Raw genomic sequence first — 57671 nt, forward strand, 5'->3', positions numbered from 1 at the left:
AGTTTATTTTAATTAAAATAAGATTTATAATTTTTATATTGTAGAGTAAATATTTAATTTGATGAGCAATAATATAAAATCAAATTTAAAGAAATCTCTAAAAATTAATTCCTAAAGAATAACCACAAAAAGCTTTTTAAACATTAAACCTTTTGAGCAATAAACATTGCTTATTCAACTAAAATCCTACAATCTTGGTTTTATCAAAGCTAGAATTAAGCTCTTTTTCTATACTTTCTAAAAAATCTTTCATTGTAAAAATTCCATTTTTAGAAATGGCTGCTTTTAAGGCAGTATTTTTGACTATGAGTAAAATTTGAGCCCCGCTAAGTTCGTAGTTTGCAAGGATATTTTCATCAAAATCCTTTTCAAATTCAGCATTTTTAGGGAGAAATTTTTTCCACATTTTAAGACGATCTTTAAAATCCGGTTTTTTAAATTCAATTTTATAATCAAACCTCCTTGAAAAGGCTGTATCCAAACTCTCTAAAAAATTTGTCGTTGCGATAATCACCCCACTAAAACGTTCAATCTGCTCTAAAAAAATATTTTGCATTTGATTGTGCATTTTATCACTTCCGCTACTGCTTTGCACCCTTGTACTTAAGAACTGATCCGCCTCATTAAGAAGCAAAATAGGACTTTGTTTGCAGGTATTTGAAATATTTTTATAGGTATCAAAAATGCGCCTAACATTTTGCTCACTCTCACCCACCCATTTGCTTAAAATTTTACTACAATCAAAGCTTAAAACCGCTTTTTTCATTGATTTTGCCATACTAAGAGCCGACATCGTTTTGCCTGTGCCTGCAGGACCATAAAAAATAATCTTAGCTTCGATATTTTTACTCGTCCTAATACCCCAAAGATTCAATCTTTCAAGCACTTTTTTATCTTGCTGCTTGAGTATATTTTCTAAAAGTTCTTTGGTTTGTTCTGGGATAATAATATCGTTAATGTCTGTATTTGGTTCAATCAATTCAAAAATATCTTGTTCTTTAACAACATTTTCTAGTTTGATTTTCTTGCTTTGTTTGGATTCAAAATTAATCATTCTTTGTAAAATTTCATCACTGATAAAAAAACTTCTGTTAATATCTCCAAAAGCATTTAAATACTCATCATATTCAATCAATCCAGAATCTATGAGTTTTGAACCCTCTTCTAAGAGTTTTTTATTTTGCCTTTGTTCAAACTCGTTTTCACTGATTAAAGATAAAAGTGAAGTTAATTCTCTAGATATGGAATTTTCATTGCTTAAAGTGTATTCTTCTCTTAAAAGAGCGAGAAATAAAATTTGTTCCTTTGTGTCTAAATTATGTTCTTTAAAAAGATCATTTAAGACATTATAAAATTTACTTTTCTTAAGACGTTCTTTAATGTATTTTTCATAATTTTTAATTTGAGTTTTAAGCTCATTATTATAAGAACTTGAGCGAATAAAACTCAATCTTTCATAAAACTCAATGCGGACAAATTCATCCCTTAAATATTCTAAATAATCCTTGTAAGCTTCTTTTTTATCAAGCTCAAATTTTGGTTTGTTTTCTAAAAATTCTAAAAAATATTCGCTTAAACTTACTTCATTTTGCAAAAGGCAAAGTTTTGAATTTTGGGTTTTATTTGAATCTATATTTTTGAAGAAGCTTGAATTTTGTATTATAAAGCCTCTTTCTATGAGTTTTTTTAAATCATCTAAAGCGTCCAAATAAGAATATTTATCCCTATTAAAAACTGAAGAAAGCAAGGTAAAAGCATTGATAGAAGAAATTGAAATCACATAGTTTTTGCACAATTCTTTTAAGATTAAAGCTTCATTTTTAGAGCATTTAAGCTCCTGATAAATTTTAGTTTTTTCTATCTCTTTGGTGTTTAAAAATTCCTTTAAATCCAGCATTATTTATCCTTAAATACCCTTGATTTTTCTTAAAATAATTTTTGTACCTGACATTTGGTCTAAAAAGCTGATTTTATCCTCGCAAAGCTCATAAATGATTTGATAGGACTTGGTGCTGATTTTTTGGATAAAACCGCAAGTTTGTTTTTCTAAATTCTTTCCATTATATAAAGGCTTTGCCCTTAAAATATCCTCTAAAAAATCATCATAATAAGCATTTTTGAGGAATTTTTCATTGAAAATTTCTTTTTGATAACAAGCTGCATTGAGGCAAATTTTATCGCTGATTTTTAACGCGAAAAAGGGTTTTGCAAATTTGTAAAGTTCTAAATTTAAAGCTTGTTTTTCTTGCTTTAAAAATCCTGCATCATTGATTTTTAAATCCTTAGTGTTTATGAGCACCAAAACACTTTGAACAGAAAAATCTTGAGTTTTACTCGCACAAGAATTTAAAAACAAAGCCAAAAATAAAACTGAAAAACTTTTTAAAAACACATTCATTTTAAATTTTTAAAACTAAGATTTAATTCCAAATCAAGCCCTTTAACAAGTTTTATCACATTTTGAAGCTCATCGATTTGTTTAGAAACCACGCGAATTTCCTCTCCTCTAATGCTAGAACTAACCTTAAGTTTGCTATCCTTTATGGCTTTATTAATTATTTTGGCATTTTCACTATCAATACTATCATTAATTTTTAAATTCAAATGAAACATCGCCCCATTTTCGCGACCAAGTTCTTTAATCGCCTTTGTATTTATCCCTCTTTTAATCAATTTTGAAATGAGTATATCTCTTAAAACATCGACTTTTCCTTCACTTGAAGAGCTAAGGCGAAAAATACTTTCCTTTTCATTGAAACTAAGCTCACTCTTAACGCCTTTTAAATCATAACGTGCCTGAAGCTCCTTTTTAGCTTGTTCTAAAGCATTTTTAAGCTCTTGTTTATCCACAGCCGCACTGATATCAAAACTATGCTCACTTGCCATTTTCTATCCATTCTTTAAGATTATTATAAACAATTTTCATTAAAGCATCTAAAGACTCTTCACTCGCCCAAGCAATATGCGGAGTGATGATTAAATTATCTTTATGTTTAATGTTTAAAAGCGGATGGTTTTTTACCATCGGTTCAAATTCTAAAACATCAAGTCCGACGCGTATATTCTTTTCATTTAAAATTTTTGCTAGATCTTCTTCATTGATAATGCCACCTCTTCCAACATTAATCAACACAGCATCTTCTTTTAATAACATAAGTTCTTTATAAGTGAATAGATTTTTAGTGTTTTCATTTAAAGGTGCATGGATGCTTATAATATCGCTTTCTTTTAAGAGTTCTTCAAAATCAAGCCGTTTAAAATTTGCATCATTATTCTGTCCGCTTGTAGAATAATACGCAACCTCTGCTCCAAAAGCCTTTGAAATTCGAGCCACTTCTTTGCCTATTGTCCCAAGACCTACAATTCCGTGTTTTTTCCCGCTTAAGGTATTGAGAATTTTTGTATAATCTGTAAAAATTTCACACTCGCTCCATTTGCCCTCTTTGCTCCATTGATTATAAAAAACAATTTGATTTAAAAAGGCAAACATTAAAGCAAAGGTATGCTGGAGCACACTTTTGGTCGAATACCCTGCAGCATTTTTAACAATAATATTTTTAGATTTTGCATAAGCAAGGTCTATATTATTAACCCCCGTTGCTGTTTCTAAAATAAGCTTTAAATTTGTATTATCAAGCACTTCTTTGTCAATGATGATTTTATTCACCATTGCCACATCAGCATCTTTTAATCTCTCAATCACCTTATCTTTAGGAGTTGTTCTATAGCTTTGAAATTCACCAAATTCTTTAAAAACAGATAAATCATAATGACCCAAAGTCGCAGCATCTAAACAAACAATTTTCATTCAATCCTCCTTTATAATATGTCCTACAAATTTCGAAGAATTATCTAAAATCAAACCACCTTTTCTAAAACCCAAACCACAACCCTCATAAGCAAAAAACACTCCGGCTTGATAATATTCATTTTCATAAGAATTCAATTCAGTGTATTCTTGATAAATAAATGCATTGTTAGCATAAGGTCCTATATTTTCGTGTAAAATTTTACCTTCTTTTACCACACTTATATTTGCCCCTTCTCTACCAAAAACAGGTTTTTTTACATAGGATTTACCCTCTAAAGGTTTATCCTTTGTTTCTAAAAGTAAGGGATGATTTGGATAAAGCTCCCATAAAATTTTCAAAATGCCTTTGCTTTGAAAAAGCAAAGTATAAGCAGGATTTAAGATAATCGCCTTTTGATTTCTCATCATTTGTGTTAAAAGCATAGCAAGCTCTCCCTCTTCTATGGCTATATCCTCCCAAGGAATGAGCTTAAACCAATATTCATAATTTTCTCCATTTTTAAAAATCCCCTCTTCGCTAAATTCCACCTCATCAACATAAGAAAAATTTGTCACAAAGCCCGCTTCTTTAGCAATATGTTCAAGCAATTTCGTTGTCATTTCTTCTTCTTTATTTCCTGCTATGCTTGAAAAAAGAATTTTCCAACCCTCATAGACCTCATCGAAATTTTCTACATTTTCATCAAGGGTAACAAGTCGTTTAAAATTATCCATCAAACATTCATAAATGCTATTAAATTGCGAACTTTCATCGCGTTTATTTTGTTTTAAAATCGCCCATTGTAAAATTGCACTTTCAAACAAAGCTGTTGGAGTGTCAGCATTAAATTCAATCAATTTTATAGCTTTTCCATCAAGTCCCCCTGCTAAATCAAAGCGACCATACAAATGCCAATGCACCTCATTTTCCCAACTCATTTTAATCGCGTCAATGAGATTAAAAGGAATGCCAAGCTCATCAAAGCGATTTTTATCAATCACCTCTTGTGCTGCAGCTATAAACATATCATAAAGCTCATTAACAGCTTCGTAATATGCATTTGCTTCATTTTCTTTAACACAAACTAATTTATTGTCGATATAATCACTCCCATCTTCATCAGTGTGCCAAGAAAAACCTATACTCTCTAAATAATCTTTTTTTAATTTTTCAAGCCTTAAAAATTTCATCATCCCTACCTTTTAAGAACCAAAAGATGAGCTGCTTGTCGCTTTTGAACCCCCGCCAAAAAAGCCTGATTTTGTGCTCGAGCTCGCTTTTGTGCCACCTGCATTGTTAAAGTTATTAACACTTCTTTGATAGGCACTTTGATTAGAAAAAGCCCCTCTTTGCTGATTTGCAAAATTTTGATTGTTAAAAAGCTTTGAACCTATCCAGCTTCCAAGAATCGCCCCTGCTGCACTTGCAAGTATAGCCTCGCCCAGCCCTAAACCTCCGCCTGAACTTATTTGAGCATTGTCTTTAGTGAGATTTGAAGTGCCATTGTCAATTTTAGCCGCCTCATCTTTGATGAGTTTGTCCATTTCTTCTTTGGTTAAAACCCTTTCACTCCCATCAAGAGCCTGTAAAACCACTCTTGTTTCATCGCTTGGAAATTGGTCTTTGATTTTATATTCACCCGGAGAAACCTCTTCAATGATAACAAAAGCACCCTGTTTAATTTGTTGATTTGAAGCTGTATTATCTTCTCCACAGCCCACCAAAGCTCCTAATGCAATAGCACTCAAACCTCCTATCATACCAATTTGGATAATTTTTTTAATCCTTTTCATAAAAGTTCCTCTCATGACTAAAATTTAAATTTAAAAAGAAATTTTTAAAAGATTTTAGCAAAAAACAATTAATTACAATGTAAGTTCAAAGATATAATTTTAAGATTTTAAATCGATTGAGGAAATTTGAGTTTGGGTAAAAAGCCGAAAAAAATCGGCTTTTTTAGAGTTTTGACTCGTAGCGTCTGAGCATATAAAGTCTTTTAAGCATCTTTTTACGTGCTGAAATTTTTTGCTTTTTACGCATTTCAGTTTTAGGCTCAAAAAATCTTCTTGCTCTCACTTCGGTAACAACAAGATTTCTATCGACTTGTTTTTTAAATTTACGATACGCCTCGTCAAAAGACTCATTAGGATGCACCTTAATTCCCGGCACAGCCCTCACCACCTTTCTTGTTAAAATTTATTAATATAGTTTTTCTAAAGGGTAAAATTTTAATCAATTTATCATTAAATTTAGCTTACAAAAATTTTTAAAAAATTTTATAAGAAAATTTGTTTTTTTAGTTATAATTGTGAAAATATTTAATTTTTGATTAAAAAATATTTATCAAAAGAAAAGGGAGAGTTTCAATGCAACAAGCTTTAACACATCTTACTCATTATGCACAAAAGCGTTATTTGACCTATTTTGTGATTATGATTTTAGTTTTGGCTTTACCTTTTTTAAGAATCAATGATAACCATTTTTTTCTTTTAAGTTTTGACCATAAAAAACTTAACTTACTTTTTTTCTCCTTTGACACTCAAGAATTTTATCTCATGCCCTTTGTTTTGATTTTGCTTTTTTTAACGATATTTTTTATCACCACACTTGCAGGACGTATGTGGTGTGCGTGGAGTTGTCCTCAAACCATTTTTAGAGTGATTTATAGGGATTTAATCGAAACCAAACTTTTGAAAATTCGCCAAAATATACACAATAAACAAAAAGAGTATCCAGGGCATTTTTTAAAAAAATCAATCGCTGTTATACTTTTTTATATCTTTTCTTTACTTGCAACAAGTGGTTTGCTTTGGTATTTTATACCTCCTGAAGATTTTTTTGTTTATCTTGCAAATCCGGGTGAGCATTTGCTTTTACTTGGAATTTTATTCTGTTCTTCTTTGTTTTTAACCTTTGATATTGTTTATTTGCAAGAAAAATTTTGTGTTTATGTTTGTCCCTATGCAAGAATACAATCTGTAATGTTTGACCACGATACCATACAAGTTATTTATGATGAAAAAAGAGGTGGAGTGATTTATGATGGCAAGATTAAACTTCACAAAAAGCCACCTGTTGGAGAGTGTGTGGGCTGTGAAGCGTGTGTGAGCGTGTGTCCAACTCATATCGATATAAGAAAAGGTATGCAACTTGAATGCATTAATTGTCTTGAATGTGCCGATGCCTGTTCTAAAATACAAAATAAATTCAATCGTCCAAGTCTTATCAATTGGACAAGTGCAAGGGCTTTAGAAACGGGTAAAGGAGTGAGATATTTAAGATTTAGAACCATAGCTTATGGTATCGCACTTTCGGTTGTTTTTATTGTGTTATTGACAATGAGCACAAAAAAAGAACACATGCTTTTAAATATCAATCGTAGCAGTGAGCTTTATCATATATCTCATAAAAATGGAAATTTAGAAATTACTAATGCTTATACCTTCTTATTTCAAAATACAGACAGCCGAGATCATGAATATTATTTTGAAGTTGATTTAGAAGGAATTAATCAAGCTGTTAAAATTATAAGACCAAGCAAACCTTTTAAACTCAAAGCGGGTGAAAAAACTAAAAAAATCGTTGTACTTCAAGCAAACCAAAAACTTGGAGATGATGATAAAAAAGATATTATCTTTCCGCTTCATATCAAAGCTTATGCCTTAGATGATGAAAAAATCGTTGTTTTTAGAGAAAGTATCTTTGTTTATCCTAAAAATACACTTTTAAAATGATTTTATAGGCAATGATTTACTTTTGATTAATATATTTTTATAAAATAACACACTTAAGATATTTTTATAATCAAACAAGGTCAATCAATGAAATTTTTTAAACATCATATTGTTTCAATTCTGATTTTTGGTATTTTTATAAGTGCTTGTAGCAAAGAAGAAACCACTGCAATCCCTGCTCAACCTGTCAATACAATCACGGCAAAAAGCGAAAATATCCCCTTAAGATTTAGCTATCCTGCGAAACTTGTAAGTGATTATGATGTTATCATTAAACCACAAGTTAGTGGAGTAATCATTAAAAAATATTTTAAGGCTGGGGATTTAGTAAAAGAGGGAGATAGGCTTTTTCTAATTGAACCCGATAAATTTCAAGCAAATGTTAATATGGCTTGGGGAAAAGCTTTGATGGCAAGAGCGGATTTTGATAACGCGAATAAAGATTATGGAAGAAATAAAATTTTGTTTGAAAAAAAAGCTATTTCTCAAAAAGAATATGATACAAGTTTGGCTTCTTTTAAGACCACAAAGGCAAATCTTGAAAGTGCAAGAGCTGAAGTAGAAAATGCAAAAATTGACCTTGCACATACAGAAATTAAAGCACCTTTTGACGGGGTTGTGGGCGATGCTTTGATTAATATAGGAGATTTTGTCAATGCTTCAACAAGCGAACTTGTGCGTATAACGAACTTAAATCCAATTTATGCTGATTTTTATATTTCAGATACTGATAAACTCAATATTTCACGCAACACGCAAAGTGGCAAATGGGAACTTGATAATTTGATTGCAAATTTAAATCTTAATGGTGAAAACTACAAGGGAAAATTATATTTTATTGATTCCGTGATTGACGCAAATAGCGGGACGGTTAAAGCTAAAGCTATATTTGATAATAACGATTCAAAACTTTTACCGGGTGCTTTTGCAAATGTTAGCACCGATGGTTTTATCCAAAGAAATGGCTTTAAAATTCCACAAGTTGCTATTTTGCAAGATCAAAAAGAGGTTTATGTTTATATTATAAAAGATGGAAAAGCAACTAAAACTCCGGTGCATATTAGCTCTCAAACAAATGACTATGCAGTGATAGATAAAGGATTAAAAAACGGAGATAAAATCATCGTTGATAATTTCAAAAAAATTCGTCAAGGCAGTGAAGTTATGGAGATTAGGAGCAAATAATGTTTTCTAAATTTTTCATAGAAAGACCTGTATTCACTTCTGTTATAGCCATCATTATCTCCCTTGCAGGAATGATAGCCCTTTTTTCTCTACCGGTTGAGCAATATCCGTCTTTAACCCCTCCAACTGTGCAGGTTCAAGCCACTTATACAGGAGCGGACGCACAAACTATTGCTAAAACCGTTGCAACGCCGATTGAAGACGCAATTAATGGTGTTGATGATATGATTTATATGGATTCAACGGCTAGTTCTGGTTCTTTGAGATTGACTGTGTATTTTAATATAGGCACAGACCCCGATCAAGCTACAATCAATGTTAATAATAGAATTTCAAATGCCACTGCTAAACTTCCAGAAGAAGTAAGAAGACTCGGTGTAACGGTAAGAAAGGCATCTACAGCAACACTTGAAGCCATAACTCTTTATTCGACTGATGGAAGTATGGATTCGACTGAAGTGTATAATTATATCATTTTAAATATTTTAGATGATTTAAAAAGAGTGCCCGGAGTTGGTGATGCAACGGCAATTGGAAACAAAAATTATTCTATGCGTTTATGGTTAGATCCTGATTTGTTAAATAAATTTAATATTACTGCTACAGATGTTATTAATGCAGTAAATGAACAAAATGCTCAATACGCAACGGGAAAAATCGGAGAAGAACCCGTAACACAAAAATCACCCTATGTGTATTCTATCATTATGCAAGGACAGCTACAAAATGTCAGTGAATTTGAAAATATCATCTTAAGAGCAAATGATGATGGTTCTTTTCTAAGGGTTAAAGATGTAGCTGAAGTCGAAATTGGCTCTCAACAATATGTTTCTCAAGGCAGGGATAATGGAGGCGATGCTGTGCCGATTATGATTAATTTGCAATCGGGTGCAAATTCTATCCAAACAGCAAATCTTGTTAAAGCAAAAATGGAAGAGCTTTCAAAGAATTTCCCTGAAGGCTTAAAATACCGCATTCCTTATGATACAACGATTTTTGTTAAAGATTCAATCAAAGAAGTTATTAAGACCTTTGTTGAAGCTTTGATTTTGGTTATTATCGTTATGTATATGTTTTTGAAGAATTTTCGCTCAACTGTTATCCCTATGATAGCAGTTCCTGTATCTATTTTAGGGACTTTTGCAGGTCTTTATGTCTTAGGCTTTAGTATCAATTTACTCACTCTCTTTGCTTTAATTTTAGCCATTGGTATTGTGGTTGATGATGCTATTATTGTGGTTGAAAATATTGATAGAATTATACATGAAGATAAAAACATTAGCATTAAAGAAGCAGCAATTATGTCGATGAAAGAAATTACCTCCCCTGTTATTTCTATCGTTTTAGTCCTTTGTGCTGTATTTATTCCCGTTTCATTTATATCAGGTTTTGTGGGCGAAATTCAAAAGCAGTTTGCTTTAACGCTTGCTATATCTGTTACTATATCTGGTTTTATTGCTCTTACTCTCACTCCCGCTTTGTGTGCTCTATTTTTACAAAGAACACATGAAGCACCTTTTAAATTTGTTGAAAAATTTAATGATTTTTTTGATTGGTCTACTGAAGCTTTTACAAAAGTTGTTAGATTTGTTTTAAATCATGTAATTTTATTTTTATGCTTATTTGTTTTGATGATTTTAACAATGATTTTTTTGTATTTTAAAGTGCCTAGTTCTTTGGTGCCAACAGAAGATGAAAGCGTTATTATCACAGTTACAAACTTACCAGCAGGTGCTGCACTTCATCGCACAGTCGAATTTACTGATGCAATGTCACAGGATTTAAAGGAAAATCCAAATATTAAAGATAGTATGGCAATGATTGGCTTTGATATTTTTACAAATTCACTCAAAGAAAATTCTTCTGTAATGTTTGCTAACTTAACAGATATTTCAGAAAGAAGCACAAGCTCGTTTGATGTAGTAAATGGACTTAACAGAAAGTATTTTATGGATACAAGAGCTCAAGCCTTTTTCTTGAATCCTCCACCTATACAAGGTCTTAGTATTACAGGTGGCTTTGATATGTTTGCACAAAATCGTAGCGGAAAGAGCTATGCTCAAATTCAACAAGATGTTAATCAGCTCGTCATAGCAGCACGTTCAAGACCGGAACTTTCTAATGTTAGAACAACGCTTGATACGGGTTATCCACAATTTCAATTGTTAATTGATAGAGATAAACTTAAATCTTATAAGCTTAATTTACAAGATGTTTTCAGCACCATTGCTTCGACAATAGGCACTTATTATGTCAATGATTTTTCAATGTATGGAAAGAATTTTCAAGTCAATATTAGAGCAAAGGGCGATTTTAGAAACACTCAAGATGCTTTAAAGAAAATTTATGTGCGTTCAAGTAATGCAGAAATGATTCCACTCGATGCAGTGCTCACTCTAGTAAGGACAAGCGGACCTGATGATGTTAAAAGATTCAATCTTTTCCCAGCAGCTCTTGTGCAAGGTGATCCGGGTCCGGGTTATACTTCAGGACAAGCTATTAAAGCAATTGCAGAAGTTGCAGAACAAACCTTAGGAGAAGATTATACAATAGCATGGTCTGGCTCTGCTTATCAAGAGGTTTCAAGCTCTAGTTCGGGAATGATTTCTTTTGCTTTAGGACTTGTTTTTGTCTTTTTAATCCTTGCGGCTCAATATGAAAGATGGCTTATGCCTTTAGCTGTCATTACCGCTGTGCCTTTTGCGGTATTTGGTTCTTTGCTTTTTACATATTTAAGAGGGTTTATCGATGTTCAAATCAGCAATGATGTGTATTTTCAAACAGGATTGTTGCTTCTTATAGGACTTTCAGCTAAAAATGCCATTCTTATTGTAGAATTTGCAATGGAGGCACATCTTAAATCGGGAAAAAGTATTTTCGAAGCTTCACTTGAAGCAGCAAGACTTCGCTTTAGACCTATAATCATGACTTCTTTAGCTTTTGGCTTGGGAATTTTACCTTTGGTTTTTGCAACGGGTGCAGGAAGTGCGAGCAGACATTCTTTAGGAACAGGACTTATTGGCGGTATTGCAGCAGCTTCAAGTATCGCAATCTTTTTTGTGCCTTTATTTTTCTATATTTTAGAAAGCTTCAATGCTTGGATTGATAAAAAAAGAGGAAAAAATCATGCGTAATCTTTTATTGATTTTTTTGGTTTTTTTCATCAGTTCTTGTTCTTTAAAACCAAAATTAAATATACCTCAAACTCAATACACTTCAAAAGAGGACAATATAAGTTTATCCAAAGAATGGTGGAAGGGTTTTAATGACGCAAATTTAAATACTATCGTCAATCAAGCCCTAAAAAATAATACTGATTTAAGAATAGCCTATGTGCGTATGGAGCAAGCTGCAGCACAATTTGGAATTTCTTTGAGTGATTTATTTCCAAAATTTGATGGCAGTGCGAGTGGAGCCAGAGCAAAAACCTCCATTAATGATCCAAACAATCAAACAAATCGCTTCATTTATGGAAATGATTTTACAATGGGCTTAGGATTGAGTTATGAAATTGATTTATGGGGAAAATATCGCGACAGCTTAGGTGCAGCAAGAGCAGCTTTAAGAGCAAGTGAATTTGACTATGAAGCTGCAAGGCTTTCTTTGATTTCAAATGTTGTGCAATTGTATTTTAACCTCGCGAACGCTTATGAGGCAATGGATATTTTAAAACAAACCCTTGATGCTTATACTCAAACTTATGGTGTCAAACTTATGCAATATGAAGTCGGAACGATTGGAGAATACGAGCTTGAGCAATCTCGTGCAGAACTTCAAAGCGTTAAAGCACAATATACAAGTGCTATTGAAACAAAAGAAAATTATCTTAAAGCCTTAAAGATACTCGTATCAAGTGATTTTGATGATATTCTTTATAAAGAGCAAGATTATACAAAATTTAGTGCTTATGCCCTTGCCTTACCTGAAGGCATTGGAAGTGAAATTTTGTTGCAACGTCCGGATATTAACGCTGCTTTAAAGAGACTCACTCAACAAAATTATCTTGTTGGTGTAGCAAGAACGGCTTTTTTACCTAGTCTTTCTTTGACAGGGCTTTTTGGCTTTGAAAGCAACGATTTGGATACTTTAATCAAAGGTGGAAGTAAAACTTGGAATATAGGCGGAAATTTCTTAATGCCTATTTTTCATTGGGGTGAAATTTATCAAAATGTCAATCTTGCAAAATTAAGCAAAGATGAAGCCTTTTTAAACTATGAAAATACCTTAAGAACAGCTTTTGGTGAAATAAGACTTGCTTTGGTGCAAAGAAAAACAAGTATGCAAAATTATGAAAATTACAAAAATTTACTTCAGGCTCAAGAAAAAATTTATGAGCTTGCAAGCATACGTTATGAAAATGGAAGCATTCCTTTGATTGAATATTTGGACGCTAGAAGAAATTTATTGAGTGCTAAAATTTCTTTTGCAAATGCAAATTATGCGATGGCAAATGCTATCGTAGAAGTGATTAAAGCCTTTGGTGGAGGTTTTGAAGTGGATGAAAATTTAAGCAAAGAAATCGAAGAAGATTCTAAAACTTTAGATATGTCTTTTAGAAAATGATATTCTAAAAGTCTTTATCCAAATCTTTTTCTTTAATTTCATAGGCTTTAAAAATCGAAGGCAGAAGCTTTCTCATCGCATAGTCAAAATGATAAAAATGTTCATAGACTTCTTTAGCATTTAAATCCTTAGCTTTTTGAAAGTCAAACACATCACTTTTTGGCATTTTTTCAATATTTTCATCAAAAAATTCATAAAATTTTGCCCTTTGTTTGAAAAGTTCATTTAAATTTTGAATGATTTTAGTTTTATCCATTTTATTTTTCTCCTTGATTTGAAATTAAAAAGGTTTAATGACCATCATTATAGCTATACCGATAAAAATTAAAGTAGGAATTTCATTATAAATTCTAAAATATTTCCCGCTTTTTTTGCAAGTATCCCTTGCTAATTCTTTCAAGCAAAAATAATTATGAAAATGATAAAAAAGCAAAAGTATCACAAGGCTTAATTTAACGTGCATAAAACCAAAGGATAATAAATTTTTATTGAGTATGAGCATTAAAATTCCTGTGATAACACTCATCAACATTGCTGGGGTTTGAATGTATAAATAGAGCTTTTTTTCTTGAATTTTTACCACTTCAACAAAGCCTTGATTGTCTTTATGTTCGCTATGATACACAAAAAGTCTTGGCAGATAAAAAAGCCCTGCCATCCACGAAACAAAGCTTAAATAATGCACCATTTTAATCCACAAATAATACTCGCTAAAAATTTCCATTTTTTTTCCTTTTGTTAAAATTGATAAAAAGTTCTTGCATTAAAATCAAAAAAACGCTGACATTAATCATCACATCAGCCACATTAAAAATCGCAAAGTCAAACCACTTATGCCAATAAAACATATCCACAACACCTCCGTGTATGAAGCGGTCTAATAAATTTGAACTTCCCGCACCAAGCATTATCCCAAAAGCTATGATATGCTGTTTAAGAAAGGCTTTTTGCCATAAAAGATAAGCAAAAAGACAAAGCAACAAAGCTAAATGCAAGTATTTAAGATAATGCTCTAAAAAACTTAACATAGAAAAGGCTACACCTGTATTTAAAACATAAGTAAGATCTAAAAACTCACCCTCATAACGCAAACCTTTTAAAGTTAAATTCTTAACTGCTTGATCAAGTAAAAAAACTAAAATAAAAAAACTTAAAAAGATTCCTATAAATTTAAGATTCTTAATCATCATAAAGCTTTCTTAAAAAACTCTACAACCCCTTTCATTTCTCTTTCTAAAAGTTTTAAATCTTTAGCCTCTAAAAGCAAACGAATGAGATTTTCAGTCCCTGAATATCTGAATAAAAAATTGATATTTTTATCCTTTAAATGAGTTTCTAATTCTTTTAAACCTTTGATTTTTTTTAAGTCTTTTTTCTGTGAAATTTTGAGATTAAACAAAAGCTGCGGATAGGGTTTAATCTGTCCTAAAATCGCACTTGCTGTTTTTTTCTTTGAAAGCATTAAAGCACTAAATTGAAGGGCTGCAATCAAGCCATCTCCTGTTTTTGCATAATCGCTAAAAATAATATGCCCACTTTGCTCACCCCCAAAATTTCCTCCGCACATTTTAAGTTTTTCAAGGACAAATTTATCCCCAACATTACAAGTTTGAAGTTCTATGCCTTGTTTGTTTAAAAATTCTTTTAAGGCTCCATTACTCATTATCGTAGCGACCACACTTGATTTGAGTTTATTTTGTTCCTTAAGATAAAGAGCAAGCACACCTAATAAACTATCGCCATTTGCCACTTCACCCTTTTCATCAACCACTACAAGTCTATCCGCATCCCCATCAAAGGCAAAACCAATATCTGCACGAAATTTTTTCACTTCACAAGCTAAATTTGCAGGATGTAAAGCTCCGCAATTTTCATTGATATTTAAACCATTTGGTTTATCATTAATCACAATCACCTCTGCACCAAGTTCTTTAAAAACCGTTGGAGCAACTTTATATGCGGCACCATGAGCTACATCTAAAACAATGCGTAAAGATTTTAAAGTTAAATTTTTTGGAAAAGAATTCTTAATCGAAACGATATATCTTCCAATCACATCATCAATTCTTTTAGCTTGACCTATATCATTCATCGTAACTTTAGAGCTTTCAATGAGTTTATCATCGAAATAAATTTCTTCAATCTTTTTTTCTATATCTTCGCTCAATTTATTGCCATCAGCTCCAAAAAATTTAATTCCGTTATCATAATAAGGATTGTGCGAAGCTGAAATCATAATCCCCGCATCACAACGCATATCTTCGGTTAAAAAAGCAATGGCTGGTGTAGGCATAGGACCAATTTGTATCACATTATAACCCACTAAAGTTAGTCCTGAAACAATGGCATTTTCTATCATATAACCACTTCTTCTCGTGTCTTTTCCCACTAGAATATTTTTCGTAATGCTCTTATCTTTAAAATAAATTCCAGCTGCCATTGCTAAACGCATAGCCAAAAAAGAATCAAGAAATTCTCCTGCTTTTGCACGCACTCCATCAGTTCCAAAAAGCTTCATTATAAACCTTTCAAAAGTTTTCAAATATTATAACGTTTAGAAGTAAAGAAATTTAAACAACCCTCTAAAAACTAGAGGGTTTAAAGACTTAAAGTTGTGGTTTTGGAGTCTTTGAAGTAGAAATCGGAAATAGTGGATAAATGATAACAGGCTTTTCTCCTGTTAAAGAATGCAAGAAAGTTTCAATACTTTGAGCCTCTTTATCGTTGATTTTAATCCCAAGTTGCACACTTCCCATTTCTTTAATCGCATCTTTTAAAGACCAAATTGCACCATTATGAAAATACGGAGCAGTTTCAGCGACATTTCTTAAAGTTGGAGTTTTTACCATACCATTTGAATCGCCCTTAAAATCACCCAAATTTGCAAATTGATACTTACCTGCTACTTCGAAAGATTGCATACTGCCACCCAAATTCACACCCGTATGACAGGTTACACAACCCTTATCAATAAAAAGCTTAAGTCCTTTTTGTTCAGCTTGAGTTAGGGCTTTTTCATCACCTTCTAAGAATTGATCAAAACGAGAAGGAGTGAGTAAAGTTCTTTCGAAATTTGCGATTGCATCAGCTATATTATCAAAAGTTACTCCACTTTTACCATAGAGTTGTTTAAATTCTTTCACATATTCATCTAAAGAAGAAATTCTCTCCACAGCTAATTTTGCAGGAGTAGCCATTTCAGGTTCTGCTTCGATAGGACCTTTAGCTTGTTCGATTAAATTAGCAGCCCTTCCGTCCCAAAATTGCGTTGTGTTTAACACAGAATTATAAGTTGTCGGTGAATTTAAATGGTGTGGATTTGCTGCCCATTTATGTCCCACAGCAGCAGCGACCCCATCTATTCCGCCTAAGCCTAAATTATGACAAGTATTGCAAGATATAATCCCACTTTTTGAAAGTCTTGGTTCAAAATAAAGCTTCTTTCCGAGTTCAGCTTTTTCTGGACTGAATGGATTAGCTTTAACCCCATTTTCTTTAAGAATTTCATCAACGCCTTTTTGATCCTTTGGTAAAGCAACTAAGCCTGAATCTTTAGCTTCTTTGATTAAAGCTTTAGCTTCTAAGCCGGAATTTGTAGCATTTAAAACACTTGTTGAAATGAGTAACAACGAAGATGCAACGACTAATGATCTTAATTTCATAAAAACTCCTTGGAATAATATTTATATATCGATAAAATTACAATTACGATAATATTTTTGATAATACCCCATTATTACTTATATTAATATTAAACAAATATAAAACAAAACAACAATATTTTTAAATTTAACAGCAAATTTTTCTTATTTAATTTTTTAGTTTATAATACTCAATTGAGCGATTTAAAATATAAGGTTAATTTTATGGAAAATTTAATCATTTATGCCTTAGCTTACCTTTTGGGTGCTATTCCATTTGGGCTGATTTTAGCACAAGTTTTTGCAAAAGTAGATATTAAAAATCAAGGTTCTAAAAGCATAGGGGCGACTAATGTTTTAAGAGTTGTTAAAAAAAGCAATCCAAAACTTGCTAAAAAACTTGCCATTGCAACCATAATCTTAGATTTTACAAAGGCAACTCTACCACTTTTAGTTTTAAAAAATCTAGGATATGATTTCAATTTACTTTGGAGCGTAGCGGTTTTAATCGTATTTGGGCATTGTTTTTCTATCTATCTTCTTTTAGAAGGAGGTAAAGGCATAGCCACCACTGCTGGAGCTATGATTGTTCTTTTACCCTTAGAAATTTTAACAGCTTTCATCGTTTGGCTCGTCATAGGAAAAATTTTCAAAATTTCATCTTTGGCTTCACTGGGAGCCTTACTCGCCTTACTTATAAGTTCATTTGTGTTTGATTATGATATGCAGGGTATTAACACTCACGCACCTTTGTTTATTATAGCTTTTATCATATTTTATAAACATTTACCAAATATTAAAAGATTGATTTTTAAAGAAGAATGCAAAGTTATATAAAAATAAAATTTAAATTAAAATGTATCATTGGAATTTTAGACTTTGAACGCAAAAAAAAGCAAAAAATTATTATTAAAATTAAAGCAAAATCTGATGAGTTTTTGGATTATGTTCAAGTCTTAAAATTTGTTAAAGCAAATTATAAGGAGCAAAAATTCTATACTTTAGAACAATCTTTGGAATTCATAAGCTTAAAATTAAAAGAAAATTTTTCTTCTTTAAATTTTATAAAAATCTCTGTCTTTAAACCTAAAATCATTAAAAAAGCTCGAGTTGGTGCAAGCCTTAAAAAAAATTTTAAAACTTAATTTAGAATAACTAAATATTAACTTAAATTATGTTATAATTCTTACTAATTTTCTTAGGACAAGGATAAAAAATGAGAATTTTAGTTATAGAAGATGAACTTAGCCTTAATAAAGCTATTATCGATAATCTCAATGAATTTGGGTATCAAACCGATTCTTCTGAAAATTTCAAAGATGGAGCATATTTTATCGGTATAAGACATTATGATTTAGTTTTGGCGAGTTGGACTCTATCAGATGGCGATGGTGTAGAGCTTATTAACAATATTAAGCACAAATCCCCAAGAACTTCAGTCATCATCATATCTTCAAAAACAGATAAAGAAACTGAAATCAAGGCTTTAAAAGCTGGAGCTGATGACTTTATAAAAAAACCTTTAGACTTTGATATAGTCTTAGCGAGGATAGAAGCAAAATTGAGGTTTGGTGGGACAAATGTGATTAAAATTGAAGACTTGATTATTGACCCTGATGAAGAAAAAATCACATATAAAGGGCGAAATATTGAGCTCAAAGGTAAGCCTTTTGAAGTTTTAACACATTTGGCAAGACATTCTGATCAAATTGTTTCTAAAGAACAACTTCTTGATGCAATTTGGGAAGAGCCTGAACTTGTTACTCCAAATGTTATTGAAGTTGCTATCAATCAAATTCGTCAAAAAATGGACAAACCCCTTAATATTTCTACCATAGAAACCGTTCGTCGCAGAGGTTATCGCTTCTGTTTTCCTAAAAAATCTTAAATTTTATGCTAAAAGGTGTAAAAAATTCATCTTTTGGCATTTTTTATATTTTATTTTAAGTTTATTATTGTATAAAGACAAGATATTTTTTAAAAGGTAGAAACAATGTCTCTTTTAATCACTAAAGATTGTGTGTGCTGTGATGCTTGTAGGGAGGAATGTCCTGATGAAGCTATCTATGAAAATACTCCTATTTATACAATAGACCCAGACCTTTGCTCTGAATGCGTGAATGATTTTTCAGAGCCTGCCTGTATTGTTGCTTGTCCGTATGAATGCATCATTTCTGACCCTAATAATGTCGAAACCATAGAAGAATTACGTCTTAAAAGTCGCAATAGAGAAAACTGAATGGCTAAAAAAACCGCTGTTATTGACTTAGGTTCAAATTCCATAAGAATGATAGTCTTCGAAAAGACTTCAAGATATGGTTTTTACACGACTTGCGAATACAAAAGAAAGGTGCGTCTTGGAGAAAATGCTTATAATAATGGCAAAATTTTACAAGAAGAGGCTATGCAAAGAGCACAAAAGGCTCTTCGTTTCTTTAAACAATGTATTTTTAGACATAAATGTAAGAAGACTTTGATTATAGGCACTTCTGCTTTAAGAGATGCTCCTAATTCTAAAGAATTTATTAAAAGAATTAAAAATGAATTGAATTTAAATATACGATGTATCGATGGAAAGAATGAATCTTATTTGGGTGGATTTGCGGCTTTAAATTTGTTAAGTTCTTTTAAAAACGCAACGACCTTAGATATAGGTGGAGGTTCTAGCGAGCTTTGTTTGATTAAAGATAATAAAATTATTGATTGTATTTCGCTCGATATCGGCACAGTAAGACTTAAAGAGCTTTTTTATGACAAGGGAAAGACAAATGAACTTGATGAATTTTTAAAGCCTATTTTAGAACAAATTCCTGAAAATTTTTGCAATGACAATCTTATTGCAATTGGCGGAAGCTTAAGGGCTATTTCAAATTCTATCATACAAAAAAATTCTTATCCTTTAAAAAATCTACACGATTTTCGTTATAAACTAGAAGATGAAAAAGAATATATTTTAAAAATTCTTAACGCCCAAACAGATTCTTTAGCGGATTTTGACATTAAAAAAGATCGTTTTGATACAATAAAAGAAGGGGCTCTTATCTTTTTAAAAATTGCTGAAAAAATTAAAACTAAGCAAATTATCACAAGTGGAGTTGGCATAAGAGAGGGGATTTTCTTGCAAGATTTGTTGCGTCCAGCTCAACATTTTCCACAAAATTTTAATCCTAGCTTGAAATCTTTACAAGATAGATTTTTATATAAAGATAGAAAACTCAAAACACCTGATTTTGTTTCAAAACTCTTTAATGTGCTTGAAGTTTTACACAAACTACCTTCTCACTATAAAAATACCTTAATCAACGCGGCTAAACTTTGCCATATCGGAGAGCATTTAAATTTTTATTCTGCAAATGAACATTCTGCAAATTTTATTTTAGGAGGATTGAATTACGGCTTTTCTCATAGGGAAAAAATTCTCATCGCAAATATTATTAGACTTGATGGAAAAAAAATAAATCCTTATAATGCTTTTAAAGCACTTTTACCTCCTGTTGAAATTTTAGCTTGGCTTAATTTTATTTTAGCTTTAGCAAAAATTTTAAGCATTAATGAAGAAAATATCACCTTTGCTTTTGCAAATAATACGCTTTATTTGTATAATGAGGACAAGGAATTAGACCTGCCTATTGATGAGCTTAGGAAAATTTCCAAACCCACAACCATAGCCTTAGCAATCAATCAAAAACCCTAATTTTTTTGTCTTTTTTGAATGATATTTTGAATTTTTCTTTTGTTTTCTTCAAAAACAGAATCAAAATTTTCTTCTCTATTTTCTTCTTTTTTTTGAATTTCTTCTTCTGGAATTTCTGAACTTTCTAAAAGTAAATTCGAAGCACCTATAATCATCACATAACGTTTGTTTTTATAATCTAAAATCATAAATTGATTATTTTTATCTAAAGGTCTTTGAAAGAGCACATTAAAATTTTTAGAATCTAAAAATTTTTTTGTATTCATTGTCCTTTTAAACCACCAAAGCACTATGAGTAAAAGCACTAAAACAAGCATTACTAGAATGTATTGAGTGTAATCGTATTTTTCTAGGCTTGAATTTTTGGGCTGAATTTCTTGAGTTGAAAGCTCATTGAGAGTATCAGTGTTTAAAAGTTTTGTTGAGGAATTGCTTAAATTTTTATTTAAGTCTTCATTTGTTAGTCTTATTCTAATTCCAAATTTATCATTAATGCTGCTTATATTTAAGCTCACTTTGGTCTTATTTTGAAACATAATATAAGTCTTACCATCTTTAGAGCTGATTTGCACCTTATCAACAAGACTAGAATTAAGATTTTTTAATTCCTCTTTAGGATACTTAAGACCGCTTAAGGTTAAAAGCGTGAAATTTTTTTCTGTTTTTTGAGAAATATTGCCATTATAAGCATTATCAAAAGACAACATTACATCAACGCGGTCATTTCTGTCATAAATATTATAATTAATCAGCTCAACCCCAAAAAGAGGTAAAGCTAAAAAAAATAAAAATATTTTTTTCATTAAATTTCTTTTTTGAAATATTGAAGAACGGTTTTAGAATCTAAAATTTCATTAATTCTAATTGCAAGATTTTTTTCATAAACCATTACTTCACCTTTTCCAAAAATTCTTTTATTGATATAAAGCTCGACACTCTCTCCCGCAGGTTTTTCAAGGTCAATCACAGAACCCGCTTCAAGCTTTAAAAGATCCGAAACGCTCATATTTGTCGTGCCAAGCTCACTGACAAAATCGACCGTTATATCTAAAATATCTTCATAAGACTCTAATAAACCATGAGGCTCATTAAATTCTAGCTCATCACTCATACTTTTTTATAACCTATCCTAAAGCAATGATTTTCAAGTTCATAGGTCAAACTCTCGTCAAGATTGATGCTAGAAAAATCAACTCTTCCAAGATATTCAGGGATACCGAGTTTATAAACATCATCTCCCTTAACATCGTTGAGTAAATTTTTAGCATAGCCTATGATTTGATTAGCACATTCTTTAACCAAATCAGCCCAATCGTCTTCTTTGAATTTATTATTTCTAACATAAACATCAACGATTTTTTTCAAAACTTCCACAGAAAAAAAGAGATAAAAATTATATTCTCCATTATCTTGTCCTGTAATAGGAATAGAAGCCCCGTAAAGCTCTCCGCTTATATCCTCTACCTTGCGAATGTGCAATTTTAAAATATGCTCACAAAAATGGATAGCCGAATACTCAATTATTTTTAACATAAAACAACCTTTGAATAAAACTTAATTTAAAATTATAATAAATATAAAATAAAAAACCTTTTAAAAAGTTAGTTTTTGAAAATTTCTTTAACACCTTTTAGAATTTCTCCAACATTTGCACTCTCAAAAAGTTTAACTATACTTGTGCCAACAACCGCTCCATCGGAGATTTTGCGGATATTTTTAACATCATGATTATTTTTAATTCCAAATCCCACAAAAATGGGTAATTTTGTAAAAGAGCGTATTTCTTTAATCTTTTCTTCTAAAAGTTCTGTTTGAGCAGATTTTCCGCCTGTAATTCCAACAGAAGCTAAAAGGTAAATAAAGCCTTTTGCATTTTTAACGAGTTTGGCAATTCTTTCTTTAGGCGTCGTAATGCTGATTAAAGTAATCAAAGCTAAGTCTTCTTTATCGCATTCTTTTTTCAATTCAGCACTTTCCTCAAAGCTAAGTTCAGGCACGATAAGGGCTGAAATTCCAACTTTTTTTGCATCTTTAACAAAATGTTTTAAACCATAAGAAAAAATCAAATTATAATACACCATAAAAACCAAAGCTTTTCGAGTTTTAACTTCTTTTAAAAGCTCAAAAACCTTATAAATGTCCGCCCCCTCTTTTATAGCTTCTAATGCTGCATTTGCAATGATTTGCCCATCAGCAATAGGATCAGAATACGCCACACCAAGTTCTAAAATGTCAATAGGACTTTTATCTAATTTTTTTAAAAATTCCTTACTCACTGATAAATTAGGATAGCCCATCACCATATAAGCTACATTAGCTTTTTCTTTATAAAAAGTCCTAAAATCAACCATAAATCGTTCCTTTTTTATATTCTCTAATTGTTTGTATATCTTTATCTCCTCTTCCCGATAAATTAACAACAATCACGCTTTTTTTCTTTAAAGTCGGGCAGAGTTTTTCCAAAAAAGCTAAGGCATGGGCACTTTCAATCGCAGGTATAATGCCCTCTTTTTTGCAAAGCAATTTTAAAGCCTTCATACACTCATCATCGCTAATTGCTTCATAACGCACCCTTTTGCTTTCAAACAAATGTGCATGCATAGGTCCAACCCCCGGATAATCAAGTCCCGCAGAAATGCTATGCACAGGCAAGATATTTCCCAAATCATCTTGCAAAACTTTGGTTTTCATGCCATGTATAATGCCCGTTTTTCCTTTACTCAAAGTGGCTGCGTGATAAGGAGTTGCAATTCCAAGCCCCCCTGCTTCAATGCCGATGAGTTTAACACTTTCATCTTTGATAAAAGCATTGAAAATTCCCGCTGCATTGCTTCCACCTCCAACTGCTGCAAGGATGTAATCTGGTTTTTTATTTAATTTTTTAAGTGCAATCTTACATTCTGCACCAATCACACTTTGAAAATGTGCAACCATCATAGGATAAGGATAAGGACCCACAACACTTCCTACAACATAAAAAAGTCTTTCTATATCATTCACCCATGTTTGAATGGCTGCGGTTGTAGCTTCTTTTAAGGTTTTAAGTCCATTTTCAACCGCATTGACCCTTGCACCCAAAAGCTCCATTTTATAAACATTTAAAGCCTGTCTTTGCACATCAATGGCTCCCATATAAATTTCACATTCTAAACCCAAAAGTGCTGCTGCTGTAGCTGTAGCAAGTCCATGCTGTCCTGCTCCTGTTTCAGCGATGATTTTTTTCTTACCCATTTTCTTAGCAAGTAGGGCTTGAGCGATTGCATTATTAATCTTATGTGCACCGGTATGGTTTAAATCCTCACGTTTAAGATAAATTTCATGTCCATAAATACGACTTAAATTTTTAGCAAAATACAAAGGAGTAGGACGTCCTACATAGCTTTTTAAAAGTCTTTTAAGTTCATTTTTAAATTTTTTTTGTTGAGAAAATTTAAAAAAAGCATTTTCAAGCTCATTTAAAGCAAACATAGCACTTTCGGGCAAAAATTGTCCTCCAAAATTTCCATAATAAGCTTTTTTCATTTTTTTAACTCCCTTATAAATTGCTTGATTTTTTCAACATCTTTTAAGCCCTCTGCGTTTTCAAATTTAGAATTCACATCAACGATTTTTGGCTGAAGCTTCTTAAGCTCTTGTATGTTTTCAAGTCCTATTCCTCCAGCGATTGCAAAATCTTTTTTGAAATTTTTTAACAAGGTCCAATCAAAACGCACTCCATTTCCACCCTTAAATTGACCCTTAGTATCAAATAAAATCATATCCGCATAAATTGCGTTTGGAAGTTCTAATCTCTCACCCACTCGAATCACTTGTAAAACAAAGAGCTTTTTTTCTTTAAAAAGTTCAAACATTGATTTTGAAATCAAATCATAAATTTGCACCCCATCAAGCTTTGCAGTCTCCACCGCTTTAAGGATAAAATCCAAACTCTCATCAACAAAGACTCCAATAGCCTTTTTTGAATTTTGATGAATGATTTCGCAAAGCCGTTTAGCCTTTTTCAAATCCACTTGTCTTGGGCTTTTTGAAAAAATAAGCCCTAAAAAATCCACCTCTAAAGCACTCAATTGTTTTGCATTTTGCTCATCTTTAATGCCACAAATTTTAAGCTTCATTCTTTTGACTCATTTTTTGATAATTTTTAAAATATTCCAAAACCCTGCCCGAGTGAATCGCTTCTAAGATTATATCCTTTGCCTGCAAAGGAGTTTGAACCCTTTCAGCTGTATAAAGAGCAAACATCGCATTTAACACGACTATATCAAATTTCGCCCCCTTCATCTTTCCACTTAAGGTATCAAGTAAATCTTTAGCATTTTGTGCGGCATTTCCCCCTAAAATTTCATTATGAAAAGCAGTTTTAAAGCCAAATTGTTCAGGACTTATGCTGTATTCTAAAATCTCTCCTTGATTAATCTCAAAGATTTTTGTCTCATCACAAATGCTAATTTCGTCCATTCCGTCATTTCCACGCACAACCAAAGCCCTTTTGCGTCCTAAGGTTTTTAAAACCTCTGCTAAAAGTCTATGCACAGGGGCGTGATAATTTCCTACAAGCTGGTATTTAAGTTTTAAATTCGGATGAAGTAAGGGACCTAAAATATTAAAAACCGTTCTAATGCCAAGTTTAGTGCGAATTTCTCTAAGCTCGCCCACCAAAGGATGAAAAAATGGGGCGTGAAAAAAATTCAATCCTTCAGTTTGTAAGAGTTTTAAACCCTGTTCTAATTGAGTGTGTATGCCTATATCTAAAGCACTAAGCACATCGGTGCTTCCGCTTTGACTTGAAATTGCACGATTTCCATGTTTTGCAACTTTTACGCCCAAACTTGCTAAGATAAAAGCACAAGTGGTGGAGATATTAATGCTTTTAAATCCATCCCCTCCTGTGCCGACAATATCAATCATATCGCTATCATCGCTAAAAGTTTTAGAATATCTTAAGATATTGCGGACAAAAGCGGTGAGTGATTTTTGATTGAGAGATTTTTCGGTGATGAGCACAAGTAAAGCTGCAAGCTGTAAAGGCTCGTAATTTTTAGTCATTATCAATTTGCAAAGTTCTTTAAAATCATCGCTTTCAAGAGGAATATTTTCACTTAATTTTTGCAAATAGGGAACAAAATTTTGACTTTGAACCTTTTCTTTGTAAGAAGAATGCAAAAAATTTAAAAAAATTTTTAAACCATACTCACTAAAATAGCTTTCCGGATGAAATTGCACTCCATAATAAGGTAAAGTTTTGTGCTTCATTGCCATTAAAACTCCATCATCGCTGTAAGCCAAAGGTTCTAACTCATCGCTTAAGTCTTTTACTTCTAAAGAATGATAACGCATTATAGAAAATTTTTTTGGAAAATCTTTAAAAAATTCGCTTTCTTTTGTAAGTTGTATTTGAGAATTTTTAGCATGGCTTGGAATTTTAAGTCTTTGAATCTTTGCATTAAAACTCAATCCTAAAGCTTGATGCCCTAAACAGATTCCAAGAGTGGGAATTTCGAGCTTAGCCTTAAAAATTTCAAGGCAAATTCCACTTTCTTTAGGATGTTTAGGACCCGGACTTAAGATAATATGCGTCGGGGAAAGTTTTTTAATCTCCTCTAAAGAAATTTTATCATTGCGCACGACCTTAATCTCATCTTTTGAAATGCTCTCAAGCATTGCTTTGACATTATATACAAAAGAATCGTAATTATCAATCAATAAAATCATCTCTTATCCTTTTTTGCTAAATTCTCAAAAGTTGTAAGCAAAGCCTTTCTTTTAGCACAAATTTCAGCATATTCATTTTCATTTTGACTCTCAAGCACTATACCTCCACCACTTGCAATATAGGCTTTATCCCCTTTAAAAAAAGCCGAACGAATGATAATTGCTAAAATCACATCTTCATTAAAATTCAAAAATCCCACCGCTCCGCCATAAACACCGCGGTCTAAATTTTCTAATTCATTAATGATTTCTAAAGCTCTAATTTTTGGAGCCCCGCTTAGGGTTCCTGCTGGAAAAACTGCACCAATAACATCAAAAATATTGGCTTCATCTTTCATTTTTGCATACACCTCACTGACAATGTGCATGACAAATTTACTCTTAAGTATGCTAAAGAGATTTTCAACCCTTGTTTTTGTTCCAAATTTAGAAATATCATTACGAGCTAAATCCACAAGCATTTTATGCTCACTCAATTCTTTTTCATCGCTTAAAAGGTCTTTTTCTAAGTAAGCTATATCACTTGTTCCGTTTAAATTTCTTGTTCCGGCAATGGGTGCGACAAAAATTTCTTTATTTTTAATGCTCAAAACAAGTTCAGGAGAAGAACCTAAAACAACGCCATATTGAGAAGGAAAATAAAACATATAAGCACTAGGATTGAGTTTGCTTAAGCTCTCATAAAAACTAAGAGGATTGATATTGTGCTGTATGCAAAGCTGTTTGCTTAATACAACTTGAAAAATATCTCCGCTTAAAAGGTATTCTTTAGCCTTAGCTATCATTTCAAAATAATGCTTTTTTTCTTCTTCTAAAGAAGTTAAAATTTCAAATTCTGCGTCTTTTTCTTCGAAACTAAAATCCTCTTTTAAAAAATCAAAATATTTTGACTCTCCAAATTTAAAAAACATTTTGCTATTTTTTTCAAAGACAAGATAAGCCCGAGCATTTGCAAACAAAAATAAGGGATAATCATAATTTTTATTTTCGCTTTTTGGTAAGTTTTCAAAAAGAGTGATAAAATTTGCACTCAAAACCCCGAAAAATCCCGCATAATCGCAGAGTTTTTCTCTCGCCACACATTCATAAAATCTTGCTTTAAGTTCGCTTAAAGAAAGTTCATTCGCATCTAAAAATTCGCAATCTATCCCGATGATAGTTTTATTCAAATCCTCCGCAAGATACGAATTAGGGTATTTGTCTAAAATTTGTCTGTAATAAAAATTTGCTTGATGACTAAGCATAATAAAACCTTTGAAATAAATTATTAAATTAAAAAGAAATGAAAGAAGAGTTTAGAAACGCCAAAATTGAAGAGTATTTGTTAATTTTAAAATCAAAGAGCTAAAAAATCTATCTTTACACATTTTACTGCCTTTCTTTAATCAAAAATTCTAAAACGCTTTAAAAGTTTAAAACAAAGATGATAAATTTTTGTTTAAATTCTGCATAAAGATGAAATTTTATGCGATTTAAAAATTTAAAAACCAAATTTTGATAGGAGCTCCTTGATTTAAAAAGCTCCTATCTATTTTAGTCGTAAAGAGAATTCCAGCTATATTTTTAGAATTGATAAAGCACCTGAAGTCTTGTCGAGTTTTTATGAGCTTCTTCTTGCTTTGCATCGATGTTCAAGTAAGAATAAAAGGCTTCAAAAGAAAGCTTTGGAGAGTATTGATAGCTTATTCTTGCAACAGCTTCAAATTTCTTTCCTGCCTCTTTGTTTGCAAAATTGACATTGCCAACTTTAGTCCCTCCATATACAAAATCCGCTCCTATTCTTAAAACTTCATTGAAGGTATATCCTGCTTTAATAAAACCAAAAGCATTTTCCCCTAAATCTCCATAAAATTTAGAACCATCACTATACCAGATTTCCTCTCCTGCTATAAAATCTCCTAAATTTCCTAAATCTTCAAGCGTTGTCAGTGTGTAATGGTTTTTATCTCCATAATAAAGACCCCCTAAACTCGCATCAAAACCAGAAAAATCAATTGTTGAGCTTAAACCAAAGAAATTATTGTTACTAAAATCAACATATTTTTTAAGTTTATTATCCACACTATTTCCAAGATAAGCTGCAGCTAAACTCCACTGCACGTCTTCAAAGAAATGAGTTGAAATTCCTAAGGTAAAAGCGTAAAAAAGGGCTGAATCATCAAGATAAGAAAGCCAAAGTTGAGGAGTTAGACTTATATGATTGATTTCATAATTTCCTAATGCAGCAGCTCCGTAAAGGTTTTCGTTAAAAGGAGAAATAGCCTCACCAGAAGCAGTATTTCCCCAAACACCACCATTATATATATCGCCTTCATCGCCATTATTTGCCGTATTAAAATTATCAAACGCAAAAGCAAGTAAAGAAAGCCCTTCAATGCTCGTATTGACAACTTTTATCCCGGTTCCGATAAGTCCATCGAAGCTATTATCCGTCCAAATGCTATCAACTTGTTGCTTACCGGCGATTATATCAGTGTTGAGTGCAGTTGCTGTGTAAGTGAGAAAAAACTCCCTTACATTAAATTGTGAAGTGGTATCCGCCCCTTGCGGAGCCTCTCCTGTTGCCATAGGGTCGCCACCAAAACCCGCATCAGCTGCACTATAACCAAGCTCAATGAAAGCTCTAAAATTATCAGCAATTGCTGCGTCAAAACCTAAAATCGCACGCCAATTATGTTCTTGTCTGCTTAAAATTCCAGCTCCATTTTGAAAACCTCTTTTATGCCAGAAATTACCACTCGCACTATCATAGCGATAGCGGAAAAACCCGCTTACATCCACATCTTTAATCGCTTCATCTAAAGGTGTCGCTAAAGAAATTTGAGGCAAGAGCAAAACCGAACTTAAGACTAATGAAATTTTTTGAAACTTTTTCATTAATTTCCTCCTTCCTTGTAGTTTTTTGTTTTTTAACAGATACAATTCTACAAAAACAAAAATAAAAATAAAATAAATTTCAATAATATAAATCATAATTAAAAACACAATAAAACAATAATAAAGCACTATTTTACTAACAAATTAATTATAAATTGTAAATTATTTTTAAATAAAATTATAAAAATAATCAATAATTAATATCAAAACTTTTACAAAAAATAGAGGTATTTTTAGGATATATCATTAAAAAGTATATATTTATATGATAAAAATAAATTGATTTTTTTTAAATTTAAAAGTTAATGCTCAAAGTTTTTTTAAAAAGATTTCCATAGGGGCTTTTTTCATCGATTAAATCGCAGGTTTGGATTAAATTAAGATTTTCTTTGAGGCAAGATTCTAAAAGCTCCATGATAAAACATGCATCCTTTGGTTCAATATGAGCGGGGCATTTTTTCGCATTTGTATAGCGATGATGAATCTTATGCACAAGAGTTGAATTTTTAATTTCAATGAGAAACATCTCAAGCGGTGCTTTGAAAAACATTGAATTTTCTTTAATATTGATTGAAAGATAAATCATATCTAAACCATAAATTTTTTGAGTATAAGAGTCAAAGAAATATAAAGTTTTATTTAAATTATCTTTAAAAGTTTTAATCATAAGCTCTAAAATCGCAATTTTTTGCTCCTTAGTGTAAAAGCTTCCAATCGGAGAAAAGCAAAATTCAAGCAAAGATTTTATAGGATACCATTCATTTGTCCTAAAAGAATAAGCCCTCATTTTTTCGCCCCGTTTTTGTCTGTAAATTTTAGCTTCTTTGCTGTCGATATTATCATATACAGAAGGCACGATGAAATCTCTATAAGCAGGATTTGGAAAGGCAGGATGAAGAATGAGAGAACCTTCATTTTCATTTTCAAAAATGTATTTTAAACCACCCGCATAACCCTCATCGATGATTTTTAATTCCTCGTTTTTAATCCCATTTAAAAGACTATAAAAACTAATCTCTTCATCATTATCCCAAATTTGTGGAGGATAGCGAAAAAATTCGCAAATTTTTTCTTTGGTTTTTAAATCCAATTCTTTAGTCTGTTTCTTTTCTATCCAATTGACTAAAGTTCTTCTGTCCTTGCCTAAAATATTTGCAAATTTACTCAAGCTTAGACCCGATTTTTTAAAAATTTCAAGCAATTTTTGTTGAGAATTCAACATAATTTTTAATCCCCTTTTTAAGAATGTTACTTTTGGTAAAAATATAAAAAATTTATATTTAAAATTCTACAAGAAATTTTAAATAAATATTCTTACATTTTTTTTAAAAATGCACAAAAATTGTGCAAATTTTTATATTTTGGATTAAAAGTAACACATTTTTTAAAAAAAATTTGCATTTTATTTAAAAATAAAAAATTTTATAATGATTTAAAATTTTATAAAAGAAAGGAATATTATGACATATGAACAAGCTTATCAAGAGTCTTTAAATTCTCCTGAAAAATTTTGGGCTGAAGCGGCTAAAAAAGTGCATTGGTATAATGAATGGGATAAAGTGCTTGATGATAGTGATGAACATTATAAATGGTTTGTTGGGGGTTGTATGAATACTTGTTACAATGCCCTTGATTTGCATATTCACAATGGACGCGGTGACCAAGTTGCTTTGATTTATGATTCTCCTGTTACGGATACAAAGAAAAAATACACTTACAAACAGCTAAGAGAGCGCGTTGCAAAAGTGGCTGGAATTCTTGCAAATAAAGGTGTGGTTAAGGGCGATAGAGTGGTCATTTATATGCCTATGATTCCAGAAGCGGTGATTGCTATGCTTGCTTGTGCGAGGCTTGGAGCCATTCATAGCGTTGTTTTTGGCGGTTTTGCTGCACATGAACTTGCTTCTAGAATAGAAGATGCTAAACCGCGTCTTGTTATAAGCACAAGCTGTGGGATTGAAATCAGCAATATCATTGAGTATAAACCTATCCTTGATGAAGCCATTAAAAAATCAAATCACAAGCCTACCACTTGTTTGATTTGGCAGCGTCCGCAATATAAAGCAAGTATGCTTCCTTGGCGTGATGTGGATTGGGAGAGTGAAGAAGAAAAGGCAAGGGGAGTTGATCCTGTGCCTGTTTTAGCAACTGATCCGCTCTATATCCTTTATACTTCTGGCACAACCGGCTCTCCAAAAGGCGTAATTCGCTCTAATGGCGGACATTCCGTAGCTATGAAATGGTCTATGGATAATATCTATAATGCAAAAGCTGGAGATGTTTTTTTCACAGCCTCTGATGTGGGTTGGGTTGTAGGACATTCTTATATCGTTTATGGTCCTTTGATGAATGGTTGCACGACGATTGTTTATGAGGGAAAACCTGTTAGAACACCTAATCCATCGTCTTTTTGGAGGATTATAGATGAGTATAAAGTCAATGTGCTTTTTTCAGCACCAACCGCTTTTCGTGCAATTCGCAAAGAGGACCCCCAAGCACAATGGCTGAAGAAATTTAATCTTGATAGCCTTAAAACTATTTTTGTAGCAGGTGAAAGATGTGATAGCGACACCCTTAAATGGATAGAAAAAATCACAAAAAAACCTGTGATTGATAATTGGTGGCAAACTGAAACCGGTTGGGCAATAGCAGCAAATCCTATGGGGCTTGAACCTATGGCTGTTAAACCGGGAAGCCCTACAAAACCTATGCCCGGCTTTAATCTTAAGGTTTTAGATGAAAATGGTAAAGAATTACCCGCAGGAAAAAAAGGAGCCTTATGCCTTAAACTTCCTTTGCCTCCGGCGTGTTTAATGGGAATTTGGGAAAATGATGAGAGGTATCGTAGGGGATATTTGGACCAGTTTCCGGGCTATTATCTTACGGGAGATACCGGTTATATCGATAAAGAGGGCTATGTTTATGTGCTTGGCAGAATGGATGGAATCATTAATGTTGCAGGACATCGCCTCTCAACCGGAGAAATGGAAGAAATTGTTTCTAAACATCCAGATGTTGCCGAATGTGCTGTAATAGGAGTCAATGATGCCTTAAAAGGTGAGCTTCCTATGGGTTTTGTTGTGTTAAAAAGCGGTATTGAGAGGGATTATAATGGCGTTATTGATGGAATTGTGCGTTTGGTAAGACACGAAATAGGAGCTGTTGCTAGTTTTAAAATCGCGACTATAGTCAATGCTCTACCTAAAACAAGGAGTGGAAAAATTTTAAGAAAAAATTTAAGAGAAATTGCTGATGGTTTGCCTTTAAATATCCCTCCGACCATTGAAGATACAAATGTTTTAGAACATTGTAAAGAAGCTATTAATGCTTTAGGATATCCACAAATTAAGGAGAAAAAATGAGTGCAGGAAAGAGATTTAGAACAGCTTTAAGGGAAAATTCGCCCTTGATTATCGTAGGAGCTGTGAATGCTTATTCTGCGTTGCAAGCTACTAAAATAGGGCATAAGGCTTTGTATCTTTCGGGCAGTGGTGTGGCAAGTGCGAGTTATGGTTTGCCTGATTTAGGAATCATCGCTTTAGAGGAGGTTTGTATCGATGTGCGTCGCATTTGTGGTAGAGTGGATACTCCCTTGCTTGTTGATGCGGATACGGGGTTTGGAGGAGCTTTTAATATAGCAAGAACGATTAAAGAGCTTATTCGTGCAGGTGCGGCTGCAACACATATTGAGGATCAAGTCGCACAAAAAAGATGCGGACATCGTCCTAATAAAGAGCTTGTAAGCATTGATGAAATGTGTGATAGGATTAAGGCTGCAATGGATGCAAAAATAGATTCTGAATTTGTCATTATGGCACGAACAGATGCTCACGCTATGGAGGGACAAGAAAGAGCGATAGAAAGAGCCTTAGCCTATGTTGAAGCTGGAGCTGAAATGATTTTTGCAGAAGCAATCCATACTTTAGAAGAATACGCTCAATTTACAAAACTTGTTAAAGTCCCTGTTTTAGCTAATATCACTGAATTTGGTAAAACTCCGTATTTTACAACTAAAGAACTTAAAGAAGTTGGCATTTCTATGGTGCTTTATCCACTTTCAGCAAATCGGGCAATGAATAAAGCAGCTGTAGAAGTTTATGAGAGCATACTCAAAAAAGGACATCAAAAAGATGTGCTTGAATTAATGCAAACGAGAGAGGAACTTTATGAGATGCTCGATTATTACACCTATGAAAACAAACTTGATGAATTATTTAAAGGAAAAAAATGAGTATGAGTGAAGCAAAGAAAAAAACCGGTGGTTTAGCAGGAGTGGTAGCCGGAGAGAGTGCGATTTGCACTTGTGGGCTTGGAAATGGTCTTAATTATTATGGTTATGCGATTGAAGATTTAGCAAATCATGCTGAATTTGAAGAGATAGCTTTTCTTCTTCAATACGCTCAATTACCAAATTCTAAAGAATTAGAAGAATACAAAAACAAAATCATAGCTCAAAGAGAATTGAGTGAAAATTTAAAAACCATTTTAAAAGCCATTCCAAAAGAAACGCACCCTATGAATTTAATGCAAACAGCGGTGGCAGCTTTAGGAGCTTTAGAAGCAGAAAAAGAGGATTTTAGCAATCAAGATGAAAAGATTATACGTCTTTTGGGAATTTTGCCTTCTGTGCTTTGTTATTGGCATCATTTTGTCCATTTTGGCAAAGAGATAGATTTTAACTCAAATCAAAAGAGCATAGCAGGATATTTTTTAGAAAAACTGCAAGAGCAAGATCCAAAAGAGGATTTCATTAAAGCGATGCAGTGTTCTTTGATTTTATATGCAGAACACGAATTTAATGCTTCAACCTTTACAGCAAGGACTTGTGCTTCAACTAAAAGCGATATTTTTAGTGCTGTGGCCGCAGCCATTGGAGCCTTAAGAGGACCCTTACACGGAGGTGCTAATGAAGCAGCTATGGGCTTGATTGAAAGCTTTTCAAGTGTTGAAGAGGCTATTGAAGGTGTCAATCGCAAACTTGAAAATAAAGAATTGCTTATGGGCTTTGGACATAGAGTTTATGGACTCGGAGGAGACCCTAGAAATGCTTTGATTAAGGTATGGTCTAAACATTTAGGTGGGGAGACTTTGATTTTTAAGGTGAGTGAAGCGATTGAAAATTTAATGAAAGAAAAAAAGCCAAATTTACCTCCAAATGCAGATTTTTATAGTGCTTCAGCCTATCATTTTATGGGCATTCCAACGGCTTATTTTACACCGATTTTCATTATGAGTCGAGTCAGTGGCTGGTGTGCTCACATTAAAGAACAAAGAGCTAACAATAAACTCATACGTCCAAGTAGTGAGTATATAGGACCAAGTCCAAGAAAATTTATAAAAATTCAAGACAGATAAAAAAGGATAAAAATGAGTGATATGGGAATTTTAGAGGCTAAAAGACCAGAATTTGATGAGCTTTTAACCAAAATTGCAAGATATACTGATGAATATGAAATAAAAAGTGCCTTAGCCTTGCAAACTGCAAGATATTGTTTGATGGATACTTTAGGTTGTGGGCTTTTAGCTCTTAAATATCCAGCTTGCACTAAGCTTTTAGGTCCGAGTGTGGAAGGAGCGGAATTTAGACCTTTGGGAGCAAAAATACCCGGAACTTCTTACCAGCTCGAACCAATACGAGCGGCATTTAATGTTGGTGCTATGGTGCGATGGCTTGATTTTAATGACACTTGGTTGGCTGCTGAATGGGGACATCCGAGTGATAATTTAGGTGCGATTTGGGCGGTAGCTGATTATATAAGTCGTAAGAATTTAAGCGAGGCTAAGCCACCTTTGAAGGTCTCTTGTGTTTTAAAAGCCATGATAAAAGCTCACGAAATTCAAGGAATTTTAGCCTTAGAAAATTGTTTCAATAAAGTAGGAATGGACCATGTTTTGCTTGTTCGTATCGCTTCTACAGCGGTGGCGGCTAAACTCTTAGGTTGTGATTTTAATGAAATTCGCAATGCAATTTCAAATGCTTTTATTGATGGCGGGGCTTTAAGGACTTACAGACACGCTCCAAATACAGGTTCAAGAAAGAGCTGGGCAGCAGGGGATGCTTCAAGCAGAGGGGTGGATTTAGCTCTTAAGGCTAGAACCGGTGAAATGGGCTATCCTTCGGCTTTGAGTGCAAAATTTTGGGGCTATGAAGATGTGAAAATGAAGGGATTAAAACTTAGCATTCCTCAAGAATTTGGAAGTTATGTTATGGAAAATGTCTTGTTTAAAATTTCTTTTCCAGCCGAATTTCACGCTCAAACTGCTGTTGAAGCAGCTTTGAAACTGCACGATGAGGTTAAAAATCGTTTGGATGAAATTGAAAAAATCATCATCACAACTCAAGAATCAGGGCATAGAATCATAAATAAAACAGGAGAGCTTGCAAATCCAGCTGATAGAGACCATTGCATACAATATATGGTTGCTGTGCCTTTGATTTTTGGAAGATTGAATGCTGATGATTATGAAGATAATATTGCAAAAGACCCAAGAATTGATGCTTTAAGGGCTAAAATGATTGTTGAGGTTGATGAAAGATACACTAAAGAATATTTAGAATCTGATAAAAGAAGCATAGCAAATGCTGTGCAGGTGTTTTTTAAAGACGGCTCAAAAACCGATAAAATAGAAGTTGAATACCCTATAGGACACAGAGTTCGAAGAGAAGAGGGAATTCCTTTGCTTATCGCTAAATTTAAAGCCAATCTTGCAACAAGATTTAGTCCAAAACAATGTGAAAGAATCATCGCTATTTGCGAGAATCAGCAAGATTTAGAAAATACAAATTTTAATGAATTTAGCGATTTGTTTGTTTTGTAATCTAATCTTACTATGAAGGAGAAAAAATGTTGTGTAAAGAAAGTTATTGCGAACCAAAAAACGAGGAGCAAAGAAAGATTTATGAAGAGTTTGAAGCTTTTATGAGGTTTAAAATCAATTTTTCTTTGTTTTTAACTATAATCATACTCGGCTGTTATTTTAGTTTTTTAATTCTCGTTGGATTTTTCCCCGATTTTCTATCTACAGATATAGGAGATTCGCCTGTAACTTTAGGTATAGTCTTTGGAATTTGTTCTATATTATTAGGAGTTTTAGGAACAGGAATTTATACTTTTGTTGCAAATTTCTTTTTGGATAGCAAAGAAAAAGAGCTGATTTCAAAAATGCGAAAAGCAGGAATTATTATTGAGGAAGGATAAAATGAAAAAATTTATCTTTATACCGGCATTTTTTTGTATCAATATTTCTTTATATGGTGCGGCTTTAGACAGCACAGCAGAGGCGGTTCAAAAGGCTCCTTTAAACATTACAGCAGTTGTTATGTTTATACTTTTTGTCCTTGCAACTTTAATCATAACTTATTTTGCAAACAAAAAAACTCATTCCACAGAAGCTTTCTTTACAGCAGGTGGAGGAATATCGGGTTTTCAAAATGGTTTAGCTATTGCGGGTGATTATATGAGTGCAGCGGCTTTTTTGGGGCTTACCGCTCTTATTTTTTCTTATGGCTTTGATTCTTTGATTTATCCTGTAGGTTGGACTATAGCTTGGCCTGTGATTTTGTTTTTGATTGCTGAAAGATTTAGAAATTTGGGAAAATTTACTTTTACAGATGTTATTGCTCTAAGATTAGAAGAAAAACCTATTAGGATTGTAGCGGCATTAAGCACTTTAACCATTGTAATTTTATATTTGATTGCTCAAATGGTTGGAGCAGGGCAGCTCATACAAACTCTATTTGGTTTGCCTTATTCTTTAGCGGTTGTTTTTGTGGGAATTTTGATGATGTGTTATGTTATATTTGGAGGTATGCACGCAACGACTTGGGTGCAAATCATCAAAGCTTCTTTGTTGCTTGGAGGCACAACACTTATGGCACTTATGATACTTTATATGTCAAATTTTGATTTGAAGTATTATTTTGATTTAGCCATTAATAATCACCCAAAAGGTGCTGATATTATGAAAGCGGGTGTCTTTTTCAAGGACCCTATCGCTACTTTTTCTTTAGGACTTGCGGTTACTTTTGGAACAGCGGGTTTGCCTCATATTTTGATGAGATTTTTCACGGTTAAAAATGCTAGTGAAGCTAGAAAATCTGCTTTCTTTGCGACAGGATTTATAGCTTATTTTTTCTTATTAATGTTTGTGCTTGGTTTTGGAGCTATAGCCTTTGTTTTAGGCGATCCACAATATGTTGATGAAGCAGGTAAATTTACAGGAGCTACAAATATGGTTGTGATTATCTTAGCTGAAGTTTTAGGGGGCAATGTTTTACTTGCTTTTATTTCAGCTGTTTCTTTTGCAACGATTTTGGCAGTGGTTTCTGGGCTTTGTATCAGTGGAGCAGGAGCCATTGCACACGATTTATACACACAAACTTTCAAGAGTGGAAAGGCTGATGGCAAGACACAAATGGCAGTGAGTAAGATCGCGACTATCATCTTAGGTGTTTTATCTATAGTTTTGGGCTTTGTTTTTGAAAATATCAATGTCGCCTTTATGGTTGGGCTTATATTTGGTATAGCTGGTAGTGTGAATTTTCCTATCATACTTCTTTGCATTTATTGGAAGGGTCTAACCTCAAGAGGAGTGTTTTTAGGAGGTTTATTGGGATTATTGGCTGTAGTGAGCTTTGTATTTTTAAGTCCAAGTATGTGGGAAAAAACCTTTGGTCTCAAAAATGCTATCTTTCCTTATGACCATCCTGCGATTTTTTCAATACCTCTTACTTTTTTCTTGTTATGGTTTTTCTCTATAACTGATAAATCAAAAAGAGCTCAAATCGATAAAGAAGGATATAAGGCTTTTGATTTTAGAGCCAAAACAGGCATAGGAGCTTCGGAGGCAGTCTCTCATTGATGTCAAAATTTTTTAAGATTTTTGATAGGGAGTGAATTTAAATTTGTTACTTTACGAAACATCTTAAATTCTTTAAGACGTTTCACAGATATAAAAAACAATCGATTTAATTTATATGAGATGAATTTAAAATCATTTAAATGAATGAATTATTTATCTCAATACTCTTTATATAACTCAATAGCATAAACCCTAGAAAGCTTCTAGGGTTTGTATTAGAATTTCTTTTTATTCACATCTTCAAGGATATTGTTTGCTATAGTGCTAACAGAATTAGCAATGATAGAAGATTCATTAGCGATTTCAACATTGTCTTTTGTGCTTTGGTCAATCTGTGAAACACTCTCATTGATTTGAGTGATGCCTTGAGTTTGTTCTTTAATGCTTTCAGCCATATCATTGATGGATTGCACAAGTAAATTTGTATTGGCTTCTATCTCACTCAAAGACTTTTGAGTCCTTTCAGCAAGTTTTCTTACCTCATCAGCCACAACAGCAAAGCCGCGTCCATGTTCTCCTGCACGTGCTGCTTCAATGGCAGCATTAAGAGCGAGGAGATTGATTTGGTCAGCTATATCTCCTATAATGCCTGTAACATTTTTAATGTCTTCACTTTGAGTGATAACATCACTAGTCTTTTGAGAGACATTTTGCATAGAAGAAGTGATTTGCTCTAAGGCTGCAGCGGTTTCTTCTAAAGAAGCTGCTTGGGAATTAGAGCTAGAGGTGAGAGATTGGACTGCTGTTTGGAGTTTAGTGCTTTCTCCTGCTAAGGCATTAGCAAATTCTGAACTTTGTCTGAGCATTTTAATGATTTCTTCTCCTAAGGCATTGGTTGTCACCTCAACATTTCCTGTGGCATTTTCTATTTTATTTCTAAAGTCTAAGTGTTTGTATTCTTCAAAAATATCGTGGATGATATTCATATCACTTCCCACTCGACTTTGTAGAGCATCTAAGAGACGATTGAGCACATTTTTAAGTTCTACGAGTTGAGGATTTCTTGGATTGGCTGTGATTCTTGCTGTGAGATTTCCTGATTCGACAATGCTTACTGTCTCTACAGATTCTTTTACAGCAGAATTGTCTTGTTCAAAACCTAGTTTGGTTTGACGAATGTTTTCATTGATGGCTGTTGCCATTTGACCGAGTTCGTCGTTGGCTTTGATAGGTAAAGGAGCAGGGGCTGTGCTTGTTTCGTGGTTGATGTATTTGAAAAAACGATGGAGATAATCCAAAACAATTCCTATTCTTGAAGCTATGATTTTATAAATCATTAAAAACATCAAAGCACTAACAGCTAAAATGATTACAATTGCAACAATAGCTGCTATCCATTGTAATTTATACAAACTTGCCAAAACTTCACTTCTTGGTGCAGTGGTTACCATATAAAAATTATCTGAAGTGCCTTGAATATTGAATTTTCTAATTGCCATAAAAGCTGGAAGTCCATTAGAACCTATATAATCTGAAAAAAATTGAATTTCTTTCCCGCTAGAGATAAAACCTTTTATTAATTCGGTGCTTAATTGTGGAATATATTCATAAAGCGATTTGCCCCATAAATTTTTATTGATGTGCATAGCCACATTTCCATCTTCATTTAAAACAAATCTTAAATTTCCTTTATAAATATCCAGTCTTTTTTCGGATAAAATTCCGCTCAAAGTTTCATAAGGGAGAATGAAACCTATGCTTGCTATAACTTTACCTTGAGCATCATAAATGGGTGTAGCAATATTAGTGCCAAAAATTTTATTTTGATTAAATTCATAAATTCGTGGAAGTCCTATACTCATCTTTTTTTCATTGATAGATTTTTGGATGGCTCCGTTACTTTCAAACCAATCTTTGGTGAAATCGTCTGCTTGGATAATTTTTAAGCCATCACTTGGAACAGAACTATCAAATATAGCTAAAAATTTTCCATCTGGAGTGATAAATTTTGAATTGATATTTTTTTGAAACTCGGTTGGTTGAGGAATGTATAAAAAAGCATGGGTTACAAAACCACCAGAATTTAATATAGTTCCAATATCATCAGTGACTCTTTCTATATCAAAATTGCCTTTAGAAAATTCATAGGCAAGAAATCCACTTAAAGCATTTAATGATATAGATGTTTCTTGAAAATCAATCTGCATATAATTGCTATAGCGATTAACATTTGCAATTAACAAATTTTCAACATCTTTTTCAGTTTGATTTTGCACTTGTATGCTAGTAATTATCACTAAAATGACAATACCCAAAATAAAACTCATCAAGCTTGAAAAGATGATTTTGGTCCCTATTTTTGCATTTTTAAACATTTTCGCTCTCCTTATAATTAAGATGAAATTACACTTTTTTTAAAAAAAATCAAACTTTTTATTATATCAAAAAAAAAAAAAAGAAACTAAAAAAATCAATTTTTTTTAAAAAATAATCAATAAAAATTAAATTGCCAAAAGGTTAAATTATCTTCTAATATTGCTATTATATCGATATTTGAAAGATATTTTTAATATAAAAATTTTTTAGTATAAATTTAGAATGAATTTAGAATAAACAAAAATTAAATGGGTAAATTAAAGCTTTAAAATAAAATTTTTAAGCTTTAATTTTTAAATCACCCCTCTTTTTATGAAAAAACTCCTATGAAAGTTCTATCTCACTCTATAAATCCACTTGCAATGACTCTATCTCTATCATAAAATACCGCCATTTGTCCGCTTGCAAGCCCATAAACAGGCTCATTGAGTGTGATTTTAGCCCCCTTGCCCTCATCGATGATAACCTTGCAAGGCGTGGATTTGGAGCGATAACGAATTTTTACTTCACAATCAAGCTCTTTAGCCTCTATAAAAAGATTGATGTTTTTGAGATTAAATTCGCTTCTCTTAAGCTCTTCTTTTTTGCCAACTATGATTTGATTTTCTTTAGGATTGATTTTTAAAACAAAATGCGGTTCGTGAGCTCCTTTGACCTCAAAACCTCTTCTTTTGCCTATAGTATAGTGCATATATCCCTCGTGTTTGCCCACGACATTGCCTTTGCTGTCTAAGACTTTTCCGGGAATTTTTGTATCCATAAATTGTTCTAAAACTTGCACATAAGTGTCTTCAACAAAGCAAATTTCAGAGCTTTCTTTTTGAGTTGCGAAAGATTTTAACACTTCAATACCTAAAGCAAATTTTTTCACATCTTCTTTTTTCATCTCACCTAAAGGAAAAATAAGATATTTCAAGGCTTCTTTATCCGCACTTGCTAAAAAATAACTTTGGTCTTTACTCTCATCAAAAGCAGTTTTAATGCAACCTTCTTCAAGTCTTGCATAATGACCCGTAGCAAGTTTTTCACAACCTAAACTTTTTGCAAAATCCAAAAGTTTTCCAAGTTTAATGAAACGATTGCATAGAGCACAAGGATTTGGAGTTTTGCCTTCTTTATAGGTATTGACAAAGGGCATATAAACTTTATCCTTAAAATCCTCTTGCAAATCCAAGATATGATAAGGAATGTCTAAGAATTTTGCAACTTTTTCAACTTTTTTGATATTTTCTTCGTGATAATTTGGTTTGCCGTGAAGTTTCATATAACAACCTATAATCTCATGTCCAGCATTTTTAAGTTTATAAGCAGTTACAGTGCTATCAACACCCCCACTCATTGCGACTAGAATTTTCATAATCTTTCCTTTAAAGTTTTAACGATAAAATCCAAGTCGTCAGTGATTTCATACTTTAATTCATCTCCTTTGGAGATAACTTCTAGTTTGAGTAAAGAATTCCTGACGAACACATCAAAGGCTTGCCAAAATTCTTTCCCGAACAAAAAAATAGGAACATTTTTCTTAAGTCCAAGCTGTTTTAAGACAAGAATCTCGCTCAACTCATCTAAGGTCCCAAAGCCGCCCGGAAAAATCACAAAAGCAAGACTCTTTTCAATAAGAGCCATTTTGCGAATGGCTAAGCTCTTAAAAGTGATATTATACTCCACAAAATCATTGAGTTTTTGCTCATAAGGCAATAAAATATTAAAACCCACTGAATTGATGGAATTTTTATCTTTATTTTGTTTGAAAGCTCCTTCATTAGCTGCTTTCATAATACCACCACCACCCCCGCTAATGATACAAAATTCAGCATTAGCAAGCATACCAGCTAATTCCTTAGCTTTTTTATAATAAAAACTACCTTCTGTTAATCTTGCCGAACCAAAAAAGCTTACGCAGTTGTGGAATTTTGGAATATTGCAAAAATTTTCTAAATCTTGAGTGATTTCTTTATTTTTGTTTTTAATAATCCACCGCCTCGATTAAAGATAAAATAAGTCCTTTATAGTAGCTAAAAATATCATAAATTTTGCTTAAATTTAAGCAAAATTTAGAGGCGGGATGAGTTATATTTTGTTTTATTGTAAAAAAGTAAATGGGATTTTTTGTTCTAAAAAGAGTGTTTATTTGTTTCTTTATATTTTTTTAACTTTTAAGCTTAATGAAAATTTAAATTCTTCAGGGATAAAAATATTTGAAATGTTTGAGAATTTGAGAAAAGGTTATAAATTCATTGTTTATAAGAGAGATTTTTTGCAAAAATTGATAAAAAAACAAAAATTGATAAAAAATTTGGAAAGAAGAAATTTTTTATTGAAATGCAACAACCATATCAACGGCTTTTTTGGCTTTGGAGTGCTTATATTTTAAACTCGAGCACAATTTATCTTAATTGCTCAAGTCTTTCTTTTTTACTTCCTATTTCTGTGATTTGCACCCCAAAATTTCCATCAACAATCACAACCTCACCATAAGCAATTCTTTTATCGCCTATGAGTATCTCTAAAGGGTCATTTGCAAGCTGATTGAGTTCAACAACTGAACCTATATCCATAGTCAAAACATCTTTTAAAAGCATTTTTTTATTGCCAATTCTTACGCGCACAGGCAAACGCACATCCATAATCAAACCGATATTTTTAAGCTCTGTGCTAAGAATTTGACTTTGTTGCTCTGTAATGGTTGAATTTTGAGAATTTTCACCCTCTTCGTCTTTTTTAGTGATTTGATTATAAAGTTTTGTATCCATAACCAAAGAAAGCTGTTCGTTTAAATCATCGATTTTAACATCGAAAAAATAAAGCTTTGCAAAGTCTTTTAAATCTGGTTCATTTTCTGCAAATTCGCAAGTGTTGAGTGTAAATTCCATTTTTGGAAGTTCTTTTTGAGCTCCAAGAGTTGTAGTAAAAGCTGAAATGATATTTTGTATCGCTTCTTTAGCAGCGTCCATTTCATCAGGTCCTAATTTATCATTTTTAGTGATTTGCTCTTCGCCCATCATCCATTCACCTATGGCACTCATCAAAACAGCACCGGCTAAAATTCCCATTTTTCCGCCGGAATTTGTATTAAAATTCACAAAGACAAGAGGGGGTTTAAGGCTATCTTGTCCGCTAACATCAAATTCTTTATATTCACTAAATTCTGCAGTTTTTCCTGTTAAACCCTCGATAGTACTCGTGCATTCATTGATAAACATTTTTAAAAATTCATTCATCATATTTCTTCATCCTCCATATCATCAGGCTGGTCATAAACACTTGCTTTAGCCTTTCTTTCATCTTCGTATTTTTCCAAAATTTCTTTAATCTCATCTTTATCCGTGCGGATGAGTTCTAAAATTTTTATGGATTTTCTAAAACGATGCAAACCAACTTGTGCTAAAAAAATTTCTTTTTTATCAATGCTAATGATGGCTTTATCGTCAGCTTCTCTATCCAGCCTTAAAATATCTCCTTGTTTGAGTTCTAAAAATTCATTCACATTAATCAAAGTTTTTCCTAAAATCGCCTCATAAATCACTTCGGCACGTCCGATTAAAGTTTTAAGCTCTTTATTTCTTGATTTTTTAGCTGAAGTTTCGCCCATCATAATGTCACGATTTGCTAAACGACTCAAAATACTTTCTAAATGCACTACAGGATAACAAATATTAACCATACCACTTGAATTTCCTATGATAATCTCCATAACCACCATAATGATAATCTCATTTTGAGATACGATTTGAACGACATTTGGACTTGATTCTTTAGCTTCAATCGTTGGATACATTTCAGTTACAGTAAGCCAACTTTCTCTCAATCTTTGCATAATAATACGCAAAATAGAATCCAAAAGATTAAGTTCAATATCTGTAAGCTCTCTTGAAGCCTCATAACTATCGCCTTGCCCTCCTAAAAGCCTATCAATCATAGGAAAAGCTATGCTAGGATTGATTTCTAAAACACAATTTCCATCTAAAGGCTTAATCGAAAACACATTAAAACTCGTAGGACTTGGCAAAGACATTAAGAATTCACCATAAGTCATTTGATCAACTGAATGCAGTTTGGTTTCGACGATACTTCTCATCATTGATGAAATTTGAGAGGCAAGATTTCTTGCAAGTTTATCGTGTATGCCTTTGATGGTCCTAAGCTGCTCTTTTGACACTCTGTTAGGACGTTTAAAATCATAAACGACAATATTTCTTTCATCTTTAATTTCATTTGAGGGTGCAGGTGTATCTGTATTATCATCAACAACTTCAAGAAGGGCGTCAATTTCTTCTTGGGAGAGTATTTCTGCCATTACATTAACCTTTCTCTAAGTTTTTTAAGTATTTTTTTATGAATTTGTGAAATGCGACTTTCACTGATATTTAATATCTCGCTAATTTCTTTTAAATTAAGCTCTTCATAATAATAAAGCTGGATAATCAGCTGATCTCTTTCTTTTAAGTCTTCTAAAACTTCATTAATTTTTTCCAAAAGTTGTTCTTTTTCAAGTTTTTCTAAGGTATCATCTTCATTATAAAGTTCAATTTGCTCATCAAGTGGCAAAGTGTAGCTGATAGAATGTGCGGTGCGCACTTCTTTAATCTTTTCTACATTTAAATCAAGTTTTTTTGCCAGATACTCATCATCGGGCTCACTCTCGTGTTCTTGATAATACTCATCTAAAGCTGTATCTATATCTTTTATAATCTTGCGGTTGTTGCGACTCATCACATCAAGACTTCTTAAATAATCGAGCATAGAACCATTGACTCGTTTTCTTGCAAAACCCCAAAAACTATCATTTTGCTCTTTGTCATAGCGACGCGAAAGTTTAATCATTTCTTCAACTCCCACGCCGATGAGATCATTAACATCAATGCTTGAAGGAAGCCTTTCTTTGAGTCTAAAAGCCATAGCCCTTAAGGCTGGCATATAAGCTAAAACAAGGTCATCTTGCTCTTTTTTAAGCATTTGTGCATAGGCTTTAGGCGGCTGTTTTTCTGGCATTTCTACGTCTTTCTTTGATTTCATTTTTTCTAAGCTCTTCACGTTCTTCATTGAGTTTTTCTAAAATTAAATCAATCTTTTTTTCACGAATCACTAAATCATTGATGATATTATTACTCGTTTTTTCATAATCTCCTTTGTTAAATATGCGTCCGCTGATTTTTTTAATATCAACAAAATTCATAATAGCAATATGTATAAAAACATAAAACATAAAAGTGATAAAAAGAGTAAAAGCACAAATATCAAACGCTTCATCAATGCTTATAATACTGAAAGCAAGTCCTATAAAAAAGCCACAAACGGTAAAAAACGCTACATAATTTTCTGGTCTCATTCTCTCTTCTTTATTGCTAAAATCTCTCAATAATTTTTCTAAAAAAGCTTGAAAAACTACGACTTGAAACATTATCAAGCATTTTTTGTTCCAACCTATACAAAAGCTTAGAAGCTATGGATTTAAGCTCATCGCTTGAAAAGGTTTTTTCATCGGAAAATAGAGTTCTTTTTTTAATGCTTGAGCTGACTTCTTTTGAAGAGCTTAAATGTCCTAAAAATTCTAAATTTAAAGGGTTTTTTATATTAGAATCAGCGACTTTTTTGATATTTTCAAACACTTTTAAAGCTTCATTTTCATTTTTAACCATATTAAAAATCATCAATAAATTTTGCTTTGTTTTTGAAGTGGTTTTTATCGTTGCATAAGCATCAGTTATGGCTGCTGGGTCAGGAACGGTTACGATTAAAACCTCATCAGCCATTTCTAAAAAATTTAAAATATTCCCTCCAATTCCTGCCCCTGTATCAATAATGAGAAAATCAAGCCCATCTAAAATGCTTGCTTGATTTAAAAATCTTTCGTAAATATTTTTATCATCATATTTTAAAATTTCATCTCCACTCTCGCCCGGAATCAGCCATAAATTTGGCTTAACCTCAATGAGTATATCCTCTAAAGAACACTCACCCCTTAATACATGTAAAAGGTTTTTTTGAATGCGGACATTTAAAATCACATCTAAATTTGCTAAGCCAATATCTGCATCAAAAAGCCCTACTTTATAGCCATTTTCCGCTAAAACATTTGCTAAATTTGCACTGATAGTGCTCTTACCCACTCCACCTTTACCGCTTGTAACAGCTATGAAATGAGTGTTTTTGACCTTTTTATCTTTGGTTTGTTCCATTAAATTACGAAGTTTATCGGCTTGATTATTCATTATTTTTTCCTTTATTAAAGCCTTCTAAGATACAGCGAACTAAAAAATCACTATTTGCAACTTCTATATCATCCGGAACTTCTTGTCCGATAGAGAAAAAACTCAAAGGAGTATTAATCTCATAAATCAATGAAAAAATATTGCCAAAAACTTTAGTTTCATCAAATTTAGTGATGATTAAAGTATCAATACCTAAAGAAGAGAAATTTTTATAAATTTCCATCAAATCTTCATACTTAGTATTAGCTGAAATTACTAAATTTACATCAATTTCAGCATTTGAATGGGTTAAAAATTCCTTAGTTTTTGCAAGTTTATTTTGGTCATATTGAGAATTTCCTATGGTATCTACAAGAATCACTTCACAATTATTTAAGCTTTTTATTGCCTCATCTAAATCTCTTGGCTCTATGCTATCAATAATCGGTAATTTCATCATTTTAGCGTATTGAAAAAGCTGTTCTACTGCACCGATTCTATAGGTATCAAGTGTTATAATGCCTGTTTTATAACGTTTATCTCCATAAGCATAGCGAAAGGCGAGTTTTGCTAAAGTTGTAGTTTTTCCTACTCCTGTTGGACCAACAAGCATCATAATTTTTTGCTTCTTAATCTCACTTTCAACGCGACAAGGCAAGATATTGCGTAAAAGAGAATAAAAATATCTTTGCACAGCCTCGCTATTAGTCTTCATAGCTGTGGGCATATTTTCAATCGTTGCTTTCATAATGGCTTCTAAATGCCTCTCTAGCATACCACTCTCTTTAGCTTGTTTATAAATGCTTGCAAATTCTGGTGGAATGATGAGATTGTTTCTGGCTTCAGCCTTATCATCCCACATCATATCGACAAGTAAATTGACCTTATCACTTAGTTTATTGATTTGCTTTTCAAAAGATTCTATTTTTTTACCATAATTTGGAGAATTCACTTCAGGAAGTGCAGTTCCTGTAGCCTTGCTGATTTCATTGCTGACTTCAGAAAGCCTTTCTTTAAAATCATCAAAATTAAGGCCGGGATTGATTTTACTTTTTGGAAAATTATGATTTAAATGAGTTTTTTTCTCATTTTGCTTTGCTTGTGTGCTTTGGTTTGAAATATCTAAAACAACGGCTTCATCATCATTTTTAAGCCCATCATTCAATGCAATTTTATCCGAAGTGCTTTTTTTAGGCGGTAAGGACTTACCCATTTTTTTAAGATGTTCTTGATAATCACTTTCTTCTATGGCAACCATCACTTCATAAATTCCTTTACGATTTATTGTTTTTGGTCTGATTTGTTTATTTGTGATAATTAAAGCCTTATCACCATAATCCTCTTTAACTTTTGGTATTATTTCGTCTGTATCTTCAACGGTAAAGGTATAAATGAGTTGTCCCATTTGTTTTTCCTTCCAATAAACCTAAAGGCAAAATCACACTAAGCCTTTCTTTAACCCCGATATGAGGCACCCTACACCAATGATCTTCTTTAACCTTTTTTGAAAAATACAAAAGGTCAATATCAAGAGTCCTTGGAGCATTTTTAAAAGTCCTTTTTCTTTTAAATTTAACTTCATAATAAAGCAGGATTTTTAAAAGTGCTCTGGCGTGAAAATTTGTTTGTATGAGCATTATAGCATTTGTAAAATCTTTTTGTTCTTCATAACCAAAAGCTTTGTTGATTAAGAGGGGCGAAGTGGCAAGAATTTTTAATCTTCTATCATCCATTAAAATTCTAAACAAAGCTTTAAAACGTTTTTTTTCATCGCTTATATTGCTTCCTAAACCCAAAAGAGCAAAATACTTAAAAATCCTTAAGCTTTTGCTCAAATAAGGAAAAAAACAAATATTTTCAATCTTTTTTGCTTCTTTTATCTTTAACATTATTTTTGTTTCTGTGCAGCTTTTAATTTTTCAATTTGGTCGCAAATTTGCAAAATTCCCATTAAAGCTAAATGATAACCAAAGGGACCAAAACCTACAATTGTTCCAGAACAAACGGGTGAAATCAAACTCTTTTGCCTAAATTCCTCCCTGCGATAAACATTGCTAATATGCACTTCAATCGTCGGTAAAGACACAGCTGCAATGGCATCGCGAATTGCCACAGAAGTGTGTGTATAAGCGGCAGGATTGATGATAATACCATCAGCAGTGCCTAAACATTCTTGAATTTTATCGATAAGCTCTCCTTCAAAATTACTTTGAAAGAATTCAAGCTCTGCATTGCTTTGTGAGGCAGCAATTTTCATCTGTTCGTGAATTTCTTCCATTTTCATCGCACCATAAATTCCAACTTCTCTAAGTCCTAGCATGTTGATATTAGGACCTTGAATCACTACTATTTTCATCATTGAACCTTAAAAAATTAATATTTAAATTTTTATTATAGCATTTTAAAATAAATTTTTGCTACAATTCATCTTTTGAAAGGAAAATTGTGTTTTTAATTTCTTGTAAAAAAATGTTTGTGTGTGATGAAAAATTTAGTATTTTAGAAAATCAAGCCTTTGTTTTTGAAGAAAAAATTTTAGAATTTGGGACTTTAAAAAATTTACAAAAAAAATATCCCCATGCCAAACGCATTCAAAGCCCTCAAAATTCTCTTATACTTCCTGCTTTTATCAACACACACACTCATTTAGAATTCAGTGCAAATTCTTATACTTTGCATTTTGGAGATTTTTTAAGCTGGGTTAAAAGCGTAATGAATTCAAGGCAAAATTTGAGTCAAAAAGCAAAAGATGAACTCATTTTAAATACGCTAAAAAAAATGCAAAGAACCGGCACGGGAACGATCGGCGAAATTTCAAGCTTTGGAAGTGATTTTCAAGCATGTTTGCAAAGCGATATGAGAGTGATTTTTTTTAATGAAATTTTAGGCGTCAATCAAGCCCTAAATTCAAGCAAAAAAGATGAATTTTTTAAACGATTTCAAAAGAGTTTAGACTTTCAAAATGAGCTTTTTATCCCTGCACTTTCTGTGCATTCTGCGTATTCTACAAATTTAGAATTGATAGAATGGATTTTAGCTTTAGCCCAAAAACACGGACTTCTTTTAAGTACTCATTTTTTAGAAAGCAGGGCAGAAAATGCTTGGTTAAGGCATGGAAAGGGAGGATTTAAAAAATGGCTTAAAACTTTGGATAAAAATGCAAAACCCTTTTGCCATCCTAAAATTTTTACGGAGCTTTTCAAAGGACAAAGGACGCTTTTTACTCATTGTGTCCATCTTAACGAATTTGAATGGCTTGATTTAAAATACCATTCTATCACACATTGTGCGTTTTCAAATCGACTCTTAAGTCAAAAAACTTTTGATTTAAAAAAGGCTTTAAAAAGCGGTTTAAATGTGCATTTGGGAACAGATGGCTTAAGTTCAAACATCTCTTTATCAATGCTTGATGAAATGCGGACTAATCTGCTTATACATAGGGATTTTGAGCTTAAAAATTTTGCAAAAAAACTCTTACTTATGGCGACTTTTTACCCTGCAAAGGCTCTTGATTTAAACTTAGGTTCATTACAAACGGGAAAAAGTGCTGATTTTAGCGTATTTGAGATAGAAGATTGTGATGAAGAACAACTTCCTTTGCAATTCATTCTTCATGCTAAAGAAGTGAAAAAATTATTCATCAAAGGAAAAGAATGCAAATTTTAAGATTTTGTTTAACAAGTATAATCGATGTGGTGAAATTCATAAATTCTTATTTTAAGACTTTTGTTTTTTTATTTATTGTGCTTTGGATTTTTCTTTCAAATTCTGATTCATCAGGGTCTTTAAATTCTTTAGCGAATTTAGAAAGAATTGATTTAAAGGGTGAAATTACAGATGTTTCTAAGGTGCTAGAAAAAATCATCGATGCTAAAAACAACGTAAATATTAAAGGGGTGCTTTTTGTGATTGATTCTCCGGGTGGAGCCTTTGCTCCAAGTATGGAGCTTGCTCTTGCAATTAAGGATTTAAGAAAAGAAAAACCTGTGGTGGTTTATGCGAGTGGAACAATGGCGAGTGGGAGCTATTTAAGCGGGGTTGGAGCTAATTTAATCCTAGCAAATCCTGCAAGTTTTATCGGTTCAATAGGAGTGATAATGCAAGGAGCTGATTTGAGTGAGTTGGCAAAAAAATTAGGGGTTAAAGAACAAAGCATTAAAGCCGGTGCTTTTAAAGAAGCAGGGACTTTTACAAGGGCTTGGAGTGAGGAAGAGAGGCGGTATTTACAAAATCTTATCAATCAAAGCTATGAACTTTTTACAAATTTTGTGGCTCAAGAAAGAAATTTAAAACTTGAAGATAAAGAAAAATGGGCAAATGCTAGGGTATTTTTGTCCTTTGAAGCTAAGGAGCTTGGTTTGATTGATGAATTGAGTAATTACGAAAATGCTAAAAAGCAATTAGAAAATTTAGCCAAAGTGAAAAATCCTATTTGGAAAAAAGAAGAGGTGAATGTATGGGATAAAATTTTAAATCGCTTGAGTGAGCAAGGAGTGAAAATGTTTAGTTCAATACTCACTCAATTTTACAGCACACAAAAATTTCAAGTCCTTTAAACCCAATCTAAAAAGATATTTTTAATCTTATGTTGAGAAATTTGCTGTTTTAATTTCTCAATCTTTTCTTTAGGATTTTTAAAAAATCTCTCGTGAGTTTCTACCATTATAAATTCAATTCTTTCATAGAGTTTTTGCTCAATCAAGGCTTTTAAAACATCAAATTCAGCCCCTTCAATGTCAAGTTTTATGAGTGTGATTTTGTTCCATTGAGTCAGAACTTCGCGTAAAAATTCGCAAAAATCAATGCTTGTAACCTCATAGGCATTTTCTTCTTTTATGTCTCTTTGGATTAAACTTGCACCCTCTGATATGAAATCATCTTCAGGAATATAAAATTTCATCGTGCCATTTTGATGAGAAATCGCTTTGTCCGAGAAAATGAAATTTTTATGATTTTTATATCGTTCTTTAAGGAAAGCACTTAAATAAATATTAGGCTCAAAGGCATAACAAATTCCATCAAGTGCTAAACACACATCACTAAAAACACCTGCATGTGCTCCACCATCGATGAAAACAAGCTTTTCTCCATTTCTAGCCCTAAGATAAAAATCATAAAAAATTTTGTGATATTTATGATGAATATAAGAGCGTCTTAAAAGGAATTTGAGATCCCCCCCCCCTTCTGCTCTAAAATTCATATAAGCGTCAAATAATTTTTTTTCAAGGATGTATTCTAAAAATTTAGCTTGGTTTGTGTATTTAAAGATTCTTAAACCACCCAAATAAATTTCTCTTTTGCCATTTTCATATTTTATTTTTTTAAACATGAACAATCCTTATAATTTTTATAATCAATTCTTAGTTTTAAAATGAGCTATTTTTACGCGTTAATATAAAATAATATTAAATCAAATATATTTGCGAAATCTGCCAAATGAAGACTCAATTCTAATTAGCATTATTATACAATAATTATTTAAAATTTAGCCCTTAAAAAATAAAAATTTTAGCCTCTATCTTTTGAGTTAGAATTTATTAAAATTAAGAAATTTATCTTTGTTGATTGAATTTATTTTTTAATTTACAATTCAACGATTTTATTTCTTTTTAAGTCTTTGTTTGAGAAATTCTCTTATGCTTTCTTTATCAAATCGTGCTAGAATTCGAATTTGTTTTTGAAGTAGGGAAAAATTGATAAAAGCCATTATCAAAAGCACCAAACACAGCATAAAGAAGAATAAATCCACCGCTGAAAATTCATTAATACTCGTTAGCAGTGCAAAAAAAGCACTCGCAAGAAGTAAAAAGCCCAAAAGTATAAATTGATACAATAAAGCTTCTTTAAAATTATGAGTTTTTTGCGTCAAATTTCTAAAAAGAATGATTTTTTCATTCCAATTCGAAATCAAAATTTCATCATTTTCCTTAAATAAATCTTTTTTAAAGCTTTTATAAGAAAAAATTTCGCTCTCTGTATTGAGTTCATCTTTGACACAAACTAAAGTATAGTCCTTATAAAATGCTCCATCAAGCTGACTTACTTTTTCTATCTTAAGAAGTCTTAAATCATTTCTTGCGTAAAAAAAGCCTTTAAAGTTCATAAATGCCATAAGTATCACTCCCTAAAAATCCCTTATACATGGGGGTTAATTCTAAAGATATTTTAACATTGTTTTGAGTGTTGAGTTTGGAATTTTGGAAGATTAAAAAACAATCCATTTCATCTTTAAAATTTTTGAGAAAATTCTCTCCGCCTTCAAACATCAAAAATTTTGCTTCTTTGGGAATTTGAGTAAAAATTTGACGCTTTGGCACACTAAAAAGAGGGATATTTTTATCAAAACTTTCAAGACTTTTACGAGTCATGATACACACATGAGGAGCTTTGGCTTTAACAAGCCTTGAATCAAGCAAAGGTCTGTCTTTGCGTATAGTTTCTCCGCCTACAACAAGCATATCAATGACAGAGCGAATTTGATGGGCATAAGTCCTGCTTTCTTCGGAGCTTACGATTTTTCCATAAGCTGAGCCATTGAGACTTAAAGCGAGTTTAAAGAGTTTAAAACTGCCTTTTTGCCATTTTAAAAAAGGTTTTAAAAGTTTTTCGCCCTGTTTGCATAAAAGCTCAAATTCCACTTCAATACCTTGTTTTTGTAAAAATTCCGCTCCCCCACTTGCAATTTTATTTTCATCTTTAACACTGATAAAAACTTTTTTAAATCCTAGTTCGGCTAAAAGTTTCGCACAAGGAGGCGTCTTACCTTGATGGTTGCAGGGTTCAAGCGTTACAAAAGCTGTGGCATTTTTAAGCAAATTTTGATGATTTTTAAGGATAAAATGATACAAATCATCGGCTTTTTTAGGAAAATTAAATTCTGATTTTAAGTTCTTTAAAGCCTCTTTAATGGCATTTAATTCAGCATGAGCCTCTCCAGCCTTTTGATGGGCACTTATACTTAAAATTTTCTCATTTTTATCTAAAATCACGCAGCCTACTGCAGGATTGGGATAAGTTAAAAATTGATATTTCCAAGCTTCATTAAGAGCAAGTTGCATATAAAAATTTTTCAAATTTCACCTTTTTATATTATTACAAATTGCGAATTTTTATGTTGAAAAACCTATATTGATATTTTCAGACACCTGATTTTCAATTTAATTTTATAGAAAATCTTCATTTAACTTCTAATCTAAAACTCCATTCTCAAACAAACATTTTTAATTTAAAACATACAATTAAAACTATAAAAATTTATTATAAATTTTTTATTTTGCTTTTAAATTTTATTCTTTAGCGATTTGACTTAAAATTTTATCAAAAGCCCATAATTTTCTAGCTTCAATAGCTTTTTCCGGTTCGATAATAAGCATTTCTTCCTCGCTTCCAAGCCTTTCTTTAAGTTCGCCAAAAGCATCAATAAAGAAAGTATCGCCGTAAAAATTGCATTCCTCATCTTGAGTTTTTTGCTTTCCTATGCGATTAACCCTTAAAATGCTTGTTGAATTTAAAAAGGCTCTTGTCTTTAAAAGCTCCTCCCATCTTTGTTTGCTCGAATAAGTCGAAGCAGTAGGGATAATCACAAGGTCAATTTTTTTAGCCATAATCTCCTGCCAAAATATGTCAAAATGAGCTTCAAAACCAAAAAGCAAGGCACATTTAAGTCCTGCATGGGTAAAATGATAGAGTTTGATTTGTTTTGTTTTATTGCTAAAAAATTTTTCCTCATTCCAATGCTCATAGGGCATTAAAATCTGTTGCTCATAGCTTTTTAAAATATCAGGACCCACTCTAAGACAAAGTTTTTTATATCCCTTCGCTTCAACGCTGACAAATGGGGCTATAATTTCGAGTTCGTATTTTTTTGCAAGACGCATCAAACTTTGTTTTTTAGTTTCGCTTTGTTCTTTAATCATACTCTTTGGTAGAGTGATGAGCTCAAGAAAAAAAGTGTTGATAACATATTCTCCAAGCACAACTAAATTCGCACCACTCTCTTTACAAATTTGCAAATAATAATCAAGTCTTGATTCACTCAAAGCCAAAGTAGGAAATTGTAAAGCAGCAATCTTACTCATCGATTTTCTCCACTTCAAGCTTAGCTTTTTCGAGGTCTTCTCTTGCTTTTTTTATACTCAAAAGACCTGTTTTATAAATTTTCACACTCTCATCTAAACTCAATTCATTTTCATTAAGTTTTTCTAAAGCTTCATTCGCTTTTTTTAAATTTTCTTCAAAACTCATTATAAATTAACCTTGTAATTTGGAGCTTCGTGAGTGATGATTACGTCATGAACATGGCTTTCTTTAAGTCCAGCACTTGTAATTTCTACAAATTCAGCCTTTTGTTGAAAATCCTCTATGTCTTTTGCACCCACATAGCCCATTGATGAACGCAATCCACCTAAGAGCTGATGGACTACACTCTTAATGCTTCCCACATAAGGAACGCGTCCTTCAATGCCTTCAGGAACGAGTTTATCTTGTGCTGTGCCTTGCTGAAAATATCTATCAGAGCTTCCTTTTTGCATAGCACCAAGACTTCCCATACCACGATAAGATTTGTATTGTCTGCCTTGATAAGTAAAAAGCTCTCCCGGACTCTCATCAGTTCCAGCTAAAAGAGAACCTATCATCACAGAATGAGCCCCTGCAGCTAAAGCTTTAGCAATATCTCCAGAATACTTAATCCCTCCATCAGCTATCACAGGAATCCCAAATTTCTTAGCCTCTAAAGCACACTCATCAATGGCTGAAATTTGTGGCACTCCTACGCCTGAAACAATGCGCGTGGTGCAAATACTCCCCGGCCCTATACCCACTTTAACAGCGTCTGCTCCGGCTTCACAAAGAGCCGCGGCAGCTTTAGCTGTAGCGATATTTCCCGCGATTAAATCAATCTTTGGATATTTTGCCTTGATTTGTTTTATGGTATCAATAATACCCTTTGAATGTCCATGGGCACTATCGAGTACTAAAACATCAACATCAGCCTCAATCAAAGCATCCACTCTTTGCATTTGTCCCACTCCAATCGCAGCTCCAACTCTTAATCTTCCAAAATTATCTTTATTAGCTTCGGGATATTCTTTGCGTTTTTTTAAGTCTTTTATCGTAATAAGTCCTTCTAAATGCCCCTCTTTATCGACGATGAGAAGTTTTTCAACCTTATTTGTACTAAAAATTTTTTCCGCATCGTCTAAAGTGCAACCTTTTAAAGCTGTGATTAAAGGAGGTTTTGTCATTACTTTTTCAACCAAAGTATCAAAATGAGTTTCAAATCTTAAATCTCTATTGGTTAAAATACCGATAAGCTTTTTATCTTTTTCAACCACCGGAATCCCTGAAATTCTATACTCTGCCATTAATTCTAAGGCTTCTTTTACACTTGCTTTAGGACCGATAAAAATAGGATCAATAATCACCCCGCTTTCACTCTTTTTCACTCTTTTAACCTCTCTTACCTGCGAATCTATATCCATATTTTTATGAATGATTCCAATCCCACCAAGTCTTGCCATCATAATAGCAGCTCTGTGTTCAGTTACCGTGTCCATTGCAGCAGAAATTAAAGGCATATTTAAAGTGATATTTTTAGTCAATTTCGTATGAATTTGCACAATTTTTGGTAAAACTTCAGAATACCCGGGCAACAAAAGCACATCTTCAAAAGTCAAAGCACGTTTTACAATTTTCATCTTTTCTCCTAATTTTTTGTAATTTTACAGCTTTTATTTAAATAATCTCTGACGGCTTAGCCTTTAATTTAAAATTATTGACAAATTTTTTACTGCTTGATAATTTTTTCCAAATTCAAAGCTCCATCAAGCAAATTTTGCTCATCAAAAGCCTTGCAAATCAGTTGAGCTGAAATATTTAAGCCGTCTTTGTCCTTAGCCACAGGTATGCTAATAGCTCCAAGCCCTGCTAAATTAACAGAGATTGTAAAAACATCCTCCAAATAATTTTGCATCGGTGTTTTTTGAGTGTCAAAACTAAAGGCTGTCGTTGGAGTAACGGGCATAAAAATCAAATCACAATCCCTTAGAATTTCTTCATATTTAGCCTTAATCAAAGCCCTTGCCTTTTGAGCCTTAATATAATATGCATCATAATATCCGCTACTAAGCACGAAAGTTCCTAACAAAATTCTTCGCTTAACCTCCTCGCCAAAACCTTCGCTCCTTGTTTGAATATACATATCTTTCAAGTTTTTACTTTGACTTCTCTTTCCATATCTTACCCCATCATAGCGACTTAAATTCGCACTTGCTTCAGCTGTTGCAATGATATAATAGGCTGCAATATCAAATTTAGAATCAAGTAAATTCTTACAGACAAGCTCATGTCCATTTGCTTTTAAAGCATCTATAGTTTTTAACAAAGCGGTTTTAATTTCAGAGCTTGTTTGATGGATATAATTTTCAATCACAGCAATCCTAAATTTACGATTAGGATTTAAACGAGGTGCTGTTTTAATGAATTCTATTTTTGCACTTGTACTATCCATAGGGTCATGTCCTGCAATCGCATCATATAAAATCGCAGCATCTTCAACATTTTGTGTTAGAGTTCCGATTTGATCAAGACTTGAAGAATAAGAAGCCAAACCATAGCGACTCACCCTTCCATAACTTGGTTTAAACCCTACACAACCGCAAAATGCCGCAGGCTGACGCACAGAGCCGCCTGTATCTGAACCTAAACTTGCTAAAGCAAGTTGAGCCGCTACTGCTGCGGCACTTCCACCACTACTTCCGCCCGGAACTTGATTGGAATTTAAAGGATTAAGAGTTTTTCCATAAAATGAAGTTGATGTTGTACTTCCCATAGCAAATTCGTCCATATTGCATCGCCCAAAAGGAGAAAAACCATTGCGTTTTAAATTCACAATAGCACTTGCATCATAAGGTGCAATATAACCTTGTAAAATTTTAGAAGCACAAGTAAGTTCCCAACCTTTAACGCTGATATTATCTTTAATTGCCACAGGCACACCCTCTCCTGCATCATTAAGCTCACAACCTAAAAATTGCTCAATAAAAGCTCCGATTTGTTTTTGTTTTTTTGCTTTATCGTTGAGTTCTTTTTTTAAATTTTCAAGT

General features: G+C 32.6%; 57 protein-coding genes (1 of these 57 only partly in view). 17 read left to right on the forward strand and 40 right to left on the reverse strand.

Features of this window, described 5'->3' with window-relative positions:
* Window positions 1-178 precede the first annotated feature (178 nt).
* The 7 genes from CCUN_RS08015 to rpsU all read right to left on the reverse strand — a co-directional run bounded on the left by CCUN_RS08015 (window position 179) and on the right by rpsU (window position 5960).
* Window positions 179-1897: an AAA family ATPase gene (locus CCUN_RS08015; RefSeq protein ID WP_027305772.1), complete on the reverse strand. Its 1719-nt coding sequence runs from the start codon at window positions 1895-1897 to the stop codon at window positions 179-181.
* A gap of 9 nt (window positions 1898-1906) precedes the next feature.
* Window positions 1907-2398 carry a hypothetical protein gene (locus CCUN_RS08020; protein ID WP_035175800.1) on the reverse strand — a complete coding sequence of 164 codons (492 nt, stop codon included), beginning with the start codon at window positions 2396-2398 and terminating at the stop codon, window positions 1907-1909.
* A complete protein-coding gene (locus tag CCUN_RS08025; protein ID WP_027305770.1) occupies window positions 2395-2886 on the reverse strand; it encodes a YajQ family cyclic di-GMP-binding protein in 492 nt (163 codons plus the stop codon). The genes CCUN_RS08020 and CCUN_RS08025 overlap by 4 nt, the downstream gene beginning before the upstream one ends.
* Window positions 2876-3808 (reverse strand): D-2-hydroxyacid dehydrogenase, encoded by a 933-nt coding sequence (locus CCUN_RS08030; protein WP_027305769.1) that lies wholly within the window; start codon window positions 3806-3808, stop codon window positions 2876-2878. The genes CCUN_RS08025 and CCUN_RS08030 overlap by 11 nt, the downstream gene beginning before the upstream one ends.
* Window positions 3809-4981 carry a glutathionylspermidine synthase family protein gene (locus CCUN_RS08035; protein ID WP_027305768.1) on the reverse strand — a complete coding sequence of 391 codons (1173 nt, stop codon included), beginning with the start codon at window positions 4979-4981 and terminating at the stop codon, window positions 3809-3811.
* A 12-nt stretch (window positions 4982-4993) separates the two neighbouring features.
* Window positions 4994-5584, reverse strand: a complete 591-nt coding sequence (locus CCUN_RS08040; protein ID WP_027305767.1) for a UPF0323 family lipoprotein — start codon at window positions 5582-5584, stop codon at window positions 4994-4996.
* A 163-nt stretch (window positions 5585-5747) separates the two neighbouring features.
* Window positions 5748-5960 carry a 30S ribosomal protein S21 gene (rpsU, locus tag CCUN_RS08045; RefSeq protein WP_027305766.1) on the reverse strand — a complete coding sequence of 71 codons (213 nt, stop codon included), beginning with the start codon at window positions 5958-5960 and terminating at the stop codon, window positions 5748-5750.
* A 197-nt stretch (window positions 5961-6157) separates the two neighbouring features.
* On the opposite strand from rpsU, the gene ccoG reads away from it, so the two are divergent.
* The 4 genes from ccoG (at window position 6158) to CCUN_RS08065 (ending at window position 13273) form a co-directional block, all read left to right on the forward strand.
* Complete coding sequence (gene ccoG / locus CCUN_RS08050) at window positions 6158-7525, forward strand: cytochrome c oxidase accessory protein CcoG (protein WP_027305765.1); 1368 nt, start codon at window positions 6158-6160, stop codon at window positions 7523-7525.
* Window positions 7526-7612: 87 nt separating this feature from the next.
* Entirely contained in the window at window positions 7613-8710 is a 1098-nt protein-coding gene (locus CCUN_RS08055; protein WP_027305764.1) for an efflux RND transporter periplasmic adaptor subunit, read from the forward strand.
* Window positions 8710-11844 carry an efflux RND transporter permease subunit gene (locus CCUN_RS08060; RefSeq protein WP_027305763.1) on the forward strand — a complete coding sequence of 1045 codons (3135 nt, stop codon included), beginning with the start codon at window positions 8710-8712 and terminating at the stop codon, window positions 11842-11844. Before CCUN_RS08055 ends, CCUN_RS08060 begins: the two co-directional genes overlap by 1 nt.
* Window positions 11837-13273, forward strand: a complete 1437-nt coding sequence (locus CCUN_RS08065) for an efflux transporter outer membrane subunit (protein ID WP_051521708.1) — start codon at window positions 11837-11839, stop codon at window positions 13271-13273. The genes CCUN_RS08060 and CCUN_RS08065 overlap by 8 nt, the downstream gene beginning before the upstream one ends.
* Before the next feature lie 4 nt (window positions 13274-13277).
* Here the strand turns inward: CCUN_RS08065 and cmeU are convergent, their stop codons facing one another.
* The 5 genes from cmeU to CCUN_RS08090 all read right to left on the reverse strand — a co-directional run bounded on the left by cmeU (window position 13278) and on the right by CCUN_RS08090 (window position 16935).
* Window positions 13278-13529 (reverse strand): CmeU family protein, encoded by a 252-nt coding sequence (gene cmeU, locus CCUN_RS08070; protein ID WP_027305761.1) that lies wholly within the window; start codon window positions 13527-13529, stop codon window positions 13278-13280.
* A gap of 24 nt (window positions 13530-13553) precedes the next feature.
* A complete protein-coding gene (hemJ, locus tag CCUN_RS08075; protein WP_027305760.1) occupies window positions 13554-13997 on the reverse strand; it encodes a protoporphyrinogen oxidase HemJ in 444 nt (147 codons plus the stop codon).
* The gene (gene lspA / locus CCUN_RS08080) at window positions 13984-14460 is read right to left on the reverse strand and encodes a signal peptidase II (protein WP_027305759.1); all 477 of its coding nucleotides are present in this window, start codon (window positions 14458-14460) and stop codon (window positions 13984-13986) included. Before lspA ends, hemJ begins: the two co-directional genes overlap by 14 nt.
* Window positions 14460-15791, reverse strand: a complete 1332-nt coding sequence (gene glmM / locus CCUN_RS08085; protein ID WP_027305758.1) for a phosphoglucosamine mutase — start codon at window positions 15789-15791, stop codon at window positions 14460-14462. The genes lspA and glmM overlap by 1 nt, the downstream gene beginning before the upstream one ends.
* A gap of 88 nt (window positions 15792-15879) precedes the next feature.
* A complete protein-coding gene (locus CCUN_RS08090) occupies window positions 15880-16935 on the reverse strand; it encodes a cytochrome-c peroxidase (RefSeq protein WP_027305757.1) in 1056 nt (351 codons plus the stop codon).
* A 204-nt stretch (window positions 16936-17139) separates the two neighbouring features.
* Here CCUN_RS08090 and plsY point away from each other — a divergent pair, with 204 nt between their 5' ends.
* The 5 genes from plsY to CCUN_RS08115 all read left to right on the forward strand — a co-directional run bounded on the left by plsY (window position 17140) and on the right by CCUN_RS08115 (window position 20608).
* Window positions 17140-17751, forward strand: a complete 612-nt coding sequence (plsY, locus tag CCUN_RS08095) for a glycerol-3-phosphate 1-O-acyltransferase PlsY (protein WP_027305756.1) — start codon at window positions 17140-17142, stop codon at window positions 17749-17751.
* Entirely contained in the window at window positions 17736-18059 is a 324-nt protein-coding gene (locus CCUN_RS08100) for a dihydroneopterin aldolase (RefSeq protein WP_027305755.1), read from the forward strand. Before plsY ends, CCUN_RS08100 begins: the two co-directional genes overlap by 16 nt.
* 71 nt (window positions 18060-18130) lie before the next feature.
* Entirely contained in the window at window positions 18131-18802 is a 672-nt protein-coding gene (hsrA, locus tag CCUN_RS08105; RefSeq protein ID WP_027305754.1) for a homeostatic response regulator transcription factor HsrA, read from the forward strand.
* 105 nt (window positions 18803-18907) lie between these two features.
* Window positions 18908-19153, forward strand: coding sequence for a YfhL family 4Fe-4S dicluster ferredoxin (locus CCUN_RS08110; RefSeq protein ID WP_027305753.1), 246 nt, complete (start codon window positions 18908-18910; stop codon window positions 19151-19153).
* Window positions 19154-20608: a Ppx/GppA phosphatase family protein gene (locus CCUN_RS08115; RefSeq protein ID WP_027305752.1), complete on the forward strand. Its 1455-nt coding sequence runs from the start codon at window positions 19154-19156 to the stop codon at window positions 20606-20608.
* Here CCUN_RS08115 and CCUN_RS08120 read toward each other — a convergent pair.
* From CCUN_RS08120 to CCUN_RS08165, 10 genes are all read right to left on the reverse strand, one after another.
* Window positions 20605-21411, reverse strand: coding sequence for a hypothetical protein (locus tag CCUN_RS08120; protein WP_027305751.1), 807 nt, complete (start codon window positions 21409-21411; stop codon window positions 20605-20607). The genes CCUN_RS08115 and CCUN_RS08120 overlap by 4 nt on opposite strands.
* Window positions 21411-21719 (reverse strand): flagellar motor switch protein FliN, encoded by a 309-nt coding sequence (fliN, locus tag CCUN_RS08125; RefSeq protein WP_027305750.1) that lies wholly within the window; start codon window positions 21717-21719, stop codon window positions 21411-21413. Before fliN ends, CCUN_RS08120 begins: the two co-directional genes overlap by 1 nt.
* The gene (locus CCUN_RS08130; protein WP_027305749.1) at window positions 21716-22141 is read right to left on the reverse strand and encodes a hypothetical protein; all 426 of its coding nucleotides are present in this window, start codon (window positions 22139-22141) and stop codon (window positions 21716-21718) included. The genes fliN and CCUN_RS08130 overlap by 4 nt, the downstream gene beginning before the upstream one ends.
* Window positions 22142-22209: 68 nt before the next feature.
* Window positions 22210-22959, reverse strand: a complete 750-nt coding sequence (trpA, locus tag CCUN_RS08135) for a tryptophan synthase subunit alpha (RefSeq protein ID WP_027305748.1) — start codon at window positions 22957-22959, stop codon at window positions 22210-22212.
* Complete coding sequence (gene trpB / locus CCUN_RS08140; RefSeq protein ID WP_027305747.1) at window positions 22952-24130, reverse strand: tryptophan synthase subunit beta; 1179 nt, start codon at window positions 24128-24130, stop codon at window positions 22952-22954. Before trpB ends, trpA begins: the two co-directional genes overlap by 8 nt.
* Entirely contained in the window at window positions 24127-24723 is a 597-nt protein-coding gene (locus CCUN_RS08145; RefSeq protein WP_027305746.1) for a phosphoribosylanthranilate isomerase, read from the reverse strand. Before CCUN_RS08145 ends, trpB begins: the two co-directional genes overlap by 4 nt.
* On the reverse strand, window positions 24713-26320 hold the full coding sequence (gene trpD / locus CCUN_RS08150) for an anthranilate phosphoribosyltransferase (protein ID WP_027305745.1): 1608 nt from the start codon (window positions 26318-26320) through the stop codon (window positions 24713-24715). The genes CCUN_RS08145 and trpD overlap by 11 nt, the downstream gene beginning before the upstream one ends.
* Window positions 26317-27564: an anthranilate synthase component I family protein gene (locus tag CCUN_RS08155; RefSeq protein ID WP_027305744.1), complete on the reverse strand. Its 1248-nt coding sequence runs from the start codon at window positions 27562-27564 to the stop codon at window positions 26317-26319. Before CCUN_RS08155 ends, trpD begins: the two co-directional genes overlap by 4 nt.
* 319 nt (window positions 27565-27883) lie before the next feature.
* A complete protein-coding gene (locus tag CCUN_RS08160; RefSeq protein ID WP_027305743.1) occupies window positions 27884-29197 on the reverse strand; it encodes a major outer membrane protein in 1314 nt (437 codons plus the stop codon).
* A 295-nt stretch (window positions 29198-29492) separates the two neighbouring features.
* Window positions 29493-30419 (reverse strand): helix-turn-helix transcriptional regulator, encoded by a 927-nt coding sequence (locus CCUN_RS08165; RefSeq protein WP_027305742.1) that lies wholly within the window; start codon window positions 30417-30419, stop codon window positions 29493-29495.
* Window positions 30420-30657: 238 nt separating this feature from the next.
* Between CCUN_RS08165 and CCUN_RS08170 the strand changes: the two genes are divergently transcribed.
* From CCUN_RS08170 to actP, 6 genes are read left to right on the forward strand one after another with little or no spacing between them, the layout of a single operon-like run.
* Complete coding sequence (locus CCUN_RS08170) at window positions 30658-32559, forward strand: propionyl-CoA synthetase (RefSeq protein ID WP_035175796.1); 1902 nt, start codon at window positions 30658-30660, stop codon at window positions 32557-32559.
* Window positions 32556-33428 carry a methylisocitrate lyase gene (gene prpB, locus CCUN_RS08175; protein ID WP_027305740.1) on the forward strand — a complete coding sequence of 291 codons (873 nt, stop codon included), beginning with the start codon at window positions 32556-32558 and terminating at the stop codon, window positions 33426-33428. Before CCUN_RS08170 ends, prpB begins: the two co-directional genes overlap by 4 nt.
* The gene (locus CCUN_RS08180; protein WP_027305739.1) at window positions 33425-34552 is read left to right on the forward strand and encodes a citrate/2-methylcitrate synthase; all 1128 of its coding nucleotides are present in this window, start codon (window positions 33425-33427) and stop codon (window positions 34550-34552) included. The genes prpB and CCUN_RS08180 overlap by 4 nt, the downstream gene beginning before the upstream one ends.
* Window positions 34553-34564: 12 nt before the next feature.
* Window positions 34565-36016, forward strand: coding sequence for a 2-methylcitrate dehydratase (prpD, locus tag CCUN_RS08185; RefSeq protein ID WP_027305738.1), 1452 nt, complete (start codon window positions 34565-34567; stop codon window positions 36014-36016).
* Between the two features lie 26 nt (window positions 36017-36042).
* Complete coding sequence (locus tag CCUN_RS08190) at window positions 36043-36396, forward strand: DUF485 domain-containing protein (RefSeq protein WP_084483679.1); 354 nt, start codon at window positions 36043-36045, stop codon at window positions 36394-36396.
* A gap of 1 nt (window position 36397) precedes the next feature.
* Entirely contained in the window at window positions 36398-38059 is a 1662-nt protein-coding gene (actP, locus tag CCUN_RS08195; RefSeq protein ID WP_027305736.1) for a cation/acetate symporter ActP, read from the forward strand.
* A 215-nt stretch (window positions 38060-38274) separates the two neighbouring features.
* Here actP and CCUN_RS08200 read toward each other — a convergent pair whose 3' ends face one another.
* From CCUN_RS08200 to aroQ, 11 genes are all read right to left on the reverse strand, one after another.
* The gene (locus CCUN_RS08200) at window positions 38275-40374 is read right to left on the reverse strand and encodes a methyl-accepting chemotaxis protein (protein ID WP_085296680.1); all 2100 of its coding nucleotides are present in this window, start codon (window positions 40372-40374) and stop codon (window positions 38275-38277) included.
* Between the two features lie 341 nt (window positions 40375-40715).
* Window positions 40716-41732, reverse strand: a complete 1017-nt coding sequence (gene mnmA, locus CCUN_RS08205) for a tRNA 2-thiouridine(34) synthase MnmA (protein ID WP_027305492.1) — start codon at window positions 41730-41732, stop codon at window positions 40716-40718.
* A complete protein-coding gene (locus tag CCUN_RS08210) occupies window positions 41729-42346 on the reverse strand; it encodes an LOG family protein (protein WP_035175734.1) in 618 nt (205 codons plus the stop codon). Before CCUN_RS08210 ends, mnmA begins: the two co-directional genes overlap by 4 nt.
* Window positions 42347-42762: 416 nt before the next feature.
* Window positions 42763-43599: a flagellar motor switch protein FliY gene (gene fliY / locus CCUN_RS08220; RefSeq protein WP_027305495.1), complete on the reverse strand. Its 837-nt coding sequence runs from the start codon at window positions 43597-43599 to the stop codon at window positions 42763-42765.
* Complete coding sequence (gene fliM / locus CCUN_RS08225; RefSeq protein WP_027305496.1) at window positions 43596-44672, reverse strand: flagellar motor switch protein FliM; 1077 nt, start codon at window positions 44670-44672, stop codon at window positions 43596-43598. Before fliM ends, fliY begins: the two co-directional genes overlap by 4 nt.
* Window positions 44672-45367 (reverse strand): RNA polymerase sigma factor FliA, encoded by a 696-nt coding sequence (locus CCUN_RS08230; protein ID WP_035175735.1) that lies wholly within the window; start codon window positions 45365-45367, stop codon window positions 44672-44674. The genes fliM and CCUN_RS08230 overlap by 1 nt, the downstream gene beginning before the upstream one ends.
* A complete protein-coding gene (locus tag CCUN_RS08235) occupies window positions 45345-45704 on the reverse strand; it encodes a hypothetical protein (protein WP_027305498.1) in 360 nt (119 codons plus the stop codon). Before CCUN_RS08235 ends, CCUN_RS08230 begins: the two co-directional genes overlap by 23 nt.
* A 16-nt stretch (window positions 45705-45720) precedes the next feature.
* Complete coding sequence (flhG, locus tag CCUN_RS08240; RefSeq protein WP_027305499.1) at window positions 45721-46587, reverse strand: flagella biosynthesis ATPase FlhG; 867 nt, start codon at window positions 46585-46587, stop codon at window positions 45721-45723.
* Window positions 46580-47971, reverse strand: coding sequence for a flagellar biosynthesis GTPase FlhF (gene flhF / locus CCUN_RS08245; RefSeq protein ID WP_027305500.1), 1392 nt, complete (start codon window positions 47969-47971; stop codon window positions 46580-46582). The genes flhG and flhF overlap by 8 nt, the downstream gene beginning before the upstream one ends.
* The gene (folK, locus tag CCUN_RS08250) at window positions 47940-48455 is read right to left on the reverse strand and encodes a 2-amino-4-hydroxy-6-hydroxymethyldihydropteridine diphosphokinase (protein WP_027305501.1); all 516 of its coding nucleotides are present in this window, start codon (window positions 48453-48455) and stop codon (window positions 47940-47942) included. The genes flhF and folK overlap by 32 nt, the downstream gene beginning before the upstream one ends.
* Window positions 48455-48922 (reverse strand): type II 3-dehydroquinate dehydratase, encoded by a 468-nt coding sequence (gene aroQ / locus CCUN_RS08255; RefSeq protein ID WP_027305502.1) that lies wholly within the window; start codon window positions 48920-48922, stop codon window positions 48455-48457. The genes folK and aroQ overlap by 1 nt, the downstream gene beginning before the upstream one ends.
* 89 nt (window positions 48923-49011) lie before the next feature.
* Between aroQ and mqnF the strand changes: the two genes are divergently transcribed.
* Both mqnF and sppA read left to right on the forward strand, forming a co-directional pair.
* On the forward strand, window positions 49012-50232 hold the full coding sequence (gene mqnF, locus CCUN_RS08260; protein WP_027305503.1) for an aminofutalosine deaminase family hydrolase: 1221 nt from the start codon (window positions 49012-49014) through the stop codon (window positions 50230-50232).
* Window positions 50220-51122 carry a signal peptide peptidase SppA gene (gene sppA, locus CCUN_RS08265; RefSeq protein ID WP_027305504.1) on the forward strand — a complete coding sequence of 301 codons (903 nt, stop codon included), beginning with the start codon at window positions 50220-50222 and terminating at the stop codon, window positions 51120-51122. Before mqnF ends, sppA begins: the two co-directional genes overlap by 13 nt.
* Here sppA and CCUN_RS08270 read toward each other — a convergent pair.
* The 7 genes from CCUN_RS08270 to gatA form a co-directional block, all read right to left on the reverse strand.
* Complete coding sequence (locus CCUN_RS08270) at window positions 51119-51895, reverse strand: FkbM family methyltransferase (protein ID WP_169712500.1); 777 nt, start codon at window positions 51893-51895, stop codon at window positions 51119-51121. The genes sppA and CCUN_RS08270 overlap by 4 nt on opposite strands.
* 270 nt (window positions 51896-52165) lie before the next feature.
* Window positions 52166-52678: a hypothetical protein gene (locus tag CCUN_RS08275; protein ID WP_027305506.1), complete on the reverse strand. Its 513-nt coding sequence runs from the start codon at window positions 52676-52678 to the stop codon at window positions 52166-52168.
* Entirely contained in the window at window positions 52659-53639 is a 981-nt protein-coding gene (ribD, locus tag CCUN_RS08280; RefSeq protein ID WP_027305507.1) for a bifunctional diaminohydroxyphosphoribosylaminopyrimidine deaminase/5-amino-6-(5-phosphoribosylamino)uracil reductase RibD, read from the reverse strand. Before ribD ends, CCUN_RS08275 begins: the two co-directional genes overlap by 20 nt.
* Before the next feature lie 213 nt (window positions 53640-53852).
* A complete protein-coding gene (locus CCUN_RS08285; RefSeq protein ID WP_027305508.1) occupies window positions 53853-54644 on the reverse strand; it encodes a carbon-nitrogen hydrolase family protein in 792 nt (263 codons plus the stop codon).
* On the reverse strand, window positions 54637-54810 hold the full coding sequence (gene xseB / locus CCUN_RS08290; RefSeq protein WP_035175736.1) for an exodeoxyribonuclease VII small subunit: 174 nt from the start codon (window positions 54808-54810) through the stop codon (window positions 54637-54639). The genes CCUN_RS08285 and xseB overlap by 8 nt, the downstream gene beginning before the upstream one ends.
* A complete protein-coding gene (gene guaB / locus CCUN_RS08295; RefSeq protein WP_027305509.1) occupies window positions 54810-56264 on the reverse strand; it encodes an IMP dehydrogenase in 1455 nt (484 codons plus the stop codon). Before guaB ends, xseB begins: the two co-directional genes overlap by 1 nt.
* Window positions 56265-56353: 89 nt before the next feature.
* Window positions 56354-57671, reverse strand: partial view of an Asp-tRNA(Asn)/Glu-tRNA(Gln) amidotransferase subunit GatA gene (gene gatA / locus CCUN_RS08300; RefSeq protein WP_027305510.1) — the 3' portion only. Its footprint extends 41 nt past the window's final position; only the last 1318 of its 1359 coding nucleotides appear in the window; its start codon lies beyond the right edge, outside the window — the gene reads right to left on this strand; its stop codon occupies window positions 56354-56356.

This window comes from Campylobacter cuniculorum DSM 23162 = LMG 24588, from assembly GCF_002104335.1.
Lineage (GTDB): Bacteria > Campylobacterota > Campylobacteria > Campylobacterales > Campylobacteraceae > Campylobacter_D > Campylobacter_D cuniculorum.

Bases quoted from the DNA above. Each gene is read 5' to 3' on its own strand.
- CCUN_RS08035 (WP_027305768.1), bottom strand. From the start codon at position 4,981: ATGAAATTTTTAAGGCTTGAAAAATTAAAAAAAGATTATTTAGAGAGT.
- CCUN_RS08040 (WP_027305767.1), bottom strand. From the start codon at position 5,584: ATGAAAAGGATTAAAAAAATTATCCAAATTGGTATGATAGGAGGTTTG.
- fliM (WP_027305496.1), bottom strand. From the start codon at position 44,672: ATGGCAGAAATACTCTCCCAAGAAGAAATTGACGCCCTTCTTGAAGTT.
- aroQ (WP_027305502.1), bottom strand. From the start codon at position 48,922: ATGAAAATAGTAGTGATTCAAGGTCCTAATATCAACATGCTAGGACTT.
- CCUN_RS08055 (WP_027305764.1), top strand. From the start codon at position 7,613: ATGAAATTTTTTAAACATCATATTGTTTCAATTCTGATTTTTGGTATT.
- CCUN_RS08165 (WP_027305742.1), bottom strand. From the start codon at position 30,419: ATGTTGAATTCTCAACAAAAATTGCTTGAAATTTTTAAAAAATCGGGT.
- CCUN_RS08160 (WP_027305743.1), bottom strand. From the start codon at position 29,197: ATGAAAAAGTTTCAAAAAATTTCATTAGTCTTAAGTTCGGTTTTGCTC.
- glmM (WP_027305758.1), bottom strand. From the start codon at position 15,791: ATGAAGCTTTTTGGAACTGATGGAGTGCGTGCAAAAGCAGGAGAATTT.
- CCUN_RS08285 (WP_027305508.1), bottom strand. From the start codon at position 54,644: ATGAGTAAGATTGCTGCTTTACAATTTCCTACTTTGGCTTTGAGTGAA.
- ccoG (WP_027305765.1), top strand. From the start codon at position 6,158: ATGCAACAAGCTTTAACACATCTTACTCATTATGCACAAAAGCGTTAT.
- CCUN_RS08170 (WP_035175796.1), top strand. From the start codon at position 30,658: ATGACATATGAACAAGCTTATCAAGAGTCTTTAAATTCTCCTGAAAAA.
- cmeU (WP_027305761.1), bottom strand. From the start codon at position 13,529: ATGGATAAAACTAAAATCATTCAAAATTTAAATGAACTTTTCAAACAA.
- CCUN_RS08120 (WP_027305751.1), bottom strand. From the start codon at position 21,411: ATGAAAAAAATATTTTTATTTTTTTTAGCTTTACCTCTTTTTGGGGTT.
- CCUN_RS08020 (WP_035175800.1), bottom strand. From the start codon at position 2,398: ATGAATGTGTTTTTAAAAAGTTTTTCAGTTTTATTTTTGGCTTTGTTT.
- trpA (WP_027305748.1), bottom strand. From the start codon at position 22,959: ATGGTTGATTTTAGGACTTTTTATAAAGAAAAAGCTAATGTAGCTTAT.
- prpB (WP_027305740.1), top strand. From the start codon at position 32,556: ATGAGTGCAGGAAAGAGATTTAGAACAGCTTTAAGGGAAAATTCGCCC.
- CCUN_RS08115 (WP_027305752.1), top strand. From the start codon at position 19,154: ATGGCTAAAAAAACCGCTGTTATTGACTTAGGTTCAAATTCCATAAGA.
- CCUN_RS08025 (WP_027305770.1), bottom strand. From the start codon at position 2,886: ATGGCAAGTGAGCATAGTTTTGATATCAGTGCGGCTGTGGATAAACAA.
- CCUN_RS08275 (WP_027305506.1), bottom strand. From the start codon at position 52,678: ATGGCATTTATGAACTTTAAAGGCTTTTTTTACGCAAGAAATGATTTA.
- CCUN_RS08030 (WP_027305769.1), bottom strand. From the start codon at position 3,808: ATGAAAATTGTTTGTTTAGATGCTGCGACTTTGGGTCATTATGATTTA.
- CCUN_RS08235 (WP_027305498.1), bottom strand. From the start codon at position 45,704: ATGAGACCAGAAAATTATGTAGCGTTTTTTACCGTTTGTGGCTTTTTT.
- CCUN_RS08065 (WP_051521708.1), top strand. From the start codon at position 11,837: ATGCGTAATCTTTTATTGATTTTTTTGGTTTTTTTCATCAGTTCTTGT.
- CCUN_RS08090 (WP_027305757.1), bottom strand. From the start codon at position 16,935: ATGAAATTAAGATCATTAGTCGTTGCATCTTCGTTGTTACTCATTTCA.
- fliY (WP_027305495.1), bottom strand. From the start codon at position 43,599: ATGATGAATGAATTTTTAAAAATGTTTATCAATGAATGCACGAGTACT.
- fliN (WP_027305750.1), bottom strand. From the start codon at position 21,719: ATGAGTGATGAGCTAGAATTTAATGAGCCTCATGGTTTATTAGAGTCT.
- guaB (WP_027305509.1), bottom strand. From the start codon at position 56,264: ATGAAAATTGTAAAACGTGCTTTGACTTTTGAAGATGTGCTTTTGTTG.
- CCUN_RS08110 (WP_027305753.1), top strand. From the start codon at position 18,908: ATGTCTCTTTTAATCACTAAAGATTGTGTGTGCTGTGATGCTTGTAGG.
- mnmA (WP_027305492.1), bottom strand. From the start codon at position 41,732: ATGAAAATTCTAGTCGCAATGAGTGGGGGTGTTGATAGCACTGTAACT.
- CCUN_RS08015 (WP_027305772.1), bottom strand. From the start codon at position 1,897: ATGCTGGATTTAAAGGAATTTTTAAACACCAAAGAGATAGAAAAAACT.
- CCUN_RS08200 (WP_085296680.1), bottom strand. From the start codon at position 40,374: ATGTTTAAAAATGCAAAAATAGGGACCAAAATCATCTTTTCAAGCTTG.
- CCUN_RS08100 (WP_027305755.1), top strand. From the start codon at position 17,736: ATGCAAAGTTATATAAAAATAAAATTTAAATTAAAATGTATCATTGGA.
- folK (WP_027305501.1), bottom strand. From the start codon at position 48,455: ATGTTAAAGATAAAAGAAGCAAAAAAGATTGAAAATATTTGTTTTTTT.
- sppA (WP_027305504.1), top strand. From the start codon at position 50,220: ATGCAAATTTTAAGATTTTGTTTAACAAGTATAATCGATGTGGTGAAA.
- prpD (WP_027305738.1), top strand. From the start codon at position 34,565: ATGAGTGATATGGGAATTTTAGAGGCTAAAAGACCAGAATTTGATGAG.
- trpB (WP_027305747.1), bottom strand. From the start codon at position 24,130: ATGAAAAAAGCTTATTATGGAAATTTTGGAGGACAATTTTTGCCCGAA.
- CCUN_RS08060 (WP_027305763.1), top strand. From the start codon at position 8,710: ATGTTTTCTAAATTTTTCATAGAAAGACCTGTATTCACTTCTGTTATA.
- xseB (WP_035175736.1), bottom strand. From the start codon at position 54,810: ATGAGTTTTGAAGAAAATTTAAAAAAAGCGAATGAAGCTTTAGAAAAA.
- flhG (WP_027305499.1), bottom strand. From the start codon at position 46,587: ATGAATAATCAAGCCGATAAACTTCGTAATTTAATGGAACAAACCAAA.
- hemJ (WP_027305760.1), bottom strand. From the start codon at position 13,997: ATGGAAATTTTTAGCGAGTATTATTTGTGGATTAAAATGGTGCATTAT.
- lspA (WP_027305759.1), bottom strand. From the start codon at position 14,460: ATGATTAAGAATCTTAAATTTATAGGAATCTTTTTAAGTTTTTTTATT.
- CCUN_RS08180 (WP_027305739.1), top strand. From the start codon at position 33,425: ATGAGTATGAGTGAAGCAAAGAAAAAAACCGGTGGTTTAGCAGGAGTG.
- CCUN_RS08145 (WP_027305746.1), bottom strand. From the start codon at position 24,723: ATGAAGCTTAAAATTTGTGGCATTAAAGATGAGCAAAATGCAAAACAA.
- trpD (WP_027305745.1), bottom strand. From the start codon at position 26,320: ATGATTTTATTGATTGATAATTACGATTCTTTTGTATATAATGTCAAA.
- CCUN_RS08230 (WP_035175735.1), bottom strand. From the start codon at position 45,367: ATGCCAGAAAAACAGCCGCCTAAAGCCTATGCACAAATGCTTAAAAAA.
- CCUN_RS08155 (WP_027305744.1), bottom strand. From the start codon at position 27,564: ATGCTTAGTCATCAAGCAAATTTTTATTACAGACAAATTTTAGACAAA.
- hsrA (WP_027305754.1), top strand. From the start codon at position 18,131: ATGAGAATTTTAGTTATAGAAGATGAACTTAGCCTTAATAAAGCTATT.
- CCUN_RS08270 (WP_169712500.1), bottom strand. From the start codon at position 51,895: ATGTTTAAAAAAATAAAATATGAAAATGGCAAAAGAGAAATTTATTTG.
- CCUN_RS08190 (WP_084483679.1), top strand. From the start codon at position 36,043: ATGTTGTGTAAAGAAAGTTATTGCGAACCAAAAAACGAGGAGCAAAGA.
- flhF (WP_027305500.1), bottom strand. From the start codon at position 47,971: ATGGGACAACTCATTTATACCTTTACCGTTGAAGATACAGACGAAATA.
- actP (WP_027305736.1), top strand. From the start codon at position 36,398: ATGAAAAAATTTATCTTTATACCGGCATTTTTTTGTATCAATATTTCT.
- plsY (WP_027305756.1), top strand. From the start codon at position 17,140: ATGGAAAATTTAATCATTTATGCCTTAGCTTACCTTTTGGGTGCTATT.
- CCUN_RS08130 (WP_027305749.1), bottom strand. From the start codon at position 22,141: ATGTTAAAAATAATTGAGTATTCGGCTATCCATTTTTGTGAGCATATT.